This window comes from Kribbella orskensis (genome assembly GCF_004342085.1).
Lineage (GTDB): Bacteria > Actinomycetota > Actinomycetes > Propionibacteriales > Kribbellaceae > Kribbella > Kribbella orskensis.
Genome location: NZ_SLWM01000005.1, coordinates 446,629 through 502,665 on the forward strand (window position 1 = coordinate 446,629; position 56,037 = coordinate 502,665).

Sequence of the window (56,037 nt, forward strand, 5' to 3'; positions counted from 1 at the left end):
GGCAGCAGAGCCGGCACCCTGAAATAGATGGTCATCGAAACAACGAGACCAACCTTGCCTCCTGAATAGACAGCTGTCAAGATAGACGCATGTCTAAACAACCGGCACCCAACGGGCTCGTGGCGGACCTCGTGGACGATGCCGGCGGTTGCTGTACGCCGATCAGTGAGTCCGCGCTCGACCCGGCCCAGGCGATCGAGGGCGCGACCGTCTTCAAGGCGCTCGCCGACCCGATCCGGCTCCGGCTGATGTCGATCATCGCCTCGGCCGGCGACGAGCTCTGCGTCTGCGACATCACCCCGCGGTTCGACGTCAGCGGCCCGACCATCTCCCACCACCTGCGCGTACTGCGCGAGGCCGGCCTGGTCGACTGCGAGCGCCGTGGCACCTGGGTCTACTACTGGCCGATCCCCGACCGCCTCCAGTGGCTCTCCAGCCTTCTGGCCACGCCCGTGAACACCCCGGAAGAGTCCAGAGTGATCAGAAGGTCTCGCTGACACCTTCTTCGGCGGTGACCAGAGCATCGATCGCGGCGAAGAAGCGAGCGATGCCGGGAAGGTTGCCGCCCTTGACGCGGGAGGCGGCGAAGTCTTCGGACGTCGCCCACTCGACGATGTCCAGCCACTCGCCGTCCGGCAGGCGCACCAACTGCGCGCGGATGAACCCGGTCCGGTCAGCCTCGAAGTCCTTCAGCATCGCCGGCCGCGAGGCGAGCAGTTCGCCGGTCTTCTCGGCCGCCACCTTGAACCGGGTCAGTTCGATCGTGCTCATCGCCATCCCCACTAGTCATTGATCCTGATAGTCACTATCAATGACTATATCCTGCATCAGCGATCAGGAGTTGGGAAGGGCGAGGTGCAGCAGTGGGTAAGGCTTGCCGAGGCCGTCCAAGGCTGAGCGCCCGACCTGGTGGAAGCCCTCGTGCAGGTAGAAGCCGACTGCCTGCGGGTTCTGCTCGTTGACGTCGACAGTGGTCGCGCCGAAGACGGAGACAGCGTGCTGGAGCAGCAGCCTCCCGCCGCCCTGACCGCGGACGGCCGGATCGAGGAACAGCATCTCGACCTTGTCCCCCTCCACCCCGACGAAGCCGACCAGCAGCTCGTCGTCGTCCCGCAGTACGGCGAGGTGCTGGATCTCGCCGAAGGAGGCGTGCACCAACGGACGGAACAGCGCGATGTCCGCATCGGTGACGAAATCGTGCGTCGCCCGGACCGACGCCTCCCACACCTGCGTCGCCCGGTCGTGCTCGTCGTCCCGGATCTGCGTAACCCTCACCACAACCTCCTGGTCAGCCCTCCCCCGTGACGGTAGAACGGCAGCCCGGGCCGCGCGACCGGATTAGCTCTCCAGGTTGGTGGCGGCCCAGCCGGCGATGTCGTCGCGGCGGATCGCGGCGGCCATCAAGTCGGGGAAAAGGTCCGGCGTGCAGGCGAAGGTCGGGATGCCCAGCTCGGCGAAGGCGGCCGCGTTGTCGGCATCGTAGGACGGGGTGCCCGAGTCGGCGAGGGCGAGCAACGCGATCAGCTGGACCCCGGAGTCCACCAGCGAACGAGCCCGGCGAAGCAACTCCTCCCGCGAGCCACCTTCGTACAGATCGCTCACCAGCACCATCACCGTCTCCGCCGGGCGGCTGACCAGCCCCTCGCAGTACGCCAGGGCGCGGTTGATGTCAGTACCGCCGCCGAGCTGGGTGCCGAAGAGTACGTCGACCGGGTCGTCCAGCTCCTCGGTCAGATCCACCACCGCGGTGTCGAAGACGACCAGGCTGGTCCGCAGGGCCCGCATCGACCCCAGTACTGCGCCGAACAGGCTCGCGTAGACGACCGACTCCGCCATCGACCCCGACTGGTCGATCGCCAGCACCACGTCGCGTTGCACGCTGTGGTTGCGCCGGGCATAGCCGACCAGCCGGTCCGGCACGATCGTGCCGAGCGAGGGCGAGAAGTGCTTCAGGTTGGCGCGGATCGTCCGGTCCCAGTCGATGTCCGAGTGACGCGGCCGGGCGGTCCGGCCGGCTCGGTCGAGCGCACCGGTCACGGCGGCCCGGGTCCGCTCGGCCAGGCGTTCCTCGAGCTCGACCACCACCCGGCGGACGACGTCGCGGGCGGTCTGCTTGGTCTCCTCGGGCATCACCTCGTTCAGGGCCAGCAAGGTGCTGACAAGGTGGACATCGGGCTCGACCGCGTTGAGGAGCTCGGGCTCCATCAGCATCCGGGTGATGCCGAGCCGCTCGACCGCGTCGCGCTGCATCACCTGAACGACCGTGCTCGGGAAGTAGGTCCGGATGTCGCCCAGCCACCGAGCCACCCGCGGCGCCGACGAACCCAGTCCGGCCGATCGCTTGGTCCCCGGCTCGCCCCGCTCCGCGTCGTACAAAGCGGCCAGGGCGGCGTCGACGGATCTGTCGGCAGCGGACAACGTCGTACCGGTCTCCGGGTCGGCCTCGCTGCCGAGCACCATCCGCCAGCGGCGCATGCGTTCGTCGTCGGACACGATCACACTCCCAGCAATCGCGCCACGACGGGCAAAACGGATGCCGCCAGCAACGAATCCAGTTCGTTGTCATCAGCAACCACCATCGCGGCCGGATCACCCAGCGCGCGGGCCCGGTCCCCGATCGACCGGCGCTCCGGCGAGGCGAAGGTCCCGAAGGTACGCCGGAGCAGCGGCAACGCCTCCAGGAACGCGTCGTCGGGGATCGCGGTCAGCCACGAGTCCACCAACGCCAGTAGGCGTTCGTCGTGCACCAGCAGCAGACCACCACCAGCCAAGAACCCCTCGACATACCCGGCGGCATCGGCGGTCGGCGTACCGGGAGAGAGCGCCCGGCCCAACCGGAGCGCGACCTCGGCAGTATCCAGTCGCGAGGTATCGAGCATCAACCGGGTCAGCCGTCCGGCGATCAACGGCGGAACGGACGACCGACCGCTCAGTCCTTCCAGTGTCGCCAACCACTCGAGCCGGACGGCCTCGTCGAGCAAGGCGGTCGCATCCTGCACCCCGTCGATCAGTTCGAGCACCGATGCCGCAGCCTCGGGATCCAACCCGTGCACGGTTCGCCCGAGCCCGGCGCACACCCGAGAGACCATCCGGCCGGCGACCAATCCCAGTCCTTCGGCAGAGCTTCCACGCACATCGCCATACCGGGCGGATCGCGCCAACGCAGGCAGCGCCGCCATCAGGTGACCGACGTCGGCATCCTTCGCCGCCCTGGTGTCGACGCCCTGCAGCAGAGCCGGCAACGCCTCGGCCAGGTCAGCGAGCAGCGACCGCTCCAGCGCAGATGTCACCTCAGCCAACGTGGACGACTCGTCGGCGACGCGCAGCATCACCGTCGTCGCAGCACCGAGCACGGTTGTCCCATGGGCGCCGGCGGCCACGAGATCGACCTCCAGACCGGGATCCCAGCTGAGCGTCCAGGTCTCGCGGAACGTGCCCTGGTTGCGCCGTTCGTCCGCGGTCGGCACGCCCCAGTCGATGCCGAGAATCCGCAACCGGTGCAGCAACCTCGACTTCTCCAGGTCGTTCGGCTTCCGCAGGTCGAGCTCCACCACGCGTTCGGCGGTGTCCCGCTTCAACCGCAACCGCCTGGCCTGTGCGGCAAGATCCGCCGCCACCGGCGCTTGCGGAGTATCACCCGGTACTGCGCCGAGCAACTCGCCCACCACAGCCTCACGAGTGACCAGGTCGAGCAGTACGTCGTTGCCGCCGCACATGACCGCCCGGGTGGCCTCCGTGACCTCGCTCAACCCGGCGAGTGGTCGCTCCCGTAGAGCAGCCAGGGCTTCCGCCAGCCGGACCGCCTCGATCACGTGAGCACTCGACACAGGGAGGTCCTCGGCCCGCAGTACGCGCGCGACCTTGCCGAGCCAGCGCGCGGTGATCTGGTCGGGCGCCGTGAACAGATGGTGGTACCAGCCGGGCGAGGTGACTCCGGCGCCGTACCCGCTGGAGCTCGCGAGCCGGCCGTGCGTCCACGGCACCCAGGTGCAGGCGACCTTGCGTTTGGGCAGTCCCTTGAGGATGCGTGCGTCATGAGTTGCCGGGGGCAACGGTGCTTGCAGAGCAGGCACATGCCAGGCACCACAGATCACGGCGATCCGCTCGAAACCCTCACGCAGCGCCTTGCGCAGAACCGTGCGCATGTAGGCCTCGCGCTGCGCCTCGCGGCCGATCGCCGTCTCGTCCCGGCGCAGCTCGCCCATCGCCTCCCCGATCACCGTGAAAGGCTCGGCCCCGTCGCGCCGATGCTCGATCACGTCGTCCCACCAGCGTTCGGGATCGTCGTACCCACCGGCCGCGGCCAGCGTCGCCAGCGGATCCGCCGACAGCCCCCGCCGCTCCGAGCGATCCGAGCTGCCGAACTGGTACGCCGCCGGCAGATCGCAGAACCGCACCGGTACTACGGCCGCCAGCGCGTGCCGGATCGCCTGCCATTCGGGGCTGAACACCGCGAACGGCCAGAAGGCGGCCCGGGTCGAATCGTCCACCGCATAAGCGAGCAGCGCCACCGGCGGCACCATCTCGTCGGACGCGGCGAGCTCCACCACCTTGTCGGCCTCGGGCGGTCCCTCGATCAGTACGACGTCAGGCTGCAACTCTGCGAGGGCAGCCGCCAGCGCCCGGGCCGAACCCGGTCCGTGGTGCCGGATCCCGAAGAGGTGAACGGTCATCCGGCGATGTCCCTGCAGGCCCGGTAGAAGTCGGCCCAGCCGTCCCGCTCGCGGACCACCGTCTCCAGGTACTCCGACCAGACCACGCGATCCGCCGAGGGATCCTTGACCACGGCTCCGAGGATGCCGCCCGCCACGTCGTTCGAGCGCAGTACGCCATCGCCGAAGTGCGCGGCGAGGGCGAGACCACCGGTCACCACGCTGATCGCCTCCGCGGTGGACAACGTGCCGGACGGCGACTTCACCGCGGTCCGGCCGTCCTCGGTCCGCCCGGAGCGGAGCTCGCGGAACACCGTGACCACGCGGCGGATCTCGTCCAGCGCGTCGTCCTGCTGAGGCAGTTCGAGCGACGTCCCGAGCTGCGCCACCCGGCGCGACACGATCTCCACCTCGTCCTCGGCAGAATCCGGCAACGGCAGCACGACAGTGTTGAAGCGCCGCCGGAGCGCGCTCGACAGTTCGTTCACGCCCTTGTCGCGATCGTTCGCTGTGGCGATGACGTTGAATCCCTTGCGCGCCTGGACTTCCGTGCCCAGCTCGGAGATCGGCAGCGCCTTCTCGGACAGGATCGTGATGAGGGCGTCCTGGACGTCGGACGGCATCCGGGTCAGCTCCTCGATCCGGGCGATCTTCGCGTCCGCCATCGCCCGGAACACCGGACTCGGCACCAGCGCCGCCTCACTGGGGCCCTGGGCAATCAACTGCGCGTAGTTCCAGCCGTAGCGGATCGCCTCCTCGGCGGTGCCCGCGGTCCCCTGCACCAGCAAGGTGGAATCCCCGCTGATGGCCGCGGCGAGGTGCTCGCTGACCCACGTCTTCGCAGTACCCGGTACGCCGAGCAGCAGCAGCGCGCGATCCGTCGCCAGCGTCGCGACGGCGACCTCCACGAGGCGCCGCGGTCCCACGTACTTCGGTGTGATCTCCACCTCTCCCGCCTTGCCACCCAGGAGATACGTCACCACCGCGGCCGGGGACATCCGCCAGGCAGGTGGCCGCGGCCGGTCGTCCGCGACGATCAGCGCGGCCAGCTCCGCCGCGTACTCGTCCTCGGCATGCGGGCGCAGGACTGCAGGGCTCACGGTCATGACAGCTCCTCGTACATCTCACGACGGAAGATCAGGGTCTCGACAAGGCGCCGCCGCCAGGTGTCTTCCTCACCGGTCGGCTCACGAGTGATCGGATGGTTCAGTACGTCGGCCGGTACCGCGCGCGCGGCGATGCTCGCCAGCCGGGCCCATCTGCGGGCCGGCCCCAGCTTCGCCAGCTGGTCGAGGACGAAGATCGCCAGCGGCGCCGGCCACGGCACAGGCAGTCCGCCGACCAGGTCCGCGAGGTCGATCCTTGCCCGCAGCAACTCGATGGCGGACACCCACTCCTCAGGTGGCAGAATCCGCAGCAGCTCGGCGGTCCGGTTGTCGGTCGTGGCGTTCGTGGTTAGCAAGGCGCGCGCCCAGTCGGCCGATCGCTCGCGCACGGCCGCCTCCGCCCAGGCGACCTGAACGACCTCCGGGGCACACCCTTCGACCGGCATCCCGAGCTGCTCGAGCTTGGAGGCGGACAGCGGCGCGGCGGCAAGGATCTGCCGAAACCACCAGGCCCGCTTACCAAGCCCCTCGTGCGGCTGCGGGTCGATTCCGTCCCGCAGCATCGACGAGTCCACCCTAGTCGGCAGAGTGACCGCGATGACCCCCTGGCTGACCGTCAGATGGGACCACACCCGCTGCGCCATGCGTTCGCCGTACTGCGAACCGGGGATCCGTGCGAGCAGGGTCGCCGCGGCCCGGCGTACCTCCTTCGAGCGGTCGTCGAGGGCGGTCTCGCAGAACTCCTCGTCGGCCGGCGACAACTGCTCGGCCAGCAGCCCGAGGAAGTCCAGCCGGGTAGCGGCGGGTTCGGTCGGCCAGACCTCTTGGAGCGCCTCGAGCGCAGCAGCGGGATCGCGGCGACGCAACGAGCGCAACCAGCTCCGCCGCTGCAGGGCGTTGCCATGCGTCCAGATCGCCAAATCGTTGCCCTCGACAACCGCATCGTGCAGGAACCGCCAGTCCGGGTTGAGATCCGCGAGCCAGCTCGCCCGTCGCCCGGCCGCCGCGATCACCAACGGCCGGTACTCCGCGCGGTTGCGCGCGTAGTCGGCCAGCGCGGGAAGGTGCTCCGGCGGGACACCCCAGCCTCGTTCGTTCGCCGCACGCAACCACTCGCCGAGTGCGGCTGTCTGGAAGCCGGTGAGCATCGCGGCGAGCCTGCGGATCGCAACGGGTCTGGGGAGCGGACGGTCTTCTCCCACCGCAGGCTCCAGCGGCGTGAGACCTTCGAGCGGCGTGCGGCCGGCTCTTTTGTAGAGGGTCGCCAGCGCGGCGGCATCGAGTAGCCCACCTTCGCCCAACTGCTCCTGGATCTTCTCCGGCAACTCCTCGAACCGCGGCGGCCGCCGCTCGGTCCCGAGCAACGCCGAACTGACCAAGCCATCCCAGCCCCTCATGACAGGATCACCGGCCGATCGCCGTCCCAGCACGTCATCGGCTTGAACCCGGCGCGATTCCACTCGCCGGCCACCGTCACGGGATCACCCGCCGAGACCGCGAGCAGCTTCCACAGATCCACTCCCGGCAGTACCTCCAGCGCGTCACCCGCCTGGTCCACGAGCGCCCAGTTCTCGCCGTTCTTGGCCGGACGCACGTCGGCCAGGACCAGCGGCCAGCGTTCGTTCCACGGATCCGCCGCCAGCGACTCGACGTACGACGCCAGTGCCTGCTTCGCGTTCAGGCCACCCGGCCTCGGGGACGGCAGGCGGGGTGCCGTCTGAGTGAGAAGTGCCCGCATCGGCAGTGCGCCCGGGTAGAACGACAGCACGCCGGGGACAAGCTCGCCCGGACGGGCCGGAAGGGGATCCAGTTGCCGCCCGGCCGGCGCGAAGTTGAGGATCAGCGCGAGCCTGCCGGTGGTGACCCCGCGCAACCACAAGCGCCGTACGGTCAGGCGGTCGTCCGGCTCGATCACCCGGCCGAGGACGTGCCAGTCGTCCTCGACCTTCTCCCCTTCGGCGAGGACCCGGGCGGTCTCGACGGTCCAGCCGATCCTCGACTGCACAGTGTCGGCCAATGCGGGTGGCAACTCGCCGAGCCTGCCGTGGGCGGACACCACCAGGTGGATGAGGGACAGCTCTTCCAGGAGCTCGCCCGGCCAGCCGTGGCCGCGCCCGACCACCCCGGCGGCTCGGCGTACGGCTCCTGCCACGCCAGGCGCCTGCGCGTCCACCATGCGCGCGGCCAGGCGGCTCAGCTCGGAGTACCCGCGCTGCTCGAATCCGCTCAACCCTCGGCGTACCTGGTCGTCCAGCCAGCTCTGCAGCTCGGCCATGCCCGCGGAGACCCGATCAGCTCGCCGGGATGCCCGCTGCTGGGCAGCCAGCGGGTCCGCCACCTCGCCTGGCTTCTTCTCAGCCCGCTCCGCAGACCGCTCGGCCCGACCGGCGCGCTCCGCCAGCCAGCCGGACACCCAGTCAGGTTCTTCAGCCGGTGGTACCTCGCCGGTCGCCCACAGCAACAGCAGCCCCAGAGCGTGCTTGCAGGGAAACTTCCGGCTGGGGCACGAGCACTTGAACGCAGGCCCAGCCAATTCGACGACCGTCTGATACGGCTGCTTCCCACTCCCTTGGCACAACCCCCAGACCGCCTGCTCAGAAGCGCCGGCACCGGCCCACTTAGCCCCCCGAGCCTGCCCCTGCCCAGCCTTGGCCGAAGCAGCATCCGGCGCCAGCGCCAGCACCCGCTCCAATTCCCATGCCACCCCGAGAGCATGCCACCTGACGCCGACAGCCCAACAAACCCGCCACCACACCCTGCACCCGAGGGCCGCCGCCCGCGCCGACGACGCCCAGTTGTAGGGACCTCGGACACCCCGCAGAGACCTCGAACAGGCTATTTCGCGTACAGGGCCCCGACTGGCTACCCAAGGCCCCACCTTGTGCACCGGCTGAGTGGCCGGATCCCCGGGATCTGCTCAGTTCGTGCACAAAGTGCCGCAGCCCGGTGACGGAACCACCTCCGTCTTCAGGACGGGAGTTTCCGGGTGTCGATCAGGCGCTGGGCGACGTCGCGGAGCTTGATGTTGTTGTCCTGGGAGTAGCGGCGCAGGACCGCGAACGCCTGGTCGCCGTCGATGCCGAAGCGCTCCATCAGGATGCCCTGGGCCTGGCCGATCAGCTTGCGCGCGTCGATCGCGTGCCACAGCGAGGCTTCCTGGCGCGCGTTCGACAACGCCACCGAGGCGTGCCGGGCGAGGATGTGCGCGACCGCGTCGTCGTCGGCCTCGAACGCGTAGGGCTCGGTGTTGAACAGTTGCAGCACGCCCAGCGTCGAGCCGCTCGTGTGCAGCCGGACGGTCAGCACACTCCGCAGACCGAGCGCCGCGACCTTCGGACCCCAGACCGGCCAGCGATCGTCGCTCTCGGTGTCGGCGATCAGGACGGTGTCGCGGTTCGCGAGCACAGCAAGCGAAGGGCCCTCGCCGCAGTCGAGCTGGAGCTGGTCGGACTGTTCGACCAGCGGATCGGTGACGGCGATGGTTTCGAAGTGCCGCCCGCGCTGCGCCAGGGCTACGCCCGCATGGGTGCAGCTGACCGCTTGCAACGCGAACTGGACGACCGCCTCGACCGTCTCGTTGAGACCCGTCTCCTCGTGCAGCTCGACCGCCAGCCGGGCGAAGACGTCCGCGACGTCCGCTCCGTCATCCCTTACGTCCACCGAGCCACCTCTCGTCCGGATCGCTACTGCGGGCAGGCTGCCCACCCACTTCCGATTATCGTCGGTCGGCCCGCGGCGTACACGCCAACCTCGTTGCGCTCTCAGGCATCGACCCGCACCGGCAGCAGCCGTACCGCGTTCTCCGTGGTCCTGGCTCTCCAGCCCTCAGCCGCGGGTGACGCGTCCAGGGCCGCCACCTGCTCCGCGATCGCCTCGTTCGGGGTGAACCCGTAGTCGCTGCCGTACAGCAGGCGATCCGCCCCTGCGACCGCATCGAGGATCGGCAGTTGCCCCGGCACCGGCGTACCGGCGACGTCGTGCCAGAGATTCCGCAACTGGGAACTGACGGCGGGCAACTCGTCTACCGGAGCGGTGGAGTAGGTGTGCCGGAAGAGATCCAGGCGATCACCAAGCAGCGGCAAGACGTCGCCGGCATGGGTGACGATGAACCGCACGTTCGGGTAGCGGGTGAAGATCCCGGTCAGTGCCAGGTCGGCCACCGCCCGGGCTTCGTCGAAGAGGAACTCGATCATCGGCCGGGGGCGGTCCAGCGCGACCTGTCGCCACTGCGGCGGGGAGGTCGGGTGCAGGAAGACCACCGCGGACCGCGCATCCAGCTCGCGCCAGAGGCGATCCCAGGACGGATCTCCGGGGTACTGCCCGCCCGCGTTGCTCATCAGTACGACGCCGTCGGCGTGCAGGCTGTCGTAGGCGTACTCGAGCTCCACCAGCGCGCCGTCCACGTCCGGGAGCGGCAGGCTCGCGAAGAACCCGAACCGGCCCGGGTGGTCCTCGCCCAGGTCGGCGGCCGCCTCGTTCATCCGGCGGGCCAGCACCTGGGCCCGGAAGTCGTCCCCGAAGTGCACGCCCGGGGACGACACCGAGAGCACCGCTTTGGTGATCCCGGTGTCGTCCATCAGGTCGAGCTGCCGACGGACGTTCCACTCCGGCCACCCCGGCATCCCGTCCGGGCGGAGGTGTCCGGCCCGCTCCGCCGCCGCGACGTACTCCGGCAGCAGGAAGTGGGCGTGGACGTCGACCGTCGGTTGCATGGTCACGCCGTCGGGTGCAACAGGTCGTCCAGCTCGACCCGGCGGAGGAACTCGGTCCGGACCCGGTCGGCCACCGCGTTCACCACGGCCGCGCCGTCGTCGGACGGGTCGATGTGGACCCGGAACGGACGCTTGCCCTTCTCGGTGTCGACCACGGTCACGATCGCCTTCGCCACCTCGGCCACGTCGGCCCACTCCGGCTCCAGCTCGCGCAGCTTCTGCGCGACCTGGTCCATCAGCCCGGCGTACCGGGTCTCGTAGGCCGCGACGATGTCTGCGTCGGCCGGCTTGCCGCTGTGCGCGAAGTGGTTCGTGCCGTGGGTGAAGGAACCCGGGACGACGATCGTGCTCTCGATGCCGAACCGCGCCACCTCCAGCGCGTAGCTGACCGCCAGCGCGTCCATGGCCGCCTTCGCCGCGAAGTACGGAGCCAGGTACGGCGGGGTGCCGCCGCGGGTGCTGGAGCTTCCTACCCACAGGAGCAGGCCGTCGTGCTGCTCGCGGAGATGCGGGAGAGCCGCGCGGTTGAGGCGCTGTGTGCCGAGCACGTTCGTGTCGTAGAGGTCGGCCAGCTGCTCCGGGGTGAAGGCCTCGGCCGGGCCGGTGACCATGTGGCCGGCGTTGTGGATCAGGACGTCGAGCTTGCCCTGCTCCGCGAGCACCGTCTGCACTGCCTGCCGGGTGGACTCGTCGGAGCTGACGTCGAGCTCCACGGTGCGAAGGTCGACCTTGTGCTCGTCGGAGTACTGCTTGGCCTCGGCCGCGGCAGCCGCGTTCCGGCCGGCGACGTCGCGCATCCCGGCGTACACGGTGTGGCCGGCATCGGCCAGAGCGTGCGCGGTGAGGGCGCCGAAGCCACTGGAAGCACCGCTGATCAGGATCGTCTTGCTCATCTCAGGTCTCCACTTTCTCGGGAATCTGGCATGGGGGTGTCCGGCGGTGGACGCCGCCCAGGTTTTTCGGAGGATGTGCGCCGGCCACGGTTCGCCGGTGGGTCAGGCGGCCAGGCCGCCGGGGTGGTTCGAGGCTCAGGCGGCGGAGCCGCCGTTGGCGTAGATGACCTGGCCGTTGATCCAGCGGGCCGGGCCGGCCAGGAAGGCGACGATCTCGGAGATGTCCTCGGGCTGGCCCAGGCGCTCCAGCGGCGGCTCGGCGGCGATCCGGTCGATCAGCTCCTGCGGCTTGCCTTCGAAGAACAGCGCGGTCGCGGTCGGGCCGGGGGCCACCGCGTTGACGGTGATGTCGCGGCCGCGGAGCTCACGGGCCAGGATCAGGGTGATCGCCTCGACGCCACCCTTGGTCGCGGCGTAGGCCGAGTAGTTCGGCCGGGCGAGCTTGGTGAGCGAGCTGGAGATGTTGATGATCGAGCCGCCGTTGCGCAGCCGGCGGGCGGCCTGCTGGTCGACCACGAAGGTGCCGCGCAGGTTGGTCCGGACGACACTGTCGAAGACCGCGAGGTCGAGGTCCACCAGCGGCGCCAGCGGCATGATGCCCGCCGCGTGGACGATGACGTCCACCCCGCCGAAGGCTTCCTCGGTCTGGTCGAACAGGCTCGCCACGGCGGTCTCGTCGGCGACGTCGGCCCGGATCGCGATCGCCCGGCCGCCCGCCTGCTCGACCTCCTTGACCGCTTCCTCGGCCTCGGCCTGGTTGCCGGCGTAGTTGATCACGACCGCGTAGCCGTCGCGGCCCAGGCGGGTCGCCGTCTCGCGGCCGATGCCCCGGGAACCGCCGGTCACGATCGCGACCCGCTCGGTGGTGGTGTCGTTCTGCGTCATCGCCCTTTGCTCCTTCAGATCAGGTGCTGCGTTTCTTGCTGACACCTAGATCCTGCTCCGGGCGATGCATCAAGTCCAACGACTCAAGTCGATGGGTGGATCAGTTTTGGTGATCCATCAGATCGCGGCCCGGCTCGGTCCCCTCGGGGTGCCGGAGATGCGCGGTGACCAGGCCGAGCAGCGCGCGCAGGGCGGCGGTCGGTTTCCGCTTCCGCAGCGTCGCCATGTAGAGCGACCACTGGAAGGTGTGGTCCGAGATCGGCACCGCGCGGATCCCCTCCATTCCCGCCACCGCGTAGCCGGGCAGGATGCCGAGGCCGACGCCGTGCTGGACGAACTGGACGCCGTTGTCGATACCGAGCGCCTCCACCACGACCTGCCGCTCGATCCCGGCCGCCTCGAACTTCTGGTCGATCAGCGTCCTGGTGCCGAAGCCCGGCGGGAAGTCCACGAACGCCTCATCCGCGAGCTCGACGAGGGTGATCGACCGGCGCCGGGCCAGCCGGTGACTGGTCGGAACCGCCAGCACCTGCGGCACCCGGAGCAGCTCCCACGCCGTCAGCTCCCGCGGCACACTCCCCTCGGCGACCCCGAGGAACCCGACGTCGATGTCCCCGTTGCGCAGCCCGACGACGACGCCCGCCGATCCCTCGGGCTCGACCCGCAGTTGCAGCTCGACGTTCTGGTGGCGCCGGCGGAACTCCCCGGCCGCGGCCGGCAGGTCGATCAGCCCGAGCCCGGGCAGCAGTCCGACCCGCACCGACCCACGCATCCCCGCGCCCAACTCGTCGACGACATCACGCGCGCCCTGGACCGCGTCCATCACCGCGAGCGCCTCGGGCAACAGCGCAGTACCGGCTTCGGTCAGGACGACGCGCTGCGCACTCCGCTCGAACAGGGTCACCTTCAGATCCCGCTCCAGCGAGGCGATCGCCGCACTCACCGCGCTCTGCACCACATGCAGCCGCCGCGCCGCCAGCGTGAAACTCCGCTCGTGCGCCACCGCTACGAAGTACTCCAGTTGCCGCAACTCCATCCCCAGAGTCTGGCATCCCCCTCACGACGGGTTACCGGGTAAGGAGGTCGCGGAGGGACTTGGCGACGTCTGCGGGTGATTCTTCGGCCATGAAGTGGCCCGTGGTGACGGTGGAGTGGTGGAGGTCGGGAGACCAGGCCCTCCAGAGGGCGGCGGCGTCGAAGCCGAGGGCGGAACCCCAGTCCTGCTGGAGAACGGTCACCGGCATCTGCAACTGGTTGCCCGAGGCACGGTCTGCCTGGTCGTGCTCGACGTCGATCCCCGCGGAGGCGCGGTAGTCGGCGACGATCGACGGTACGGCGTTGCGGCAGGCCTCCAGGTAGGCGGCGCGGATGTCGGCCGGGATCGCCTGCGGGTCGTTCGTCCAGAGGTCGAGGAAGTAGCCGAAGAACAGGTCCGGGCTCGCGGCGATCAACTGCTCGGGCAGACCGGCCGGCTGGGCCATCAGGTAGAGGTGGAAGGCAACGGACGCGGTGACGCCGTGGAGCGCGTCCCACATGTCCAGCGTCGGCAGCACGTCCAGACTGGCGAGGTGGGTGATCGCGTCCGGGTGGTCGAGCCCGGCCCGGAAGGCGACCAGTGCGCCGCGATCATGCCCGGCCAGGGCGAACCGCTCGTGCCCCAACGCTCGGGCGAGGGTGACGACATCGGCCGCCATGGTGCGCTTGGAGTAGACGCTGCCGTCGGTCTCGGCGGGCTTGTCGCTGCCGCCGTAGCCGCGCAGGTCCGGACAGATCACGGTGTGGTCGGCGGCCAGGTCGGCAGCGACGTGCCGCCACATCAGGTGCGTCTGCGGGAAGCCGTGCAGCAGCACGATCGGGCTGCCCGTGCCGCCGACGGCCGCGCGCAGGGAGACTCCGTCCGCGACGCTGACGCGCTGGTAGTCGAAGCCGGGGATCGTCGGTGCCATGGTGTTCGGTTTCCTTTTCGTCGGGGTCACCTCAGAGCCTGCCGCGCGCCGATGAGCATCCGATGAGCACGGCGATACCGTGACCCGGGAGACCGCGGAGAGAGGTGATCACGGGGTGCAGGTCGAGTTCGGAGTACTCGGGCCGGTGACGGCCTGGGCGGCCGACGGCAGCGCGATCGCCTTGAAGGGGCCGCAGCACCGCGCGGTACTCGCACGGCTGATCGTCGCCCGCGGCCGCGTCGTACCGCTCGAGGTCCTGGTCGACGACCTCTGGGTCAGCCCGCCGGCCGGAGCAGTGAGCGCGGTCCGCACGTTTGTGTCCGCACTTCGCCGCGCGCTGGAACCCGACCGACCAGCCCGTACTCCGGCCGCGCTGCTGGTCACCGAAGGCCCGGGCTATGCGTTGCGGGCCAAACCGTGGGAGGTGGACTCCTGGCGCTTCGAGCAGGTGATGGAGGCGACGGCCAAGATGCCGCCGCGGGACGCACTCAACCGGCTGCAAGAGGCTTTGGCCTGGTGGCGGGGACCCGCGTATGCCGAGTTCGCGGACGCGCCGTGGACCCACGCGGAGCGGTCCCGCCTGGCGGAGGTCCGCCTGCTCGCGGTCGAACGGCAAGCCGAGGCGAGGCTGGCGCTGGGTCTCGCGGCTGAGGCGATACCGGACCTGGACGCGCATGTGGCCGAGCACCCGTGGCGCGAGGACGCCTGGCGCCTGCTGGCACTCGCCCTGTATCGCTCAGACCGCCAGGGCGACGCGCTCGCGGTACTGCGGAGGGCGCGGGCGTTGCTCGTCGAGCAGTTGGGGGTGGACCCCGGCCAGGCACTCCGCCGACTGGAGGCGGACATCCTCAACCAGGCGGATCACCTCGATCCGGGAACTGGTGGAACCGCCGGTCAGGTCTGGGCGCAGGCGACGGCGGCGTACGACCGGGCGGTCGCGTCTGGCGCCCGCGCGCGGCTGGAGTCGACCATCGGGCTGCTGCGCAATCTCGCGGTGACGGGTGGCGGCGGCTTGGAGGCGGCTCGCGAGCACCGCCTGGCAGCCGTCAAAGCAGCGGAGGAACTGGGCGATGTCGAACTCACCCCTCGCGTCATCGGCGCCTACGACGTCCCGGCCATCTGGACCCGCTCGGACGACCAGAACCACGCCAACCAACTCGTCGCAGCGGCTGAGCGCGCTCTGGCCGCGCTCCCGGGCGACGGTCATGAGGCCGCCCGCTCCCGCCTGCTGGCCACCATCGCCATCGAGTCCCGTGGTGTGAGCGCGGAGCGTGGTGGTGAGGCGGCTCGGGGGGCCGTGCGGTTGGCCCGGCGGTTGGAGGACCCGGCACTGCTGGCGTTCGCGCTGAACGGGTTGTTCATGCAGACCTTCCACCGCGCGGGGCTCGCGCCCGAGCGGGATGCGATCGGCGCGGACTTGATCGCGCTGTCCGCCCGGCACGCACTGGTCACCTACGAGGTCCTCGGCCACCTCGTCCGCCTTCAGGCCCGCAGTGCTGCGGGGGACTTCGCCGGCGCCGACGAGCACGCCGCGGCGGCCGACCGGCTCGCGGAGCGGCATGAGCTTCCACTGGTCGGCGTTTTCACCCGGTGGTACCGCGCGCTCCGCCTCGCCGTGTTCGACCAGCTCGGCGCGGAGGCGGCGTACCGGGAGGCCGCGGTACTGCTGGATGGCTCTGGGATGCCGGGGCTGGAGCGGGGTCTCCTGCCGCTCGCGCTGCTGTCCCTGAACGGGTCACCCGCAGGCGACGACTGGGGGCCGTACGAGCCGTGGGTGCGGCCGCTGGCGCTCCTGGCCGAGGGTCGTCGCGCCGAGGCCGAGGTGGCTCTGGAAGAGACTCCGGATCCACCTGGAGATCTGTTGCTCGAGGCAATGTGGTGTCTGACCGCCCGGGCGGCGATTGCGCTAGGCAACCGTCGGGTCATGCAGCGGGCCTCGGCCGCTCTAGAGCCTGCGGCAACGGAACTCGCAGGCGCCGGTAGCGGCTTAGTTGCCTTCGGCCCGGTATCGCGACAGCTCGACGAGCTGGCCCTCGCACTGCGCTGAGACGGCAGCGCTTTCCCCGGCGACGACTACGAACTGCACGTCGTTTACTGAGCAGGCAACAACTTGACGCTCTGAGAGCGACCCCCGGACCGGCCGCGGCCTGATCACCCAGGGCCGGTCCGGCCATGTCCGGGAAGGCTGGTGAAGGATGTCAAGAACCGTCCGGAGGCTCCGACCTACTCCTGACAGATGCCTCTCTGGACAGTAAGGACAACCCCATGAGCGACAACCTTCAGGACCGGGTCCAGCACGCAATCGACGAGTTGGTCGCGTCCGGGGCCGAGATCGGCCTGCAGGTCGCGGTCTACCACCGGGGCGAACTCGTCGTCGACGCCGTCGCGGGTGCGGCTGACCGGGATACGGGCCGGCCGGTCACCTCGGACACGCTCTTCTACGCCGCCTCCACCGGCAAGGCAGCCACCGCGACCGTGGCGAACGTGCTGGTCGACCGCGGCGTCCTCGAGTACGACGCGCCCATCGCGGACGTCTGGCCGGAGTTCGCCGCGCACGGCAAGGACAAGGCCACCCTGCGGCACGTGCTGACCCACTCCATCGGACTGCCCGCGATCCCGCTGACCACCACGATCGAGGACCTGACGAACTGGACCACGATGACCGAGGCGCTGGCGGACTCGGAGCTGTGGTGGGAGCCGGGCACCAAGATGACGTACCACGCCCAGACCTTCGGCTTCCTGGTCGGCGAACTGGTACGCCGGGCCACCGGCAAGCCGATCTCCCAGGTCCTCCGCGAGGAGATCACCGAACCCCTCGGCATCGCGGACGAGGTGTACTTCGGCGTACCGGCGAGCGAGTTGCCCCGGGTCGCCACGCTGCACGAGGCCGACGGGATCGAGGAGATGATGGCGATGGTAGGTCAGCTGTTCGCCAAGGTCGCCCCGGCCGCGGTGATGCCGACCGCCGACTTCGCCAACCGCCCGGACGTGCTGATGGCGGACCTACCCTCCGGCGGCACGCTGTCCGCCCGCGGCATCGCGAAGCTGTACGCCGCGCTGCTCGGCGAGGTGGACGGGGTTCGGTTGGTCGGCCCGGAGCGGTTCGCGCAGATCTCCAGCCCGGCGCTGGTCGCGAACGACGAGTTCATGGGCAACCCGGCCACCTGGGCCCTCGGCTACCCGATCGGCCGGCTCGGCTCCACCGCCGAGGAGACCCCGACGGTCTTCGGCATCCCCGGCATGGGTGGCAGCGCCGCCTGGGCCGACCACGCCACCGGCACCACCTTCGCCCTCACCAAGAACCACTTCAACCCGACCCAGGCCGACGCCGCCATCCAGCTCGGCGCCCTGGTAGCCGAATCCACCGCCAAGTAGAACCTGGCGCGAAGCAGTCCAACCGCGTGCGCGGGGGTCAGGGGGTGCGGACGGACTGCTGGTCTACCCAGACGAGGTGGCCGTGGTGGCTGACGAGGACCTCGCCGCTGCGGCGGGCGAGGGCTTGACCGGCGATCCAGCGGCCGCCGATGTGGACCTGGACGGCTTCCGGCCGCGTCGTCTCCGGTCGCGGGGAAGTGGCAACAGGCATGGCACCAGCATTCTGAACAGGGGCGGCAGCGGATTTGCGGCGTCGTACTGCAGGTTTGGTGTGGTGATGCAGATCGGCCATAGTCGTCCTCGGCAGAGACCGCAGTCGTCGGCGCATCCAACGCCGGCTGGCTGCTCAACCAAAGGCCACCCTACAACCGGTGACCAGTGCTGACCCAGCGGTATCTCGAACTGTCCGATCCTCGGAAATGGATCCCCGCCGGAGCCCCTTTCTTCACCCCCTGAACCACAACCGTTAACCCCAGACCCCTTGCAGACTTGACGGTTTGGGCTTGGCGGTTCGAGGTCTGATCGGCGGGTACCGGGACCCGAACGAGCAGCTTCCTCGCGAATGACCTACCGATCGCATCCTCGACCGGACAACAACTTTCGAACCGCCTGTCTGTCATTCAGTTGTAGACGGGGACCTGCTGGAGGGCCCAGCCGTTGCCGTCGGGGTCTTCGAAGAAGACGAAGCTGCCCCAGGGCATCTCCTGGACCTCGGTGACCTCGACACCGCGCCCGACCAGCTCCGCGCGGGCGGCCGCCACATCGGCCACCACGATCTGCAGACCGCGAACGGAGCCCGGCTCCGCCTGCGGCATCCCGGTTCCGATGGCAATCGAACAGGCTGAGCCCGGCGGGGTCAGCTGGACGAACCGGAGTTCGTCGGTGACCTTGTGGTCGTGGTCGGCGTTGAAGCCGATCTTCTCGGTGTAGAACGCCTTCGCCCGGTCCACGTCCGACACCGGCACCGACACCAGCTCGAGCTTCCAGTCCATAGTTCCCCTCCAGGAGTTCGCCTCCCCGCAACCTAACCCGCCACAGTGCCACCAGAAGCCAACGCCCACCACCCCCAGAAGCCCTGCGAATCCGCCAGCGGTACCGGTGGAACCCTGTGCGGTTGCTTGGCGTGATGGTCCGTGGGTACCGGGGCGGCATGGCAGTGAACAGCCGGCACGCGACGGCTTGGATCATGGGACGGAGCAAATGAGTAGCAACAAGGCAGTGAAACTCGCCTACCGCCCGGTCGGCCTGATCTCCGGCATCGCCGGCGGCCTGGTCGCGGGCGCGATCTTCAAGCAGGTCTGGCGCCGGATCAGCGACAAGGACGACGCCCCCGACGCGCTGCAGTCCGAGTACCCCTGGCGCGAGGTCCTGCTGGCCGCCGCACTGCAAGGAGCCGTGTACGCCGTCGTCAAGGCGGCGGTCGACCGCGGCGGCGCCAAGGCCTTCGAACGCTGGACCGGCGAATGGCCGGGCAACTGACACCCACAGAACCACAGCGACACCCCCAGCCTGATCCCCGGCCACTCCACCCCCTCCGGCCGGGGATCAGTCCGTCCGGGCGCATGAAACGGCACTTCAGGGGCACTTGAAGGATGCAAGTACTGGTTGCCCAAGGCCTCGGCGTTGAGCAGACAGCGCCGGGGTCGCACCGGTATCAGCCGGGCGGTTCAAGGGTGACATCAGGTCTGCGGGTCTCGTCGAGCAGGTCGTCCACCATCGCCTGAGCACTCAGCCCGCGCAGCGCGATCAGCAGCGCGTCGTTTCCGCGCCGCCAGACCACCCCGGCTCGTTCGAAGCCGGATCGCCGCAGCAGGGCGAGGTGCCACTCCTCCGGTTCGAGCAGATCACCGGACCAATGCGCGAACACCTCGCGCCTCACCTCCCACCAACCCTCGTACCGCGGATCGGCGTAGGCGCGCTCGTACCACTCGTCACAGCTCTCCACCCCGGCCGCGAAGGTCTCCCGCAGGTAGTCCGCGTGCAACCCGTCCGCCGCGTCCCGCAGTACGGGGTCGGCCAACGGTAGGTGGTCCGCGTTGGCGAACAACCCGCCAGGCCGGAGTAACCGCGCGACGCCGGCATAGACCCCGGACAGCGCGCACGGCGGCAACCAGTGCATCGCCGTCGCAGTCAGTACTGCGTCGAACTCTCCGCCGAGGTCCTTCCACCAGTCGGCCTCGGCGAGTTGCCGCGTCACCACCTCGACCCGCGCATCCCCCGCGAAGGCGTCGCGAGCCAGTTCCAGCAGCAACGGATCGATGTCGAGGGCAACTACCCCGGCCGAGGGGAACCGGTCGAGCACCCTGCGCGTGATCGACCCCGGGCCACAGGCCAGGTCGACAACCCGCAAACGCGAAGCCGCCAAGGAGGATTCACTCAAGCGCTCGATGTAATCCAGCATCAGCGAGAAGCGGAGCTCGCGATCAGGCGCATGAACACTCTGCTGCTGTTCCCAGCTGGACCGGAGCTCCCCGGGCGATGTCGTCATGGAATCACGTTCCGCGCACTCAGGCCTCGACGTCCAAGACAGAGTCGCACTACGGTCACAACTTCTGGTTATCACCGCAGGTGGGGAAGGTCCTGAAAGGCATGGACGTCGATTTACGGTTGGTGCGGTACTTCCTGGTGATGGCGGAGGAACTGCACTTCACCGCAGCAGCGCGCAGGCTCTACGTGTCACAGCCGGCGCTCAGCAACCAGATCCGTCGGCTGGAGACGCAACTCGGAGCCCAGCTCTTCAACCGGTCGCCCCGCGGTGTGACCCTGACCGCGGCAGGCGCCGCTTTCCTGCCGCACGCCCAGGGTGCGCTCGCCGCGATCAGGTCGGGTGTCGCCGAGGCGACCGCCGCGGCCGGTCGGGACCAGGTGCTCCGCATCGACGTCCTGCACACGGACCTGGTCACGCCACGCGCGGTGCTCGCCCGGCTCCGGGAGCGGCTGCCCGGGTTCCGCCTCGAGGTCAGCAGCCGCGGCAGCCGCGATCAGGAGAAGCGCCTGCTCACCGGCGAGCTCGACCTCGCCCTGTGCGGCTCCACGGCCGCCTGCCCGGACGGTGTCATGCAGCGGCTCATCCGCCGCGAGGCTCTGGGAGTCGCGCTGCCGAGGAACCACCCGCTCGCGACGTCGGACGCGGTCGCAGTGCGGGAGTTGACGAACGAGACGCACTATCTTCCGCGCGACGACTTCGCTCCCGAGTGGAACGAGTTCATCCTGGCTTGCTGCCGTACTGCGGGATTCGCGCCGCGGCGGCACCCCGCGAGCACGGACGGGACGAGCTCCGCGCTGGAGCTCGTGCGAGCCGGCGAGTGCGTCGCGCTCGGGTTGCTTTCCACGCCTTCCCCCGACGGGGTCGTGGTCAAACCTCTCGCGGCCGGCGTCCCGCCGTACGGGTGGTCGCTGCGCTGGCGTGACTCTTCGCGGGTTCCCCCCGCCGCCCTGGCCGCGCTCCGTTCGCTCGACTAGCGGTGCCTGGCCGCGTCGCCATAACCCGATTGCCCCGCGCCATGACACCCACGCCAGCCCCACACTCGGCGGTCAGCGGCGAAGCCTCCCTGGTGCTCCGGGGGTTCGCTGCCTCCTCGGGGGCTTACCCCACTGCTCTGACAGTGGGCGAACCCCCACAGCACGGGCCGAGCACACTCTGCGGCTGCGCGGGCGAGGTTTCGCGTCCTCCGGGGTCCACTGGTGCTCTGGGGGTTCGCTGCCTCCTCTGGGGCCGAGCACACTCTGCGGCTCCGCGGGCGTGGTTTCGCGTCCTCCGGGGGTCCACTGGTGCTCTGGGGGTTCGCTGCCTCCTCGGGGGGTTACCCCACTGCTCTGACAGTGGGCGAACCCCCACAGCACGGGCCGAGCACACTCTGCGGCTGCGCGGGCGAGGTTTCGCGCCCTCCGGGGGTCACTGGTGCTCTGGGGGGTTCGCCGCCTCCTCTGGGGGTTACCCCACTGCTCTGGGGGTTACCCCACTGCTCTGACAGTGGGCGAACCCCCACAGCACTGGCGGAGCACACTCTGCGGCTGCGCGGGCGAGGTTTCGCGCCCTCCGTGGTCCGCTAGCGTGCGTGGGTCGGATGTTGTTTTGAGTGATTGCGGTGGTCAGGTGCGACGCAGGGCACTAGCTCCGCCCTGCGTCACGAGGACCTCGGGTCCTCCGAGTTTGCTTCAGGTGCGTTACGGACAGTCGCGACGCCGGATACCGGACTGCACATGGTTGGCGGTCTTGGTCAACCAGGGCAGTGTTTCCGGCGCGTTTCGTCCCCCCGAGTTCGTCTCGTTCGGAGGTCGGATGTATAACTTCGCAATCCATGGGGTAGGAATGACCTCACAGATATTGACCGCGGTCCAGACATGTGCCGCGCCGTGACTAACAGTCGCGAGGTCAAGAATCATGGTTACCGTACTTGCACGCACCACCGTCGACGAGCAGACTGCAGCAACCGATCCGAAGCAGCGCCGCGACCAAGCCACCCGCTCCCTTCTCGAGCGGCGAGCCGGCAGCACAGACGAAACCCTCCGGCAGTCTCTGCTGGAGCAGGCGATCGAGCTCAACCTCGGCATCGCCCACAGCATCGCAAGCCGGTTCCGCGGCCGCGGGGTCGAAGCCGACGACCTTGACCAGGTCGCCTACCTCGGGTTGCTCAAAGCGGCCCGGAGCTACCGCCCCGACACGGAGACGCCGTTCCTGGCGTACGCCGTACCGACCATCCGCGGTGAGGTGAAACGGTACTTCCGCGACTGCTCCTGGACCGTTCGCATCCCGCGCAGACTGCAGGAACTGCAGGGTTCGATCGCCTCCGTGCGCCCGCAACTGGTGCAGGATCTGCAGCGCGATCCCACCCTCGAGGAGCTCGCCGCGGAGCTCGGCACCACCGTGTCCGAGGTCGAGGCCGCGATCGCCGCGGACGGCTGCTTCTCCGTGCTGTCGCTGGACCGTCCCGTCGACGGTGAGTCGACCGCCAGCCTGGCCGACACGATCGCGGACGAGGAGGACAGCGCGTTCGAGCATTCCGAGGCGGTCGCCGTGCTCGAGCCGGTGCTGAACGAGCTCGCCCCGCGCGAACGAAGGATCCTCGAACTGCGCTTCGTCGAGGGCCACACCCAGGCCGACATCGGCGCCGAGATCGGCGTCAGCCAGATGCAGGTCTCCCGCCTGCTGCGCGGCATTCTCGACCGCCTGCGCGACCAGATCGAGCCCCCCGCCGCTGCCGCAGCCTGATCCCCTCCCGATCAGCCCGGTAGCGCCCTCCCCCGCGGTGGTTCGCCGTAAGCTTGACTTGGCGGACCACCAGCGGAGGAGCAGGCATTAGTGTCCCGTAAGCGATGTAGCTTGAACGATAGCGGTGTCCAGGTGGGTGCATCGCGGTGCTTGAACAGTGGCCTCGATGCGGAGCATCGTGGGCGCTGGGCAAGCGCCGCGAGGTGCGTGCCTGGACACCGATAACGTCAAGTTACAGCGCTTACGGGACACTAGATGCCAACGGCACCGATCTTTGTGGTTCAGCTGCACGACGCGCGGAGGCTGCACTACGACGTCCGGCTCGAGGTGGACGGCGTGCTGAAGTCGTGGGCGGTGCCGCGCGGGCCGTCGCTGGACCCGACCGTCAAGAGACTGGCGGTCCCGACCGGCGACCACTCGATCGAGTACGCCGAGTACGAGGGCGTCATCGCCGGCAGCGTGTACGGCAGTGGCGCGGTGATCGTCTGGGACGCCGGCGTCTACCAGAACCAGACCAGGGACAAGCGGGGCAAGCCGGTGTCGCCGGCCGACGCGATCGAGGGCGGCCATTTCCGGTTCCGGTTGCAGGGTGTCAAGCTGAGCGGCTCCTGGGCCTTCACTCGCACCGGACGTGACGGCGACTGGCTGCTGGTGAAGGTCCGCGACGACGCCGCGAATCCCTCGCTCGACCTCACCAGCGCCGAACCACAGTCGATCCTCAGCGGCCTCACCATCGAGGAGATGGCTGCCACGAAGGACTGATCGGTCAGGCCAGGCCGAGCCGGATCAGGGCTGTCACCGCGATGCCGGCCGCGACCGCGAGCAGCATCGGCACCTTGACCAGGAACAGACCTCCCGCAGCACCGACTCCGACCAACTGGGTCCAGTCGAGTTCACTCCAGCCCTCACCCCCGAGCTCGGTGACGATCAGCCCCGCCAGCAGCACCGGCGCCGTCAAGGCGGTCATCCTGATCGCCGTCGGCGGCAACTTGCGCTTGCCGATCGCCAGCGGTGCACTCGCCTTCATCAACCAGCTGATCACCGTCACGGCCAGCACCGAGAGCCACAACTTCATGCCGTCTCACCATCCTCTGGGAGTACGCCGAGCAGCGCGGCGGCGGTTGCTCCGAGCAGCGCATAACCAGGGCTGGTCACGAAGAGCAGAACCCCGGCGATGGCTCCGCCGAGCAAGCCTGCGACGAGTGCGCGCCTGGACCGCCTGAGCTCGTCCAGCGCCAGCAGCAGGAAGAACGCCGGGAACGCGACGTCGATCCCCAACTTGTGCATGAGATCCGGCGAGGGCGAGGTCAGGGCGCCGATCGCGGTACCGCTCACCCAGAGCAGCCACTGCGGCACGCTCGCACCGATCAGCCGAGCCACGTCGAAGCCACCATCGTTGCGATGGGCAACGACAAACGACGCGTCCACCAGAGCTTGCGCCTGGAGCGCCCGGGACAACCGACTGCCCTGCAGGCTGTTGTTCAGGGCCACGCTCATCACCAGGTACCGGGCGTTGATCAGCGTCGCAGACGTGATCGCGGCCAGCGCGGTGCCACTGGCCAGCGTGGTCAGCAGGGTGAACTGGGCTGACCCGGAGAACGCGAACATCGAGAAGAGCACCGGCAGCGCGAATCCCCAGCCGCGCGCCTGTGCCTCGGCTCCGAAGCTGAGAGCGAGCACGAAGGCAGCGCTGCCGGGCCCGATGCCCAGCCGCATCCCGTCGATGAACTCCGCTCTCCTGTCGCCGGAGGCGGCTCCGCCGAACATGCTGGACGCCGCCCGGCTCATGACTGCACCGCGCGGACCCGCTGGTAGTGGCGCTTGGCTCTGGCCCGGTTGCCGCAATCCCGCGAACTGCACCAGCGCCGCGAGCCGTTCTTGCTGCGATCCATGAACAGCCAGCCACAGTCGTCGTCCTGGCACTCGCGGAGCCGGCTGAGGTCCTCATGCTCCAGCAACCTCGCCGCTGACAGCGCCAGCGTCGCGGGCAGGTCGTCCGTCGTCCAATCGAGAGGCCGAACCCCCGTCGGCTTCGCCTGGGACAACGCATCAACCAGCAAGTCCTGCAAGGCTTCTAGGTCGACCTCTGCGGGCTCCTCGCCTCGCGCCAATGGGAGAACAACCAGGTACGCCGTCTCCCGCACCCTGGTGACGTCTTCCAGCTTCGTGTTCCTGGGCGCGCTCAGCCCGACCGCCGAACACCAGTCATCCAAGGCCGCCGGGGTGGACAGCAGGTCGATCCACCGGGAGTCGTCGAGCCGCCACGAGACCGTGTTCAGCAGGTCCAGCAGCAACTGTCCGCCGATCAGTTCGGGCTGGTAGCCCATCGGGCATCACCTCACCACTAACAAGCTAAAGCTGTTTTGCCCGTTAGGCAACGCCGGGGCGCGCCTGAATCCCGGGACTCACCAACCGTCGAGGTGAAGTACCTCGTCGACAGGCTGGCGTGCGGCCGGCTTGAAGGTGTCGCCGGTGTAGTAGGCGGTCGGGATCAGCACGGACTGCCGGATGTCCTCAGGCAGCCCGAGCAACTCCGAGATCTCCTGCTCATAGGTCAGGTGCAGGGTGGTCCATGCCGTGCCCAGGCCGCGTGCCCGCGCCGCGAGGCAGTAGCTCCACGCGGACGGGAGGATCGAGCCCCAGGTGCCGGCCTGGTTGACCGCGCCCAGCGACCTCACCTGCAGGCACGGGATGACCAGGACCGGCACCTCGCGCATCCGCTCACCCAGGTACTCGACACTCGTCCCGACCCGCTGCTGGACCGGCGCCCGCTCGGGGTCGTCGGCGTACAGGCGGCCGGCCGCACCCGAGGACTTCAGGTACGCCGCGACCGAGCGGCCGTAGTACTCACCGATCGCCGCCCGCTTCTCCTGGTCCGTGATCACCAGCCAGTGCCACGTCTGCCGGTTGCTGCCGGAGGGCGCCTGGAGTGCGATCTCGATGCACTCGCGGATCAGCTCCTGCGGCACCGGCCGCTCGAGATCGAGCCGTTTGCGGACGGTCCTGGTGGTGGTGAGCAGTTCGTCAGGGGTCAGGTCGAGTGTCGTCACCCGGGTAGTCTGTCAGGCCGTTTACGGCGCTCTCTGTGGTCAGCAGACGTACATGCGGTTCGGGTGCACCTTCTCGCAGTACCGGACATGCAGGTGGTTGTCGTGCGCGGGCCACTCGGCGGTCAGGCCCTCGCTGATCAGCGTCGGGTCGTTGAACCAGATGAACTTGACGTGGCCGGGGGCGGCCGCACGGATCGCCTGGACCAGTTGCCGGGTCGCGGCCCGGTCGTACGTCGTGGACTGCCAGGTGATCCGGCCGGCGGTGCACTGCGCGTTGTCGGTGCGGATCGGCCAGATGTCGATGTCCATGCCGCTCTCGTGACTGCCGTGCCCGGGGATGTCGCCGCCGTGCTCGAACCCGGCGTCGCCGTAGCCGACCTTGCCCTGGTTCGTGCTGCCGAAGGAACGAGTGCCCTGCTCCAGTTGAGCCACGGCGGCAGCGGCGGCCCAGTTGGCGGCGGTCCCGTTGCCGTCCGGATCCTGGTCGCAGAGGTTCGCGTTGAAGTCCGGGTAGTCGTAGTGCCAGGTGAGGTTGCGCCAGGTGATCGGGCCGACGATGCCGTCCGCGCCGATGCCCGCGTGCGATTGGAACGACACCACCGCGTCGCGGACCGCAGTACTGAAGACGCCGTCGACGGGAAGGGTGAGGCGGCGCTTCGCGTTGAGCTCGACCTGGAGCGCCTTCACGGCCGCGTTGTTGTCGCCGGAGCGGATCGTCGGGACCAGCGCACCCCAGGTCTGCGGACCGACGATGCCGTCGGAGCCGAGGCCCTTGGCGGTCTGGAAGGCCTTCGCAGCGGTCACCGTGGAGGGGCCGAAGACTCCGTCCGCGGCCGTTGCCTGGCCCGTTGTGCTGCAGCAGGTACTGGATCGCCAGTACGTCGGGGCCGCGATTGCCGCTGCTCTGGATCGGGAAGAACGCGTTCGCGTACGCCTGCGCGGTACCGGGGATGAGGCCGACCAGGAGGATCACGGCCAGCAGGGCCGGTCCGATGCGTTTGAAGGAGGGCACGGCTGTCTCCATTCGGGGCGGTGAGCGGTTGATCTCCGTGAGTGACTGTCCTCTGCGCGCCACTTTCGGGGAGAGACTTCCCATCCGCAAGGTTTCACCCTCTCGTTCGGGCAATTCACCCCACCTCCCGGTGGCGAGCACCGGTCGGCTGCCTGCTGACTGGTTCACGAAGCAACCAATCGGAGGGAATCGCGATGTATGTGACCAGGACTGCCGCCTTCGGCGCCGGTGACCTGCTGGGCCAGGTGGTGGACCGGGAAGAGGTGATCGACGCGCTCTACCGGTTCGGGCTTGGACAGGACCTACGGGACCGGGAGTTGTTCGCGTCTGCGTTCGCGGCGGACGCAGTACTGGACTTCCGGCCGGCGGCGACCAAGTGCGGACTGGACATCCCGCTGATGGAGGGTCGCGGCACGATCGTCGACATCATCCTGAATCCGGAGACACGGATCGACACCACCCACGTCGTCAGCAACGCGCGGGTCGAACTCGCCGGCGACACCGCGCGGCTGACCGCCATCGTCGAGGCGCAACACCTGCCGAAGGACGACCACAGCCGGCACGCGTTGCTGAAGAACCTGTACGCCGTGGACGCGGTGCGGGACGGATCGCGCTGGGTGATGCGGCACGTGCACATCGACAACGTCTGGTACAGCGGCGACCCGTGGGTGATCACCGGCAAGTGATCGGCCGTACGGTGGAGGGGTGGAATCAGCGGACCTGGTGGCGGCCAAACTGCGTGCGCCGGTCTCGCTGGCTCCACTCCTTCCCCGGCCGCGGATCTCCGCCCTGCTGGACAAGGCCGCCGCCGAGTCGACCGTCGTCCTGCTGATCGGCCCGAGCGGTTCCGGGAAGACGGCCGCCCTGTCGCAGTGGTCCACCGGCGCCTGGATCACGTTGGATGCGCAGGACAACGATCCGATCCAGTTCTGGCGGTACGTCGCTCAGGCGATCGGCGCCCCGGGGAACTCTCACCCACCGGGCAGTGATGCCTTCGTCGCGGAACTCGCCTCGGGCATCGCTCCTGGAACAGGGCTGGTACTCGACGAGTTCGAGCATGTGGTTGCCCGGGGCATCCACCGCCAGCTGGACTTGCTGGTCAGTGCGGGCAACGACCTGACTCTGGTGATCGGCAGTCGGGTCCGGCCGCCACTGCGACTCGATCGGCTGCTTCTGGCGGGCCGTTTGACGTCACTGAGCTGGACGGATCTCCGGTTCTCGCCGGAGGAGGCGGAGCTGTTGGGGCGGCGGGTCGTCGACTCCGACGGGTGGCCGGCGTCTGTCGCCTTACAGGGAAGGGAGACCGACTACCTGGTCGAGCACGTCTGGGCCGAACTCGCTGCCGGCCTGGGGGAGTTCTTGCTGGTGGCGGCTGTCCCAGCGCGGTTCGACGTGGCGCTGATGAACGCGGTTCGCGGTACTAGCGACTCCGACGTCCTGATCGACCGGTTGCGGCGGGATGAGGTCTTCCTGATCTCGGACGACGGCCGTGGCCGGTGGTACCGGCTGCAGCGGTCGTTCCGCGAGGCTCTCCTCCACCGTCTCGAGACGACCGCCCCGGACCGACTGGTCGCAGTACGCCGGGCCGCGGCGAGGTGGCACGCGACGTCCGGGGATCAGGAGGAGGCGATCGGACTCGCCTTGGCGGCGGGTGACTTCAGCTCGGCTGTGCGGCTCCTCGACGACGGGCTGGACGTGCTCTACCGAGACGGGCGGCTGGTGTCGCTGGAGCAGTGGTTGGTCGCCTTGCCTGATACCGCGCTCGCGGACAGCGGTCTCGGCCGCCGTGCGCTCAGCCTCTGGTGCGAGCTCGGCCGCTTCTCTGAACGCGATCGCTGGATCGACGCCACACCATCAGCCCGCGCGATCGGATCGGACGAGGTGTGGCGGCTCTGCCTTCCTCGGGAGCGCGGCGACCTGACCTTGGCGCTCCGGCAGGGCCGTCAGCTCCTCGCCACTGCGTTGCCCAGTCCGCAGTCCGCGTCGCAGGCTCGCATCAGCGTCGCCCGCACGCTGTTGCTCGCCGGGTTCTACGCCGAGTCCGCCGCGCTGGCTTCGGAGATTCCCCCGCTCTGGTCTGGAGAGCCGCCTGCGCCGGTGCGAGTGGCTTTGCACGGTCTTCGTGGGCTGGCGGCTTTCCTGCAGCTCGACGCCGAAGTACAGGAGGAGGCTGCGGCTGTGCGAGCGGCACTGCACGAGTGTCAGGTCCGGCCGTCCGCACGGATGATGCCGGAGGCAATGATCTTGCTGGCACTGGATTCGGCGGATCCCGCTGGTGAGCTGGCGCGGCTGGTGGATGAGTCCGGCTATGGCAACGACCTGACGATGGGCGCCTTCGCAACGCTTCTGCTCGCGCGGCAGCTCGGCGGGACTGAGGCCCAGGTGCGCCTGGCCGCTGCGGACGCCCTGCTCACCGGCTGCCCGAGTCTGCTGGGTCTGGTGGACTTCCGCGACCGGATCGCCGCTGAGATCGGTGCTCCGGTGTCCGCTGCGACCAGCGTGGGCGAGACGCTGAGCGAGCGGGAACTGATCGTCCTGCAGTACCTCCGCAGCGAGCTCACCCTGCGCGAGATCGCCGAGGACCTGTTCCTCTCGCTGAACACGGTGAAGACCCACGCGAGGAACATCTACCGCAAGCTGGACGTCTCCGGCCGGCATGAGCTGAGCCGGTAAATGCCCTGTGGCTGAGGGTCCTGGCTACTCGAACGGCTTGGGGTCACCGGCGCCGATCCGGACGATCTCGGGAAGGTCCTCGGAGAAGTCGATCACCGTGGTCGGCTCGGTGCCGCAGTCGCCGGAGTCGATCACCGCGTCGATCTGGTGGTCGAGCAGTTCCTTGATCTCCCAGCCCTGCGTCATCGGCTCCTCCTCGTCCGGCATCAGCAGCGTGCTGGACAGCAGCGGCTCGCCGAGCTCCTCGAGCAGCGCCTGGGTGACGACGTGGTCGGGGATCCGGACACCGACCGTCTTCTTCTTCGGGTGCATCAGCCGGCGCGGCACCTCCTTGGTCGCGGGCAGGATGAACGTGTAGCTGCCCGGCGTGGCCGCCTTGATCGAGCGGAACACCGCGTTGCTGATGTGCACGAACTGCCCGAGCTGCGCGAAGTCCTGGCAGACCAGCGTGAAGTGGTGCCGGTCGTCGAGGTGCCGGATGGTCCGGATCCGGTCGATCCCGTCCTTGTTCCCCAACTGCACCCCGAGCGCGAAGCAGGAGTCCGTCGGATACGCGATCAGCCCGTCGTTGCGAATCAGGTCGACAACCTGCCCGATCGCACGCTTCTGCGGATTCTCCGGATGCACATCGAAATACCTCGCCATCCCCCGAGCCTAGTGCCCGGCGTACTCGACAGCCCGCAGGGCCGGATCCGATCCGCTGATGTGTGCCACGACGGTCTTCCCGCGGTCGATCTCGCCTCGGCCGACCTTGGCGAAGACGGCGTACATCATCTTCGCGACATAGACCCAGTCGAGCCGCTGACCATGACGGCGCCGGAAGTCCTCGATGAACTCGTCGAGAACTGGCGTCTTCTTCGCATAGCTCCCGAAATGGAAGTCGCAGTCCAGGGACCAGTTGTCCGGTGGCGCGCCGAACGCGTCGCGCTGCAACTCCCTCACCTCGGCGCCCAGGCAGCGGCCGCCTTTGAGCACAGGGATTCACCGAACCTTTCGCGCAGTGGTGCGATGACCTCTTCGCTGCGTTGGTCCCGATAGCTGGTCCGATCGAGATAGGTGAGCTGCATGCCTCGACTTGTCGCGTAGGCCAGAGACGGGTTGAGCGGCAGATGCTCCTCGCCGCGGATCACCCCGATCGTCCGGAAGCCCCCGTAGTAACCCGCAGCTGCCGTCGCGCGAATGTGGTTCGAGCAGGAACCGTTGTCGATAGCAACGATCGTGCCGTAGCCGTCGGTCTGCGCCCACGAGGGGTGGACCTAGGTCTACCGCGCGAGCCCGATCGGCTCCGCCGACACCACGAGGTTCTGCTCGTACCCGCCGCGCGCCCGGTCGTACGCACCGGTGCAGGTGATCAGCACCAGCCGGTGATCACCCGTCTGGTCGAAGGCGCCGCTCTCGGTCGCCAGCGCGTTCTTCGGCACCGACACCACCGAGTTCACCCTGTACGACGCGCTGTGGCCATCGCCGCGCAGTACGACGACCTCGCCGGCCTTGACCTTCAGGAGCCGGGCGAAATACCCGATCCCGTCGGTCGCGGAGTCGACGTGACCCGCCAGCACCACCGAGCCGAACGGGTCGCCGGCCTCGGCGCCGCCGTCCCACCAGCCCACCCGCTGGACACGCTCCGGCACGACCAACTGCCCGTCCACAGTGCTGGCCGGCAGGACCGGCGCGTGGGAGCCCCCGGGCAGGACCACCTCGGTCGGGACGAAGCGGATCCGCTGGCTCGCAGCGGGCGTACCCACGCGGCCAGGTTGCACGGACGGCGACACCGACGCCGACTCCACCGGAGCCGGGGTGCCGCCGTCCGCGCCGGGACTCGAGACTGCTCCGCTGTTCTGCGTGGCACACCCCTCCAGGACCACGCAGAACAGGAGTAGTCCGAGCAAATACTTCCTCAGCGAGGAACCGCCTTCCGGACGGTGAATGTCAACAGCAAACCAAGCGCGACCACCAGAGCCGCCAGCGGCCACGGCGACTGCGAGTCCTGGCCGTCCATCAGGCCGGCTGCCTGTCCACCGGTCCCGGTGTTCACCATGCCCGGTTTGTCACTGCCGGTGGCGGGCAGTTTGAGCGTCGCCACCGCGACGTTCATGGTTTTCGAGGCCGGTTCGCCGACCGCGTACACCCGGGTCAGATCGCCGGCCTTGACCGGCAACGGGAGCGGCCCGAGAACGACCGGGCTATTCGCACCCGCGGGAACGATCTCGACCTGATAGGTGGCGGCCGGAACCACCACGCTGAGCGATTCCCCGTTGGCCACGTTCGAGAACAGCACCTTGCCGTTCACCTTGATGTCAGCCGGTCCGACCGCGGCCGTGTGAGCCACCCGCAGGGACGCCTTGTCCTTGGGGACGGCCGTCAGTTTGTTGGCGTAGGTGGTGATCACCGGGGCCGCCGTCGGCGATGCCGGGCGGTGGATGACCACATCGGAGTTGCTGTTGGCACCTACTGTGACCTGCCGCTCGACCAGGATTTTCCCGCCGCCCCGCGCGGTGATCTTGCGACTGCCGGCGGCCAGCTCCAGCGGGCCGACGACCGCCGTCGCCTTGACCCCGCCGGCCACGACCTTGCCGTCGACGAGGATGTCGATCGTCTGTCCGGGCAGGCCCTGGACGAAGTAGACGGAACCGTTGCCTGCGGCATGCGCCGGCACCGTGACGAGGCCCCCGAAGCCGGCGACGATCACGGCCAGCGCCATTGAAATCACCCTGTGATAATGCGGACCTCGAATTCTCGAAATCAATGTCCTTATATTCCCCAGACGTCCGTTAACCGTTCGAGATTGGCCGAATACGCTCTGTCCCCGCATTTTCCCCCACCCCTTCGGAAATGCCCCCGTAATTGCCTGACGAGGCTAATTCCGGCGTATCGTATGCCCAAGTCGATCCGGCCACCAGAGGAAGTGACCGGGTCCTTTGGGGGGCGATGTCGCATGTCCACAGGAAGGCCCCTGGCGGGCACGGCGCTGGCGGCCGTCACGCTGGCGCTGGGTCTGGCCGCTTGTTCTCCGGGTCTCGCCGACAGCCCGACCGCGCCCAGTCCCGGTCCGCTGTCCAGTGGCGGCGATGCCGGACCCGTGGTGGCGCCGCCGACCTCCGAGGGCCCCGGCCTGACCGCGCCCGGCATCCGGCTGTCCGCGGTACCGAAGGGCGACGGGTCTTTCGACGTCACCGAAGAGGTGATGCTGCGCGACGCGACCAGCACCCTGCATCTGCGTCTGCCCCAGTCGGGCGAGCGGCTGGTGGGGATGATGACGAAGACCAAACCGGTCGCGAGCCTCCTGCAGGTCACCGCCGACGACGAACTCGCGACAGTGGACGACCCCAAGGTCACCCAGGCCCGCGACCTGCAACTGGTCGAGCCCGCAACCAAGCTGATACTGACCTACCGGCTCTCCGGCTCGACCGTGCGCAGCATCCCGTCGGAGGCCGGGCGCGCGTCCTCCGCGATCAGCCCGCTCACCGCCGGGACCGACAGCACCCTGCCGACGAACATCGTGGTGTCCGGCGGGGGCCTGCTCAACGTGGTCTGCCCGCAACTGACCGAGACCCGCTGCGCGGTCGGGCAGCCACCCGGCATGGGCGTCCAGCAGGGCCTTCCCGCCGACCGGGCCCTCGCGGTACTGCAACTGAATCTTCCGATGCAGCCCTAGCCCGGTGCGTTCGACCGGTCCTCGGCCGCGGCTGTGGCCCTAGTCTGTCGTCATGGTCGCCGCAGAGCCTGAGGATGGGATCGCCTTCGGTACAGCCCGGGCCAGGTGGGTGCTGGCCGCTACCGCACTCGGCACCGGAATGGCATTCCTGGACGGCACGGTGGTCAACGTCGCGCTGCCGAAGATCGGCGGGGACCTCGACGCCGACATCGCCGGACTCCAGTGGATCGTCAACGGCTACATGCTGATGCTGTCCTCGCTGATCCTGCTCAGCGGCTCGCTCGGCGATCGGCTCGGCCGGCGGCGGACCTTCGTCGCCGGCGTGATCTGGTTCGCGCTGGCATCGCTGATCTGCGCGGTGGCGCCGAACCTCGAAGTGATGATCGCGGGCCGGATCCTGCAAGGCATCGGCGGCGCCCTGCTGACCCCGGGCAGCCTGGCCATCCTGCAGACCAGTTTCCAGCCCTCCGATCGCGCCAAGGCGGTCGGCGCGTGGTCCGGGCTGGCCTCGGTCTCCGCGGCCATCGGCCCGTTCATCGGCGGCTACCTGGTCGACACCGGCTCGTGGCGGCTGATCTTCCTGCTCAACCTGCCGCTGGCGCTCGCCACCGTCCTGATCACGATGCGCCACGTCCCGGAGAGCCGCGACGAGACCGCGACCGGCAAGCTCGACCTCGCCGGCGCCGCGCTGGCCACGATCGGCCTCGCCGGGCTGACGTTCGGCCTGATCAGCGCGGGCGATCGCAGCTTCGGTGATCCGGTGGTGATCTCGGCCCTGGTCATCGGGGCCCTCGCGCTGGCGTCGTTCGTCGAGGTCGAGCGGCGCAGTTCGCACCCGATGCTGCCGCCCGGCATCTTCGGCAACATCCGCTTCACCGGCGCCAATCTCGTCACCGTCGCCGTGTACGGCTCACTGGGCACCGCGACCTTCCTGCTGGTCGTCTACCTGCAGACGGCACTCGGCTACTCGGCACTCGAGGCGGGCGCGTCGTTGTTGCCGATGACCCTGCTGATGCTGGGCCTGTCGACCTACGCGGGTGGACTCTCCGAGCGGATCGGCGCGCGGATCCCGATGACGGTCGGGCCGCTCCTGATGGCCGGAGGCTTCCTGCTCATGATGCGGGTCATGCCTGGCGTCGACTACCTCACCACGGTGCTGCCGTCGGTGATCGTGCTCGGCCTCGGTCTGGTCGCGACGGTCGCACCGCTGACCTCGACCGTGCTCTCGTCGGTCGAGGACCACCACGCCGGGATCGCGTCCGGCGTGAACAACGCGGTGGCCCGGACCTCCCAACTGATGGCGGTCGCGGCGATCCCCCTCGCGGCCGGGATCACCGGCGACTCCTACCGCGACCCGGTAGCCTTCGACGAGGGATTCCAGATGGCGATGTGGATCTCGGCGGCGCTCGCGGCCGCGGGCGCGATGGTGGCCTGGGTGACGTTGGCGGAGCGGCACGCGCCGACTCGCGTGCCCGAGAAGGTTTACCACCGGCACTGTGCGCTGGATTCGCCGCCGCTCGCCAACAGCCCGTCGACCACGTCACGGTGACGCCTTGGAGTCGGCCAGGCCGGTCCTGGCCCCAGCGGTAGGTGGTGTCCCAGTCACCGTCGTCGGCGACTCGTTGCCATTGGCCCCCAATGAGCCGCTGGACCTCGAGGCCGTACCGACCATCCAGCTTCAGCCGTCCGGGACGCCGGCACCCCTCCCGGCCTTGCGCGGCAGGGAGCGGTAGTGCTTGCGGGTTTCCGGCGGGAGGTGTTCTACGGCATAGGAGAGCATGGTGCGGGGCATGGCGGGCGCGTAGGTGTCGAGGAAGGTGAGCAGACCTTCCGGCGAGACTCGTTTGCCGGCTTCGCGGAGCATCCAGCCGGAGGCTTTGTGGATAAGGTCCTCGGGATCGTCGAGGACCAGGGCGGCCAGGGCGAATGTGTCGTCGGTCTCGCCGGCCGTGATCAGCCGGTGGGTGGAGACCAGAGCGATCCGGCGTTCCCACAGGCTGGGTGAGGCGATCAGGTCGTAGAGGATCGTGCGGGGCTTGTCCAGGAGGTAGGCGCCGACGATCTGCGCTGCACTGCAGTCCACGAGGTCCCAGTTGTTCACGAACGCGGTGTTGCGGAGGTACAGGTCGTAGATCGCGGCCAGCTCCGCCGGGTTCGCAGTACGGGGCTTGAGGGCTAGCGAGGCGCGGTCCGCCAGCAGGCACAGGATTGCCAGCCGGTGTTCGTGGACCGGGCTGGCGAGAGCCTGTTCCAGATCTTCGAGCGGCAACCCCGCTCGGACGAGGGGCTTGATGAGCGGGCGAAGAGACGAGAGCTTGACGCCGATCATCTGGTCGCCATGGCCGTAGCCGCCCGGGCCTAGCTGGAAGTAGCGCGCCAGGACTTCGGCGACCGCCGGATCCGCCGCGTCGTCGATCGCCTCCAGCAGTTCGCCGACGGCGTTCAGATCAGCAGCCCTCCGGTGACGCGAATGTTCTGGCCGGTGATCCAACGGCTGTCCGGGCCGGCCAGGAACGCGACCACGTCGGCGATGTCGGCCGGTTCGCCGACGCGTCCGAGGGCAGTGATGCCGACGATCAGGTCGGCTGCCTCCGGCGGGTTCGAGTCGCGGAACATGTCCGTCTCGGTGGCGCCGGGCGACACGCAGTTCACCGTGATCCCGCGCGGACCGAGCTCCCGCGCGGCGACGGCGGCGAACTGCTCGAGCGACGCCTTGCTCGCGGCGTACAAGGAGATCCCGGGGCCGGGCATCGCGGTGTTGAGGGTGGAGATGTTGATCACCCGCCCGCCGTCCCGCAGTACCGGGCCGGCCTTCTGCAGCGCGAAGAACGGACCCTTCACGTTGGTGGCCATCATCCGGTCGTACTCCGCTTCGGTGACGTCCGCGATCGGGGTCACCATGGCGCTGGCCGCGTTGCACACGAGGATGTCCAGGCCGCCCGTCGATTCGCAGGCGGTGTCGAAGACGTCGGCCAGCGCGGAGAGATCGGCCTGGTCGGCTTGCACCGCGACGGCCTGTCCACCGGCTTCCTTGACCGAGGCGACGACCTCGTCCGCGGCCTGCTCGTTGGACGCGTAGGTGAAGGTGACCGTGGCGCCGTCGGCGGCGAGGCGGCGGACGATGGCCGCACCGATGCCGCGCGATCCGCCGGTGACGAGTGCCGCCTTGCCGTCCAGTACGCCCATCACAACTCCTTGAGTAGCTGCCTCATCGTCGCGATCTCCTTGGTCTGGGTGACGCTGACCTCCTGCGCGGTCTCGCCGACCCGGAGGTCCGAGCCGTTCTCGAGCTGCGCACCGCTCATCGTCACCGCGCCCCCATGATGCTTGATCATCAGGTTCAGGAACAGGGAGTCGAAGGCCGTCCCGGTCGCCTTCCGCAGCGCCGTGAGCTGGGCCTGGGTCGCCATCCCGGGCATGTCGCTGTGATCCAGGTGCTGGACGTGCTCGAGGTTCGGCGGAGTCTGACCGCGGGCGGCGAGCAACTGCCGCATCGCCTCGATCTCGGGCTTCTGGCCGACCCGGATCCGCTCGGCCAGTGACCTGACCTTCGGGTTCGCCCCCGAGGTCCGGGCCCACTCGGCCATCTGCAAGGCCTGGGTGTGGTGGACCATCATGTCGCTGAGGAACTTCACGTCGTCCGGGTCGACGGTCGCTGCACTCGCCGGCAGCGCGGACACCGTCTGGTTCGGCCCACCCGGGGTGCCCGGCACGATCACCGGCGCGGTCGGTGCGGTCGGCGCGGTCGAGGGCGTGGGTGCGGCGTCGGAGGAGTCGCACCCGGTCATCGCCATCACCGCCACCATCACCGGCAGCAGCACGACCGCCAGACGCCCGAGCTTCGTCACGAGGCCTCACTCCCTGTGGCAAATCGCTTCCGGACAGTGTCTATCACGCTTACCCTGGAGGTCCGAAGCGATCGCTCGATCGAATCCCAGAAGGGACCCAGGCATGCGCATCGGCCGCCCCCGCACGCTCGCCCGTCTCACTTTCACCGTCAGCCTCGTGGCCGCCCTGCTCGGCGTGGGCGCCACCGGTGCCGCCAACGCGGACAACCCCGCGCCACCGGACACCGGCGCCACCAAGAGCGACAACATCACGCACCTGGCCTCCGTGCCGATGACCGGTCCGCTGGCCAGTGGCGTCAACACCGACATCGCCTTCGCCGGCAAGACGGCGTACGTCGGGAACTACTCGGGGTTCGCGATCTACGACATCGCCAACCCGGCGAACCCGAAGCTGATCAGCCAGGTCTCCTGCCCGGGCAGCCAGAACGACGTGAGCATCTACGCCGGTCTGCTGTTCCTCAGCACCGACTCCTCGCGCAGCGACAACTCCTGTCAGAGCGTCAGCCAGTCGCCGACGGTCAAGGAGTCCTGGGAGGGCATCAAGATCTTCGACGTCAAGGACCCGAGGAGCCCCCGGTACGTCGCTGCCGTGGAGACCAAGTGCGGTTCGCACACGCACACGCTGGTCCCGGACAAGTCGAAGGACTCGGTCTACATCTACAACTCCTCCTACTTCCCGAACGCGACGTACCCCGACTGCCAGCCGCCGAACGACCGGATCGACATCGTCAAGGTGCCGCTGAAGGATCCGGCGAAGGCGGCGGTGGTGGCCTCGCCGGTGCTCTTCCCCGACGGCGGCTTCCCGGGCAGCGACACGGGGTACGAGACGAGTGGTTGCCACGACATCACCGCGTTCCCCGCGAAGAACATCGCGGTCGGCGCCTGCATGGGCGACGGCGTACTGCTGGACATCTCCAAGCCCGCCGCGCCGAAGGTGATCGACCAGGTCCAGGACGCGGCGAACTTCTCCTTCTGGCACGGTGCCACCTTCAACGGCGACGGCACCAAGGTCGTCTTCATGGACGAGCTGGGCGGCGGCGGTGGGGCGGAGTGCAACACCGAGGTCGGACCGGACAAGGGCGCCACCGCGATCTTCGACATCCGGAACAAGAAGCTGAAGTTCCGCAGCTACTACAAGATCCCCCGGCACCAGGCCGAGCAGGAGAACTGCGTCTCGCACAACGGCTCGCTGATCCCGGTCCGCGGCCGCGACATCATGGTGCAGGCCTGGTACCAGGGCGGCTTCTCGGTCTGGGACTTCACTGACTCCGCGCACCCGAGGGAGATCGGGTACTTCGACCGCCCGCCGATCGAGCCGGCGTCGTTCGGCGGCTACTGGTCCGTCTACTACTACAACGGCGCGATCTACGGGACCGAGTCGGTGCGCGCGTTCGATGTCTTCAAGATCACCGACCGTCGCACCGACCCCGCCAGCCGGATCAGGCTGAAGGAGCTGAACGTACAGACCCAGCCGCCTTTCTGGGGCTGAGCATGAGTCCGGCCGGTAACCAGTGCGGTAAACGTTTTACGTCACGCTCCGGGGTCACTGCGGTGACAACCGTTGTGGCCCCGGAGCCTTCGGGCATACGGTTGCCCCCAGGGCTGTTTTCCACCACGCCAGGACCGCCCGGCGTCCGCGAGAGACACCCCGGGGGAGAGACGCGTGACCAGCCAGCCCGATTCCCATGACGGGGAGATGATCCGGACCACGTTCGGTGCCGTCACCGAGCCCGTGGAACGCGGCATCCTGGTGGTCCGGCTGTCCGGGGAGATCGACATCGCGACCACCGAGTTCGCCGCCGAGGCGATCCGCGCGGCCATCGCGCCACCGGCCCGCCTGGTCCTGATCGACGTGTCCGCGGTGACGTTCTGTAGCTCCGCAGGTCTTGGCAACCTGGTCGAGGCGCGGCAACTCGCACGGCAACATGGCATCGATCTCGCATTGATCGGTGTCGGCCGCCCGGTCGACCGGCCGCTGACGATCACCGGGCTCGGCCGGGAGTTCAGGATCTTCGCGTCCGTAGAGGACGCACTCAACCATCGCGACTCCTGACCATGCCCAGCGAGCCGCGATGAACCCAGGGGCTCCGCTCCGGGACCTTGTCGTCATCGGTGCGTCCGCCGCGGCGTGGAAGCCCTACGGAGCCTCGTCTCCCGGTTGCCGAACGACCTGTCGGCCGGCGTCCTGATCGTCCTGCACCTGCCCGCCCACAGTTCGAGCGCTTTGGCCGGCATCCTCGGCACGGTGTGCGACCTGCCGGTGGAGCCTGCACGCGACGCGACCACCATCGAATCCGGGCACCTGTACGTCGCACCGCCGGACCACCAAGTCGTCGACGGCAACCAGATGATGCTCGCGTCCACCCCTGCGGAGAACGGACACCGTCCGGCGATCGACGTCCTCTTCCGTCCGGCCGCGGAGGCCCGGGGTTCCTCGGTGGCCGGCGTGGTGCTGTCCGGAGTACTGGACGACGGGACCGCCGGGCTGACCGCGATCAAGTCCCGGGGCGGCCTGGCGATCGTCCAGGATCCCGACGACGCGGCGTACCGGGGGATGCCGGACAGCGTGCCGGCGAACGTCCAGGTCGACCACGTGCTGCCGGCCGCGACGATCGGCGCCCGGCTCGAGCAGATCCTCGGCGCGCCCGCGGGCTTGATCTGCCCGGACTGTGGGAATGCTCTGCCATTGTTGAGTCCAGATCAGGACAGATTCCGATGTCACAGCGGTCACTCGTGGTCGGCAGACGCCCTGCTGGACACGGCCGACCACGAGATGCAGGCGGCACTTTGGACGGCAGTACGCACGCTCGACGAGAAGACCAAGCTGGCACGGCGAATGGCGACAACCGCGGAACAGCGTGGCAACCGAGATGAGCCGAAGAGATTCGCTGTTGATCGGGGTCCGGACAGTCGGTCAGGCCGTGGTCGTGAGCCCGTCCGGAGTGCTGGCGGTGGCCACCGCGCCGCAGTTGCGGACCGTCCTGATCAAGCACCTGGCGGACCAGCCGGCGGCCGTGATCGTGATGCTGAAGAACATCGTGCTGGCGAAGGCCTACACGCTCAGCGTCTTCACCTCGGTCGCCCGGCAGACCGCGGACTGGACCGGAGTCCCGCTGATCCTGGTCACTGGCGAGAACCACGACCGTGAACTCCAGCTTCACTCCGAGCTGGTGGCCCGCTTCATCCCGGTGTTCGGCGACCTGGCCTCGGCGCTGGCCTCGATGCACGATCCACCTGCCCGGCAGCTGAACCGTCTCCGGCTCCCGCACGACCCCCACAGCGCCGGGTTCGCCCGGCGGTTCGTCGAGGCCACCTGCGAGCTGTGGCACTGCGAGGAGGTGGCCGAGGATGCGGTGGCGATCGTGTCGGAGCTGGTCAGCAACGCCGTGCGCCACACCGATGGCGACGCCGAGCTGAGGCTCGAGCTGCGTCGGCAGCTGCTCACGATCGCGGTCAGCGACGCCAGTTCGATCCAGCCGATCCGGCGACCGCCCGGTTTCGCCCGGGAGAGCGGGATGGGTCTCGGCATCGTGACCACCCTGGCGACCGCCTGGGGATCCAATCCGACGTCGACCGGCGGCAAGATCGTCTGGGCGACCATCCGGCTCCGGCCGCCGAACGCGAGAGCGGCGATCAACAACAGCTGGCGCAACGGGCAGTAGCGTGACCGCGTTACCACTCCACCCGCAGCGGGTGGGTACCGGAGGCTGGTGCGGGACGCGCTCAGAGACTCGGAATCGGCGTCCGAGGCGCGTCTCGAGGCGGTGAACCGGCGGGGCCGCGCGATCGTCGTAGGCTCGCCTGCAGCGCCCTGAGAGGCCCTGACGGTCGGCAGCGCGGCGCGCTCCTGACGATGGGGGCTGTCGAACAGGGCACCTCCCAGGGCTGGTCGTAGCCGTGCGTGGGCCGATCCTGCCTCTACGATGACGCGTGTGAGCGGGGAAAAGGGGAGACCAGGGAGCCGGCCAACCGTGCAGGACGTGGCCCGGGAAGCCGGCGTTTCCGCTTCCACGGTGTCGCGGGCGCTGCACACCCGCGGTTATGCCTCCCGCGAGGTGCGTGAGCGGGTCCAGGCGGTCGCGCAGCGGCTGGGCTACGTCCCGAACCACATGGCCCGGAACCTGCGCAGCCGCACCTCCACCGCCATCGGCGTCCTGATCTCCGACCTGCGCAACCCCTTCTACGCCGATCTCGCCGCCGGGATCGAGGAGGTACTGCGGTCCGAGGGCCACCAGATGATCCTGGTGAACGACAACGGTGACCCCGAGGAGGAGATGCACGCGGCCGAGACTCTGCTGGCCATGCAGGTCGCCGGGGTGATCGTGACCCCGGTAGCAGCGGGCTGCCCGAAGATGCTCTCGGAGAACGGGATCCACGTGGTCTGTGCCGACCGGCAACTCGGCCGGGCGGGCAGCGACGCGGTACTGAGCGACAACAAACTCGGCGCCCGCGAACTCACCGACCACCTGCTCAGCTTCGGCCACGAGCGGATCGGCCTGCTGATCGACGAGACGAAATGGTCCACCGGAGCGGGCCGGCTCGCCGGATTCCGGGCAGCGTACGAGGCGGCCGGAATCGAGCTCGACGAGAACCTGATCGTCTACACCAGCTTCGACGCCGAGGCGGCTCGGCAGACCACCAACGAGCTCCTCGACCAGCAGCAAGTCACGGCGATCCTGTCCGCGAACAACGTGCTCGCCCAGGGCGCACTGGCGGAATTGAAGGCTCGCAAGCTGAAAATCCCGCGGCGGATCAGCCTCGCGGCGTACGACGATGTGCCGTGGATGTCTCTGGTCCAGCCCGGAATCACCACTGTCGACCAGCACACAGTGGATCTGGGTCGTAGCTGTGCGCAACTGCTCCTGGCCAGGATTCGGGACGAACTTCCCGCCAGACGGCGCGTGATCAGGGTCGCGCCACGCCTTGTTATCCGCGGATCCACCGGACCCGCTCCCAGAAAGTGAATTTCCGGCGTACCACCGGCCTATGACACAACTTCAAGTAGACCGAGTGATCGCCAGGCAGCTCGACCGTCACGCTGAGGTCGCCTACGCGATGCACAGCCAACTGGACGCGATCCAAGCGGTCGCCGACGAGCTCATCCGCCGCCTCGAATCCGGCGGGGTCCTCTACACCTACGGCAACGGCGGATCCGCCGCCGACGCCCAGCACCTGGTCGGCGAACTCATCGGACGGTATCTCCGTCAGCGCCGCCCCCTGGCCGCGGTGGCACTCGTCGGGGATTCGGCGGTGGTGAGCTGCATCGCGAACGACTACGGGTACGACGACGTGTTCTCGCGCCAGGTGGAAGCGCTGGCCCGGCCGGCGGACATGGTGATCGGCTTCACCACCTCCGGGACCTCCCCGACGGTGGTGAAGGGACTCGCCGCCGCGCGATCGGCCGGAGCCTGCTCCGTGGCGTTCACCTCGACGCGCGGGATCGCCCTGGCGGCGGCGGCCGACCTGGCGATCGTCGTACCGGCCGAGGAGACGGCCCGGATCCAGGAGATGCACCTGGTCGCGCTGCACCTCGTCAGCGAGCTGGTCGACCAGTGGGCAGCCGCCTGCTGAGCCCACCCTCCCCCACGGCCCGGGCGCACTCCACTGCGCCCGGGCCGTCCGACGTACGGCCTGGTCTGGCATCCTTGGGCGCTCGCGCCTTGTCCGGCGCGGACCGGTTGATGCGATAGCGTCCCAGTGCGCCGCGCCGGTCCCCCCGAAGAAGGAAAGTTCATGGGTGAGAGTGCCAAGATCGTCGTTGTCGTGCCGACCTACAACGAGCGGGAGAACCTGCCCGTGCTGGCCGGTCTGCTGTCCGGTCTGAAGGTGCCGGGCCTGCAGATGCTGGTGGTCGACGACAACTCCCCGGACGGCACCGGCGACGTGGCCGACCAGCTGGCCAAGGAGTCGCCCGACCAGGTCGGCGTACTGCACCGGACCGAGAAGGACGGCCTCGGCCGCGCCTACATCGCCGGGATCGGCCGCGCGCTCTCCGAGGACGCCGACATCGTGATCCAGATGGACGCGGACCTGTCCCACCCCGCCTCGGTGATCCCGACCATGGTCGACACCCTCCGTACGACGGACGCGGCCGTGGTGATCGGCTCGCGGTACGTCGAGGGTGGTTCCGCCGCGGCCGAGTGGGCCTGGCACCGGCGGCTGCTGTCGGCCTTCGCGAACGTCTACGTGAACACGATCCTGCGGTTGCACGTGAAGGACGCCACCGCCGGGTTCAAGGCGTGGAAGGCGGAGACGCTGCGCAAGATCGACGTCGCCACGATCCAGAGCAACGGGTACTCGTTCCAGGTCGAGATGAACTACCGGACCGTCCGCCAGGGGATGCGGATCGCCGAGGTGCCGATCCGGTTCGAGGAGCGCACGGTGGGCGCGTCCAAGATGAGCCTCAAGGTGCAGCTCGAGTCCGCCCTGATGCCCTGGAAACTCCGCTTCAAGCGCTCCTGACTCAGATCGACTTGGCCACTGTCCCGGTCATCTGCCGGACCTCGGCGCGCACGGTGTCGAGGTCCTGAACATAGGCCGCGAAGCAGATGCTGACGCTCACGTCGTTGACCGTCGGCGCGCCACGCAGCCGCAGGCACTCGCCGGCGAACGAATAGACCAGGTCGTCCTCGGTGCGCCGCCCGGTGAAGCTGATTCGGGCCGCCTCCACGACGTTGAGGTTAGGCGGCGGTACCGGCACGGCCCGGCCGTACCGGACATCGCGCAGGTCCTGCGTCTCGGCGAACGCGTCCACGTCCGGGCGCAGTAGCGGTAGGGAGGTGACCGGGTTCGTCACCACGTAGAACCTTGCCTCGGCGCCTCGCTCGAAGGAAGTGACCCGGATACCGAGGTGGTCGTAGGTCTGCTTGGTCCAGCCTCTGGCGATCTGCACGAAGACGCCTTGTTCGACCGGCGTACCGACGTCGAGGTCCGGCTCGCGGCGAGGGTTCCGGGAGGGGATCACTTCGGCGGGGGTGGGTGTTGCCCGAACCGCCACCGGTTGGGCGGAGGTGTCGGTCTGCCGGACCAGGACGCCGGCCCCGGCGAAGAGCCCTACGACCAGCACGAGCAGGCCGAGGGCGAGCAGCGCGATCCTGGTGTTGCTGATGGAATCTCCGGGCCGCCGGTACTCCGGTTCCCGGTACTCCGTTTGCCGGTACTCCGTTTGCCGGTCGGGTGGTTCGTGCATCAGATGGACCGCGCGACCGAGGCGAGCATGCGGCTGGCGTCGCGGTACGCGGCCGCGGTGTCGTCCTTGCGGGCCTCGACGCACACCGCCACGGTGACGTTGTGGATCGACTCGACGCCGGTCATCGTCGTACACCGCCCGGCCAGCGAGATCGTCGCCCCGTCCTGCTTGAACCGGCCCGTGAATGACAGCCTTGCCTGGCTCCCGATGTTCGAGTTGGCCGGCTTGAGGGTCGTGACCTTGCCGTTCTGCACGCCAGTCAGGTTGTCGGCCTTCTTCACGATGCCGACCATCGCGGGCGCCGCCGCGGCCGCCGGGTAACCGACCGGGCTCACGATGACATACGCGACACCCCGGCCCTTTGCCCCCAGCGTCACGGAGTACTTCGTCGTGTGGAGCTTCTGCCATCCCTTCGCGAGCTCGACGTAGACGTCGTCGTACACCTCGATACCGCGGTCGACATCCTTGACCGTCCGGCGCTTCTCCACGGCCGTGGGTGTCGGCACCGGCTCGGTGGGCTCTGTCGGTTCGGTCGGCTCGGTTGGCTGCTCAGACGGGGCGGTCGACGTCGGGCCGGTCGACGAGAGACCGTCGGTGTAGGAACCGGTGGGCTCCGGACCCGCCGCATCGTTCCCGCTCCCGGCGCCGCGGCTCGCTACGAGCACTCCCGCACCACCGATCAACGCGACCACCAGAGCAATCGCCCCCGGCAGCAGCCACCGCCTCCCTCTCCGCCCCGGAGGCACCCCGACGAACCCCTGCGCACCCCCATACCCGCCCGGCGGACCCTCGTACTGCTGGGGTCCGTACTGCGGCGGTCCCGTCGGCACGCCGTACTGCGGACCTTCCGGAGGCGGCCCGTACTGCGGCGGCCCGGTCGGCACGCCGTACTGCGGGGCTTCGGGCGGAGGATCATACGGCGCAGCCCCGGGTGGTGGTCCGTACTGCGGTGGTCCGGGCGGTGGTCCGTACTGCGTAACCCCGGGCGGCCCGTACTCCGAAGGTCCGGGTGGCGGCCCGTACTGCGGGGGTCCGGGTGGAGGACCGTACGGCTGGGACGGAGGCAGGGGTGCTTGGTCGCTCACGGTGGAGACCTCATCAGATTGGCGCGGGTCGAACGCGTCGGTACCCGGTTCCGACCGGCAGAGGTTATAACACGCGAGGTCCCACTGCTCCCTGGCTCCGGAAGATTGCAGCAACTGACATCGCTCAGCCGTAGCCGAGGTCGTGCAGGCGGGCGTCGTCGATGCCGAAGTGGTGCGCGATCTCGTGCACCACTGTGATGTTGACCTCGTCGACGACGTCCTCGACCGTGTCGCAGATCTCGAGCGTCGGGTTGCGGTAGACGGTGATCCGGTCCGGCAGCACGCCGCCGTAGTAGTTCCCGCGCTCGGTCAGCGGGATGCCCTCGTAGATGCCGAGCAGGTGCGGGTCGCTGTCCGGGGCATCGTCCTCCACGAACACGGCCACGTTGTCGATCAGCGCCGCCAGCTCAGGCGGAACCTGGTCCAGCGCCTCGGACACCAGCACCTCGAAATCAGCCCGGCTCATCTCGATCACCCGGCCAGCGTAGGCGGGTCGGAGTACAAGCCTGTCGTTCCGCGCCGCCGCGACAGGTTCCTGACTTGCCGGTTTCCGACACGGTGAGATCTCGTAGCGAACGCTACCCGCGCGAATACTGACGGCCATCGGTCGCGTCCCGGCGGCCGCCTCTTCCGTCCCCCGGTTCCAGGAGAGATCAGTATGAGAAACCGCACGTTCTGGGCATCCGCGGTCACCACCGCCGCCCTCGCCCTCGGGTTGGCCACCGCCCCGCTCCCAGCCGCCGCCGTACCGACCGCAGTGGCGACCGTCGCCGCGGCACCTACCGCCTCCGGCCCGCAGAACCTCTCCCCCGAGGTCCAGCAGATCGTGGATGCCCTGCCCGCTCTGCGCGAGCGCGCCGCCGCCGTCAGGGCAGACCTCGGACTTGAGAGCAACGCGGTGCAGGACGCGCTGATCGAGGCGATCGACCCGACCCAGTACGACTGCCCGGCCGCCAACCCGCCGGTGGTCGATGCGATCCTGCCGGACACCACTGGCTGGACGTTCGAGCAGCGGCTCGCAGTACTGCACGTGCTGCTGTTCAACATGGCGCTCGTGGACGCCGCCTACCTCCCGCAGACCGGGCCGTTCACGTACGGGGCGCGCGGCGAATTCACGAACCAGGCCGACCGCACCTTCCGCGATCTGAAGGGCTTCTGGGACATTCCGTCCGGCGACATCCAGATGGTGCCGGCCCACGGCCGCTCGATGCTGGACGCCGAGGTCAAGTACCGGGTCTTCACTGTCGTCTACGGCCTCAACCCGGCGCAGTCCAGAGTCTCGGCGGACCTCGTCGCCAAGGAGCTCAACAGCGCCGCCCTCGGATACGGCGACCTGCCCGTGTTCACCTTCAACGCGTACGCGGCTTCGGGCGGCGAAGACCTCGGCAGCTACGGCACGGCACCGAAGCGGATCGCCCTGGGCGACGGCGTCTTCGACGGCTTCGCGAAGGTGGGACTCGGCGACGTGGCGCCGCAGGCAATCCTGGCGCACGAGTTCGGCCACCACATCCAGTTCGCCGACGGCCTGATGCGGACGGACCTGCCAGGCCCCGAGGCTTCGCGCTGGGCGGAGCTGATGGCGGACGCGTTCAGCTCGTACTTCCTCACCCACGCCCGCGGCGCCTCGATGCAGTGGCAGCGCGTCCAGCTGTTCGGGCAGATGTTCTACCAGCTCGGCGACTGCGGCTTCTCCGCGGATGGCCACCACGGCACCCCGAACCAGCGGATGGGTACGGCGCTGTGGGCCTACGGCCTGGCGGACAGCGCTCGCCCGCAGGGCCACATCCTCCCGGCGATGTCGTTCTACCAGCTGTTCGCCGCCCAGTACCCGCAGCTGATCGCCCCGGACGCGGCCAACTGATCACCCCCTGACCACGTGGTGCGCCGGCACCTCCCCTCCGGCGCACCACGTCCTCCCCCGCGTCTTTCGCGTTGCTCCACCCCGGCCTTCGCCCTGCTCGCCACCCCGTCTTTCGCGTTGCCAGGAACTCGTTTTGGAGCCTGGGCCGGTCTCATCTATGCTTACGGCTGTCCCTGGAGCTTCGGCTCCCGCGGGTCCGAGTCCCCATCGTCTAGTGGCCTAGGACGCTGCCCTTTCAAGGCGGTAACGCGGGTTCGAATCCCGTTGGGGATACGGTCGAAAGACCGATGTCAGTACCGCTCGAACGATGGTGTAGCATCATCGAGCAATCTGGCCCAGTAGCGCAGTTGGTTAGCGTGCCGCCCTGTCACGGCGGAGGTCGCGGGTTCGAGTCCCGTCTGGGTCGCCAGGAGAGAATGGCGGCGGGTGTCAACACACACCGCCGCCAATTTTCTCTCCCGGTCAGGTAGCTCAGCTGGTAGAGCGTCCGCCTGAAAAGCGGAAGGTCGGCGGTTCGAGACCGCCCCTGACCACCCCTCTGACCTGCGGTTTCTCAGTCTGAGAACCGCCGATCCTCCCGCTAGTCCAGCAACAGGTCCAGCAACGCCCCCATCCGGCGAGCAGGACCGCCAGCTTGTCGAGGGCCTCCGCTGGTCCTCCAGCGACGCGTGAGCGTAGATCGTTATCGTCACGTGCACGTCAGCGTGCCCGACGATCGCCTGGACGATGTGCGGCGGCACTCCGAGCAGCAGGAGCAGCGTCACGCAACTGTGACGGAGGTCATGGAAGCGCATCTCCCCCAGCTCGCCTCATCCGATGACAGAGAGAATCTGATCGCAGAAGTTGTCGTTGGTGAGGTCGTCCTTGCCGGGATCCTTGACCTCCCGCGCGGAGATGAACTCGTCGTCCGAGGGGTCCGTCGGTGTGCCGCCGTCGTCGACCAGGATCTCGGTCCAGAGGCCACCGCTGTCCTGGAAGACCAGCTTGCCGTCGGAGTCGTACCACTTGTCGCCACCGGTCGGGGCGACCAGGATCGTCAGGGTGCCGTCGCCGTTGTCCGTCACTCTCCTGTCCTTGGCGGCCGAGTTGAACACGTTGGTGATCTGGTTGCCGTTCGCCAGGTTGGTGAGCGTGGCGGTGCCATGGACGACCTCCTGGGAGTAGACGAGACCCTCCGGGCCCTTCGCGTGCAGCACGAAGTTCCCCTCGACCTGGAAGTCGAACTGGACGGTGATGCCCGCACCGCAGAAGTCCTCTTCCACGTCTGTGCGGGAGTCTGTGAAGTGCTCGTGCTCCAGCGTTTCGGCCGCGGCCGGGCCGGCCAGGCCCGCCGATGTCGCCAGTGCGAGCAGAATGGCTCCGCTGGCGATCGCTGCTCTGCGTTTCAGTTCCATGGAAGTGCCTCCGCTTTTCCCCGAATGTCTTGATGTCGTGGCGTGGACCGCATTGCTCGCGTCCGTGCCTGTACGGCGGCGGTTGCGGAGCCAGTGGCCGAGGGTGATGAGGCCGAAGCCGCCGGCGTAGATGGTGCTGGTGAAGGCCAGGTAGCCGAAGGAGCCCTTGGTCGGGTCGGCGGAGAAGGCCTCAGTGGAGCCTTTGACCCACTCCATCATCAGGGTGGCTGTCTGGAATGTGAAGACCTGCGCGAACAGGATCGCGTAGATCAGGTGGGCGGCCAGCCGATTGCGGACCAGGAGTCCGAGTGGCAAGGCGACGAGAATGGTCAGAATGGCGATCATGGAGATCCCTCCGGAGTTTGGTGGATGATCCAAGGTCACCTGCCGACGTCGTCCGGCGCATCGAGGTCTGCCCTGATCCGACGGTCCGTACTGGCACTGATCACCGGATGGGCGAATCCAGTGGACAATGCGTGCATGGGCCTCAGGTTTTGGCCGATCTGGCTCGCGACCGCCGTGTGCGCCGCTGCCGGACTGGTCCTTGCCCTGAGCGCGTTCCACCCGGCCGGCGATGGGTGGCCGGTGGCCGTCTATCTGCTGGCGCTGGTACCTCTCGCGCTGGCCTGGCTACTCGCCGTACGTGCGCCTGCTTCACCTGTTGGCGCGGCAGTGGCTTGGCTGGCCGCGTCCCTGCTCGTCATCCCCGCGCTCGATGCCTGGGGCCAGATGCCCTGGTCTGCAGCGGACTTCGCCAATGCGCTGAGCGCGGTCGGCTGGCCGTGGCAGCTCACCGGCTTTCTGGCGCTGCTGCTGGTCTTCCCGGACGGGTTGCTCGCCGGTCGCCGCTGGATGGTCATCGCCGTCGGCGTCCCGGTGTCGGCCCTCGTTGTCGGCGTGGCGATGACCGTCACGATGGACTACGGCGAGCCCCACGTCTTCACGGCTCCCGTGCTTGTGCCGGAGCCGATCGCGATGCCGCTGATGATCGGTGCGCTGACGTTCCTCCTGGCCGTGGTAGTTGCCTGCAGCATCAGTATCGTGCTGCGCTACCGGCGCGGGAACGAGCGGACGAAGCAACAGTTGCGCTGGCTGATACTGGCGACCGGTGCCGTGGTGGCCTTGATGGTGGCCAGCTGGATCGTCAACGCCTTCGGATTAATCGGCGAGGCGGCCTATTCGGCTTTCCTGCTGGGGATTCTGGTCCTCGTTCCGGCTGCCGTCGCCATCGCGGTACTACGGTACGACCTGTTCGAGATCGACCGGATCCTGAGCGACTCGGTGGCCTGGGTGCTGACGACGCTGATCGCCGCCGGGCTGCTGGCGAGTGGTGTCGTTCTCACTGGGTACGTGGCCGGGCGGGACTCCGTGATCGGGCTGACAGGCTCAGTGTTCCTGGTCGCTGTCCTGGTGCTGCCGTTGTATCGAAGGATTCATGGTGCGGTCGGAAAGCTGCTCGACCGCGACCGGACTGTGCTGGTGGCGCAGATCGAGCGATTCGTCAAACAGGTGCGTGATGGATCGGCCGAGCCCGAGGAGGTCGAGCAAGTGCTGAGGTCCGCGGTCCGGGATCCCCAGCTGACCTTGCTGCTGGCCGATCCGGCCGGGACCGGGCTGGTGGATCTGACGGGCACCGGGCAGGTGGCGGGAGATGACCGGGTCGGGGTGCCGCTACGGACCACCAGTGCGGACATCGGCGTCATCCTGGTTCGTCCCGGCTCATTGCGCCGCCTGCGCCGGGCGAAGCTGGCCGCGTCGGCCGCGCGGTTGCCGATCGAGGTCAGCCGGCTCCGGATCGGGCTGCGGCGGGCGCTGACCGAGGTGGACGAGAGCCGTCGACGCCTGGTCTCGGCCACGATCGACGAACGCCGCCGGCTGGAACGCGACCTGCACGACGGTGCCCAGCAGCAACTTGTTGCCATCGGCATGCAGTTGCGGGCTGCGCAGTACCGGCTGCGACCGGACGACCCGGTCTCCGGCGATCTCGAACTGGCCGTCGAACGGCTGGAGGCCACGGTCGGCGAGCTCCGCCGACTTGCCCACGGCGTACGGCCCGCCAGCCTGGACGACGGCCTTCCTGCCGCGCTGGCCCGGCTCGGCGCCAAGTGCCCGTTGCCGGTCGACTTCGTCGTCGAGGAGACGACAAGCTCCGAAGTCGTCACGGTGACCGCGTACTTCGTGGTCGCGGAGGCGATGGCGAACGTCCTCAAGCATGCACGCGCATCCCGGATCGGCATCACCGTCCAACGTCACGGCAACCGCCTGCACGTCGCGGTGATCGACGACGGGATCGGCGGCGTACCGGTCGACGCCGGTCTGACCGCCTTGCGGGATCGCGTCGGTTCCGTCGGCGGCCGTCTGACTGTGACCTGTGGACCAACGGGCGGTACGACGGTCGAGGCGGTGCTGCCGTGCGCGTCCTGATCGCGGAGGACTCGGCGCTGTTCCGGGAAGGCCTCGCCGGGTTGCTGACCGCCGCGGGGCACGAGGTGGTGGCGTCCCTGGCCGGCGCGGACGGCCTGGTCGACGCGGTCATTGAGCACGAGCCCTCGGTCGCGGTGATCGATGTGCGGATGCCGCCGACGATGACCGACGACGGAGCAGAGGCGGCCCGCGAGATCCGGCGGCGTCGACCGGAGCAGCCGATCGTGTTGCTGTCGCAGCATCTCGAGACCCGGCACTCCGTGCAGTTGGTGTCGACCGGGGCGTTCGGATATCTGCTCAAGGATCGGGTGCTCCGGGTCGAGGACTTCCTCGACGCTCTCGAACGGGTCGCCTCCGGTGGTTCTGCGCTCGACCCGGCCGTCGTCTCGGCACTGCTCGCTCCCCGGCGATCGGAGCTGGAACCCTTGTCACCAAGGGAACTGGAGGTACTCGGTCTGGTCGCCGAGGGGCACTCGAACGCCGCGATCGCCGGCAAGCTCTTCGTCACCGACCGCACGGTCGAGAGTCACCTGCGCTCGATCTTCCAGAAGCTGGCGCTCGACGAATCGGCGGCCACGCATCGCCGGGTGCATGCGGTGCTCACCTATTTACGGGCCTCAGGCAACGCCTAGGACCCTGTCCCGCAACCGCTCCAGGCGTACTGCGGCGGCACCGCGGTAGGCGGAGCGCCGTACTGCGGCCAACGGGCCGGCGTGTTCGAACGAGTGAGCGACCACCCGTCCTCGAGCAGCTACTCACCGCGCTCACGGAAGCACCGGAACCTGCCAGCTCATCTCGATCCGGCCCGGGTGATCGCGGTGTACTCCAGCCAACCACTCAGGCCGGGGCGAGCCGGCAGCGTGTACCGCACGCCGACAGCGAGGGTGGCAGGACCGTCGAAGCTGAGGAAAGCCTCGTTCCACAACGGCAGAGCGAGGGGTCGAGCAGTACGTCGGCAGGTGATCCGTTGATGGCGAGACTCGCTTGTTCCATGGGTTCAGCCCTCCTGGGCAGCACGCCGCCGAGCCAGAGCCTGTCCCGCGGAAAAGGCATTTGCGACCGCGCGCAGTGTGGTGATGGTCTCGTCCACCGGTTGTCCGGCGACCAGTTGATCGATGGCGTCGTGCAGTGCGTCCTCGGCCACGACGATGCGTTTGCTGAGCGCTTTGCCCTCAGCGGTCAGGCTCAGCGCCAGGCAGCGCCGGTCGTCCGGATCGGTGTCGCGTTGGACCAGCCCTTGGCTGACCAGGCGATCCACCAGTCGGCTGGGGCTGTTACCGGTCTCGCAGACGGGCATCCCGCCGAGTGCGCTCGGGGTGAGCGGCCCGTGGCCGCGAGCACCAGCCCCAACTCGGCATCGGTCCGCGCCGAACCGGTGTGCTCAACCCACGCACCTTGGACACGATCTGCACCGCGACCGCCCCGGACGCGGTCCAAACCCTCCGCACAAACCGCGACGCCACGCAAGCAGGCTATCCAAGCAGCGTTCTAGTAACCAAAACAGCCCGACCTCAGCGACAAAGACGCAGGTAACCGGCCTGCCGACCGTCAAGTCACCACGGCGTGGCACGAGTCAGGTCAGACGTGTCGGCTTCCAGCACGTCCATGCCATACGCCTAGTCACGTTACCGGGAGGCAGAGCCGGTCTTCCTCTGCCTCGGCGCCGGTTCCGTGACGAGCCTGGCCGTCTCCACGCAGCCGCTGACCACGCGCGCGGGCAGATTCCGACGGCCGCCAACAGAAGGACTCGGTCACGTCTGGCGGATGGCGAGACCGTCGATCTGAACGAGCTTGCCGGTGGACCTGGTGGCGATCCGTAGTGTGCCGCTGATCGCCGAGGTCTGTGCCGGAATACCGATCAGCACTTGCCGCTGCGTCGTGGCGGCGTACAGGTTGATCGTCGTGAGGTACCGGGTGCCGAGATACACCGCCACGACTCCGCAGGCGGAGCACTTGGTGGCCAGCAGATAAGCCCGCTTCATCTTGACAGCCCGGGTCAGCGACGCGTCGTACCTGGTGCTCGAGGTTGACGTGCTGTAGTAGAGGCCCGCCGCCGTACCGCGGATCCAGCCGGCACCGGCGCTCAGCGAACGGTCGTCCAGTGGCCTGGAAAAACACCTCTCGGCGGTCCAGGCCGACGTGTTGCCGACGAGATCGCGGGCGCGGACGGAGACGCAGTATTCATACCCGCCTGCCAAAGCGAGGACGTAGCTGCGTCCTGTCGTTCCGGCCTTCGGATACACGTAGTTGCTGAAGGCACCGGACGACGATGCCGTCCGATAACGAAGGTCGTACGAGGCGACTCCTGAGGAGTCGGTTGCCGTGTAGGTCACGGTGGCGCTCGGCGCGACGGTAGCCGCGAAGGTCGGGGCGACGATGGAGGCCGCGGGAGCGGTCGCGTCCACCGTGAAGGCGCGCGCCGCAACGACCTTCCGGCCGAAGAACGTCGGTCCACCCGGCTCCTGGGCGATCACGCGCAGGGTGTGCGGTCCGCTGGTCAGCCCGGTCGGGCGGTACGGCGATGCGCAGCTCACCGGGGCGCGTTCGTCGATCTGGCAGGTGATGGTCGACCCGCTCTGCAACCCGCTGGTGTCGAACGCGATCGACGGCGACGGACCCGTGACGCCGGGCGTTGGCTTGATGAGGGTGGCGAGACCTTGCCATTGGAGGTCGTGAATGGTCTGGTCGGAGGCCGACTGCAGCAACAACCTCGGCATGTCCGGGACGCCGGCTGACACCGGAACGGCATGGATGCGGTCGAGACCGGACTGACGGCTGAGTACGCCGAGCTGGTTCGCGTCAGGCCGCCAGGAGACTCGCAGGATCGACGACGGGGGAAGCTCCGCACTGAGCCGGGCGGTGCCGCCGGTCAGGGGCATGATGCCGACGCGGTTCGACTGACCGGCAGGAACGAACGCGAGCCATCGGCCGTCGGGGGATGCCGCCGCGTGCGTGGCTCCGTTCGCACCGGACAGGATGGCGATCCGGGTGCCATTCGCCCGGGCCGCTACGCGGGCAAGTGGCGCTCCGCTGATCCGGGAGTCACGGACGATCAGAGACTGTGCGTCGGGATGCCAGACCGGAAAGTCGAGGGAGCACCCGACCCGAGCCGGAACGCCACCCGTGGCGGGAACGATGTCCACACAAGAAGCCGTGCCGTCCTTGGTCGTGTAGGCGATCCGCGTGCCGTCCGGTGACCAGGCCGGCGTGTGGATGGCCGCGGCAGTTACGACGCGGGTGACCGGGTGGCTGCCCGGCCCGCCGGCTCGGCGGGTCCAGAGCACAATGTTCTCGCCCTCAGCGGTCGTATACGCCAGGCTCCGGCCGTCCGGTGAGACAGCCAGTTCGGCCCGGCTGGAGGAGGGTGCGTCCGAGCCGATCGGAACGACCTGGATTCCACCCCAGATACCGACCGCTCCGAGCGTCGAGTCCGCACCCGTCGGCGCGCTGAAGACTGCGATCTGTTCCCTTGACGGCGCCGGCTCGATCGGGAAGGTCCGCGGTCCCTCTCCGAGTTCGTTGACAGCGGACACCGAGTAGAAGGCGCCCGGTGTCAGGTCGGGATCGATCCACTGGTGGCGGTCAGCGGGCAGCTTGTACTCGGTGATGGTGTTGTCGACGTGGCGACGTACGACGAAGCCCTGCACCGGCCTGGCGCCGTCCTGGCTGGGACCGGTCCACGAGAGGTCGACGCCAGTGAGCGTCGCCACCGCTTCGACCGAATCCGGAGCCGACGGAGGGGACTCTCCGGCTGCGACGGCCCTGATGTGACGGTATTCCTGGCGAGTGGAATCGAAGATGCGGAACCACGCATCGAGCTGGTACGTGGTGGTCGCCTTGAACGTGATCGTCATCGTGCAGCTCGACGCGGGCGGCAGTGGTGCGCTGCAGTCGTCCCGAACCCCCCATCGGTCCGAGTAGCCCGAGGTCAGCTCGGTCCGGGCGATGGTCAGATCAGTCGTCCCCGCGTTCGTGATGGTGATCGGGCGCCCGGCAGTGGTCCCGACCAGCACCCGGCCGAAGTCGACGCTGTAGGAACTCACCGAGATCGCGGAATAGGGCTCGGTGCTATTGACGCGGATCTCACCGACGACCTCTTCCCTGCCCGCACCGCATGGCCAGAACGAGAACCATCCGGACATGAGGGCGATCTGCAGATCCGCGGTGTAGGCCAACTGGGTGATCGTGAGCTTTGCGGAGTCAGGCACGCCGCAATCAACTTCGCCCTGGCGCAGCCGGAAGACCGGAACATAGCTGCCGGGGCCCGGCAGCAGCGCTGGCAGGGTGACCTGAATGTCGCCCGCGGACAGGGTTCGGGTCACCCCCTCCGGTTGACCTGCGACGACTGACGTCGCTACCTCGTTGGTTAGTGGGGAAATCCCGTTGTACCCCGGGTTCACATCGATGGTGAGCGCGTTGACCGAGCCGGTCACGGGATCCTGCAGCGGCCGGGTCGCCGTGATGATGCCGCTGGTCTGGCTCGCGCCGACCTCGTTCCTCGCCACGACGTAGTACTCGTGGCTCTCACCGGGCTGCAGGTTGGCGTCGATCCAGTGGTGGACCGACGGATCTACAGGGCCCGAGATGTCCTCCCAATGCCCGTTCTTCCGCTGGCGCATGACCACGTAGCTCTCAGGCGGGCTGTCGAGGTTGTCACTCGGCGGTTCCCACTTCACACCAGCCGCGCCGACGACCGGGAACGATGTCGCCGACCGCGGCGCCCCGGGGACGCTGGTGGCGGCCTGCGCTCCGTTGAATCCCGGCAAGAACGTAGCGAGGGTCGCCACGACGACCAGCACCGCACCGAGTACTACCTTGCGCTTCAAAGTCCCCCCAGGACATCAAAAGCGGCCCCATCGCGGGCGGATCCTCGACGGCGGCCGACTGCAGAGAAAGTTATCGCATCAACGCGCAGATCTCATCCGCTCAGCGACCGTGCGGCTGGGCTCGCCAATCTTCGCCGACACCGTGGGAGGCTTCCGGGACACCCAACAAACGTCCGCAAGGATCCGCGGCTGGCGCGGCAGCCAATCGACAGCGAGCTACGCCGAGCAACTCGGTCGCG

Annotated in this window: 55 protein-coding genes, 3 tRNA genes and 3 pseudogenes (1 of these 61 only partly in view); 24 read left to right on the top strand and 37 right to left on the bottom strand. The window is 68.6% G+C overall.

Translation table 11 applies throughout. From position 1 onward, the window contains the following. A protein-coding gene (locus tag EV644_RS17530; RefSeq protein ID WP_241998294.1) for an NAD(P)-binding domain-containing protein crosses the window boundary here: on the bottom strand, positions 1-35 show its 5' end (the start). 1,474 nt of this gene lie to the left of the window's left edge; 35 of the gene's 1,509 nt are visible here — the first part of the coding sequence; the start codon lies at positions 33-35; its stop codon lies beyond the left edge, outside the window. 54 nt (positions 36-89) lie between these two features. Here EV644_RS17530 and EV644_RS17535 point away from each other — a divergent pair, with 54 nt between their 5' ends. Continuing rightward, entirely contained in the window at positions 90-497 is a 408-nt protein-coding gene (locus tag EV644_RS17535; RefSeq protein ID WP_132189324.1) for an ArsR/SmtB family transcription factor, read from the top strand. Here EV644_RS17535 and EV644_RS17540 read toward each other — a convergent pair. The 14 genes and pseudogenes from EV644_RS17540 to EV644_RS17600 all read right to left on the bottom strand — a co-directional run bounded on the left by EV644_RS17540 (position 481) and on the right by EV644_RS17600 (position 14,194). Then, positions 481-771 carry a hypothetical protein gene (locus tag EV644_RS17540; protein ID WP_132189325.1) on the bottom strand — a complete coding sequence of 97 codons (291 nt, stop codon included), beginning with the start codon at positions 769-771 and terminating at the stop codon, positions 481-483. The genes EV644_RS17535 and EV644_RS17540 overlap by 17 nt on opposite strands. Positions 772-834: 63 nt before the next feature. Further along, complete coding sequence (locus EV644_RS17545; RefSeq protein WP_132189326.1) at positions 835-1,275, bottom strand: acetyltransferase; 441 nt, start codon at positions 1,273-1,275, stop codon at positions 835-837. A gap of 63 nt (positions 1,276-1,338) precedes the next feature. Next, the gene (locus tag EV644_RS17550; protein ID WP_439649171.1) at positions 1,339-2,493 is read right to left on the bottom strand and encodes a VWA domain-containing protein; all 1,155 of its coding nucleotides are present in this window, start codon (positions 2,491-2,493) and stop codon (positions 1,339-1,341) included. A 2-nt stretch (positions 2,494-2,495) separates the two neighbouring features. Then, positions 2,496-4,673, bottom strand: coding sequence for a DUF5682 family protein (locus tag EV644_RS17555; RefSeq protein ID WP_132189328.1), 2,178 nt, complete (start codon positions 4,671-4,673; stop codon positions 2,496-2,498). Continuing rightward, positions 4,670-5,758, bottom strand: a complete 1,089-nt coding sequence (locus EV644_RS17560; protein WP_132189329.1) for an ATP-binding protein — start codon at positions 5,756-5,758, stop codon at positions 4,670-4,672. Before EV644_RS17560 ends, EV644_RS17555 begins: the two co-directional genes overlap by 4 nt. Then, the gene (locus EV644_RS17565; RefSeq protein ID WP_132189330.1) at positions 5,755-7,155 is read right to left on the bottom strand and encodes a DUF5691 domain-containing protein; all 1,401 of its coding nucleotides are present in this window, start codon (positions 7,153-7,155) and stop codon (positions 5,755-5,757) included. The genes EV644_RS17560 and EV644_RS17565 overlap by 4 nt, the downstream gene beginning before the upstream one ends. Further along, positions 7,152-8,171, bottom strand: coding sequence for an SWIM zinc finger family protein (locus tag EV644_RS17570; RefSeq protein ID WP_242001022.1), 1,020 nt, complete (start codon positions 8,169-8,171; stop codon positions 7,152-7,154). Before EV644_RS17570 ends, EV644_RS17565 begins: the two co-directional genes overlap by 4 nt. 45 nt (positions 8,172-8,216) lie before the next feature. Continuing rightward, a pseudogene (locus EV644_RS47775) lies at positions 8,217-8,645 on the bottom strand (SWIM zinc finger family protein); the annotation flags it as partial. An 80-nt stretch (positions 8,646-8,725) separates the two neighbouring features. Continuing rightward, positions 8,726-9,418 carry a GAF and ANTAR domain-containing protein gene (locus EV644_RS17575; RefSeq protein ID WP_132189332.1) on the bottom strand — a complete coding sequence of 231 codons (693 nt, stop codon included), beginning with the start codon at positions 9,416-9,418 and terminating at the stop codon, positions 8,726-8,728. Positions 9,419-9,519: 101 nt separating this feature from the next. After that, on the bottom strand, positions 9,520-10,470 hold the full coding sequence (locus tag EV644_RS17580) for an amidohydrolase family protein (RefSeq protein ID WP_132189333.1): 951 nt from the start codon (positions 10,468-10,470) through the stop codon (positions 9,520-9,522). Positions 10,471-10,472: 2 nt separating this feature from the next. Then, entirely contained in the window at positions 10,473-11,363 is an 891-nt protein-coding gene (locus EV644_RS17585; RefSeq protein ID WP_132189334.1) for an SDR family oxidoreductase, read from the bottom strand. Positions 11,364-11,498: 135 nt separating this feature from the next. Next, the gene (locus EV644_RS17590; RefSeq protein WP_132189335.1) at positions 11,499-12,248 is read right to left on the bottom strand and encodes an SDR family oxidoreductase; all 750 of its coding nucleotides are present in this window, start codon (positions 12,246-12,248) and stop codon (positions 11,499-11,501) included. A gap of 100 nt (positions 12,249-12,348) precedes the next feature. Next, complete coding sequence (locus EV644_RS17595) at positions 12,349-13,284, bottom strand: LysR family transcriptional regulator (RefSeq protein WP_132189336.1); 936 nt, start codon at positions 13,282-13,284, stop codon at positions 12,349-12,351. 31 nt (positions 13,285-13,315) lie between these two features. Continuing rightward, positions 13,316-14,194, bottom strand: coding sequence for an alpha/beta fold hydrolase (locus EV644_RS17600; RefSeq protein ID WP_132189337.1), 879 nt, complete (start codon positions 14,192-14,194; stop codon positions 13,316-13,318). A gap of 115 nt (positions 14,195-14,309) precedes the next feature. Here EV644_RS17600 and EV644_RS17605 point away from each other — a divergent pair, with 115 nt between their 5' ends. Next, positions 14,310-16,241: an AfsR/SARP family transcriptional regulator gene (locus EV644_RS17605; protein WP_132189338.1), complete on the top strand. Its 1,932-nt coding sequence runs from the start codon at positions 14,310-14,312 to the stop codon at positions 16,239-16,241. Between the two features lie 218 nt (positions 16,242-16,459). Beyond that, on the top strand, positions 16,460-17,569 hold the full coding sequence (locus EV644_RS17610; protein ID WP_132189339.1) for a serine hydrolase domain-containing protein: 1,110 nt from the start codon (positions 16,460-16,462) through the stop codon (positions 17,567-17,569). A gap of 37 nt (positions 17,570-17,606) precedes the next feature. Here the strand turns inward: EV644_RS17610 and EV644_RS17615 are convergent, their stop codons facing one another. Then, on the bottom strand, positions 17,607-17,780 hold the full coding sequence (locus EV644_RS17615) for a hypothetical protein (RefSeq protein ID WP_241998296.1): 174 nt from the start codon (positions 17,778-17,780) through the stop codon (positions 17,607-17,609). 409 nt (positions 17,781-18,189) lie between these two features. Next, on the bottom strand, positions 18,190-18,561 hold the full coding sequence (locus EV644_RS17620) for a glyoxalase superfamily protein (RefSeq protein WP_132189341.1): 372 nt from the start codon (positions 18,559-18,561) through the stop codon (positions 18,190-18,192). 208 nt (positions 18,562-18,769) lie between these two features. Here EV644_RS17620 and EV644_RS17625 point away from each other — a divergent pair, with 208 nt between their 5' ends. Then, positions 18,770-19,048 (top strand): DUF4235 domain-containing protein, encoded by a 279-nt coding sequence (locus tag EV644_RS17625; protein WP_132189342.1) that lies wholly within the window; start codon positions 18,770-18,772, stop codon positions 19,046-19,048. A gap of 175 nt (positions 19,049-19,223) precedes the next feature. On the opposite strand, the gene EV644_RS17630 is transcribed toward EV644_RS17625, so the two are convergent. After that, positions 19,224-20,057, bottom strand: a complete 834-nt coding sequence (locus EV644_RS17630) for a class I SAM-dependent methyltransferase (protein ID WP_132189343.1) — start codon at positions 20,055-20,057, stop codon at positions 19,224-19,226. Positions 20,058-20,158: 101 nt separating this feature from the next. Here EV644_RS17630 and EV644_RS17635 point away from each other — a divergent pair, with 101 nt between their 5' ends. From EV644_RS17635 to EV644_RS17645, 3 genes are all read left to right on the top strand, one after another. After that, on the top strand, positions 20,159-21,031 hold the full coding sequence (locus tag EV644_RS17635) for a LysR family transcriptional regulator (RefSeq protein ID WP_132189344.1): 873 nt from the start codon (positions 20,159-20,161) through the stop codon (positions 21,029-21,031). Between the two features lie 922 nt (positions 21,032-21,953). Next, positions 21,954-22,781, top strand: a complete 828-nt coding sequence (locus EV644_RS17640) for a SigB/SigF/SigG family RNA polymerase sigma factor (RefSeq protein WP_132189345.1) — start codon at positions 21,954-21,956, stop codon at positions 22,779-22,781. Between the two features lie 255 nt (positions 22,782-23,036). Continuing rightward, a complete protein-coding gene (locus tag EV644_RS17645; RefSeq protein ID WP_132189346.1) occupies positions 23,037-23,543 on the top strand; it encodes a DNA polymerase ligase N-terminal domain-containing protein in 507 nt (168 codons plus the stop codon). Between the two features lie 4 nt (positions 23,544-23,547). On the opposite strand, the gene EV644_RS17650 is transcribed toward EV644_RS17645, so the two are convergent. The 5 genes from EV644_RS17650 to EV644_RS17670 form a co-directional block, all read right to left on the bottom strand. Beyond that, positions 23,548-23,856: an AzlD domain-containing protein gene (locus EV644_RS17650; RefSeq protein WP_132189347.1), complete on the bottom strand. Its 309-nt coding sequence runs from the start codon at positions 23,854-23,856 to the stop codon at positions 23,548-23,550. Beyond that, complete coding sequence (locus EV644_RS17655) at positions 23,853-24,569, bottom strand: AzlC family ABC transporter permease (protein ID WP_132189348.1); 717 nt, start codon at positions 24,567-24,569, stop codon at positions 23,853-23,855. Before EV644_RS17655 ends, EV644_RS17650 begins: the two co-directional genes overlap by 4 nt. Beyond that, entirely contained in the window at positions 24,566-25,108 is a 543-nt protein-coding gene (locus tag EV644_RS17660; RefSeq protein ID WP_132189349.1) for a CGNR zinc finger domain-containing protein, read from the bottom strand. The genes EV644_RS17655 and EV644_RS17660 overlap by 4 nt, the downstream gene beginning before the upstream one ends. Positions 25,109-25,186: 78 nt before the next feature. Beyond that, the gene (locus EV644_RS17665) at positions 25,187-25,831 is read right to left on the bottom strand and encodes a nitroreductase family protein (protein ID WP_132189350.1); all 645 of its coding nucleotides are present in this window, start codon (positions 25,829-25,831) and stop codon (positions 25,187-25,189) included. A gap of 39 nt (positions 25,832-25,870) precedes the next feature. Then, the gene (locus EV644_RS17670) at positions 25,871-26,635 is read right to left on the bottom strand and encodes a penicillin-insensitive murein endopeptidase (RefSeq protein ID WP_199239868.1); all 765 of its coding nucleotides are present in this window, start codon (positions 26,633-26,635) and stop codon (positions 25,871-25,873) included. Positions 26,636-27,037: 402 nt separating this feature from the next. Between EV644_RS17670 and EV644_RS17675 the strand changes: the two genes are divergently transcribed. Both EV644_RS17675 and EV644_RS45390 read left to right on the top strand, forming a co-directional pair. Then, the gene (locus EV644_RS17675) at positions 27,038-27,529 is read left to right on the top strand and encodes a nuclear transport factor 2 family protein (RefSeq protein ID WP_132189351.1); all 492 of its coding nucleotides are present in this window, start codon (positions 27,038-27,040) and stop codon (positions 27,527-27,529) included. Between the two features lie 19 nt (positions 27,530-27,548). Next, complete coding sequence (locus EV644_RS45390) at positions 27,549-29,516, top strand: winged helix-turn-helix domain-containing protein (protein ID WP_199239869.1); 1,968 nt, start codon at positions 27,549-27,551, stop codon at positions 29,514-29,516. Between the two features lie 24 nt (positions 29,517-29,540). Here EV644_RS45390 and EV644_RS17685 read toward each other — a convergent pair whose 3' ends face one another. From EV644_RS17685 to EV644_RS17700, 4 genes are all read right to left on the bottom strand, one after another. After that, positions 29,541-30,161 (bottom strand): L-threonylcarbamoyladenylate synthase, encoded by a 621-nt coding sequence (locus tag EV644_RS17685; protein ID WP_132189352.1) that lies wholly within the window; start codon positions 30,159-30,161, stop codon positions 29,541-29,543. A gap of 9 nt (positions 30,162-30,170) precedes the next feature. Continuing rightward, the gene (locus EV644_RS17690) at positions 30,171-30,458 is read right to left on the bottom strand and encodes a hypothetical protein (protein ID WP_199239870.1); all 288 of its coding nucleotides are present in this window, start codon (positions 30,456-30,458) and stop codon (positions 30,171-30,173) included. A gap of 320 nt (positions 30,459-30,778) precedes the next feature. After that, complete coding sequence (locus EV644_RS17695; RefSeq protein ID WP_241998299.1) at positions 30,779-31,261, bottom strand: class F sortase; 483 nt, start codon at positions 31,259-31,261, stop codon at positions 30,779-30,781. Between the two features lie 152 nt (positions 31,262-31,413). Next, positions 31,414-32,328 (bottom strand): DUF4397 domain-containing protein, encoded by a 915-nt coding sequence (locus EV644_RS17700; protein WP_132189354.1) that lies wholly within the window; start codon positions 32,326-32,328, stop codon positions 31,414-31,416. A gap of 123 nt (positions 32,329-32,451) precedes the next feature. Here EV644_RS17700 and EV644_RS17705 point away from each other — a divergent pair, with 123 nt between their 5' ends. Then, positions 32,452-33,171 carry a hypothetical protein gene (locus tag EV644_RS17705; RefSeq protein WP_132189355.1) on the top strand — a complete coding sequence of 240 codons (720 nt, stop codon included), beginning with the start codon at positions 32,452-32,454 and terminating at the stop codon, positions 33,169-33,171. A 52-nt stretch (positions 33,172-33,223) separates the two neighbouring features. Then, the gene (locus EV644_RS17710) at positions 33,224-34,720 is read left to right on the top strand and encodes a DHA2 family efflux MFS transporter permease subunit (protein ID WP_132189356.1); all 1,497 of its coding nucleotides are present in this window, start codon (positions 33,224-33,226) and stop codon (positions 34,718-34,720) included. A gap of 129 nt (positions 34,721-34,849) precedes the next feature. On the opposite strand, the gene EV644_RS17715 is transcribed toward EV644_RS17710, so the two are convergent. From EV644_RS17715 to EV644_RS17725, 3 genes are read right to left on the bottom strand one after another with little or no spacing between them, the layout of a single operon-like run. Further along, positions 34,850-35,662 (bottom strand): DNA alkylation repair protein, encoded by an 813-nt coding sequence (locus tag EV644_RS17715; protein ID WP_241998301.1) that lies wholly within the window; start codon positions 35,660-35,662, stop codon positions 34,850-34,852. Then, positions 35,614-36,357: a glucose 1-dehydrogenase gene (locus tag EV644_RS17720; RefSeq protein WP_132189357.1), complete on the bottom strand. Its 744-nt coding sequence runs from the start codon at positions 36,355-36,357 to the stop codon at positions 35,614-35,616. Before EV644_RS17720 ends, EV644_RS17715 begins: the two co-directional genes overlap by 49 nt. Further along, on the bottom strand, positions 36,357-37,019 hold the full coding sequence (locus tag EV644_RS17725) for a DUF305 domain-containing protein (RefSeq protein WP_132189358.1): 663 nt from the start codon (positions 37,017-37,019) through the stop codon (positions 36,357-36,359). The genes EV644_RS17720 and EV644_RS17725 overlap by 1 nt, the downstream gene beginning before the upstream one ends. 103 nt (positions 37,020-37,122) lie before the next feature. Here EV644_RS17725 and EV644_RS17730 point away from each other — a divergent pair, with 103 nt between their 5' ends. The 7 genes and pseudogenes from EV644_RS17730 (at position 37,123) to EV644_RS17760 (ending at position 43,481) form a co-directional block, all read left to right on the top strand. Further along, on the top strand, positions 37,123-38,508 hold the full coding sequence (locus EV644_RS17730; protein ID WP_132189359.1) for an LVIVD repeat-containing protein: 1,386 nt from the start codon (positions 37,123-37,125) through the stop codon (positions 38,506-38,508). A 174-nt stretch (positions 38,509-38,682) separates the two neighbouring features. Continuing rightward, entirely contained in the window at positions 38,683-39,072 is a 390-nt protein-coding gene (locus tag EV644_RS17735) for an STAS domain-containing protein (RefSeq protein WP_132189360.1), read from the top strand. 75 nt (positions 39,073-39,147) lie between these two features. Then, positions 39,148-39,633, top strand: a pseudogene (locus tag EV644_RS47780) (chemotaxis protein CheB); the annotation flags it as partial. A 256-nt stretch (positions 39,634-39,889) separates the two neighbouring features. Next, positions 39,890-40,681: an ATP-binding protein gene (locus EV644_RS46335; RefSeq protein WP_132189362.1), complete on the top strand. Its 792-nt coding sequence runs from the start codon at positions 39,890-39,892 to the stop codon at positions 40,679-40,681. 309 nt (positions 40,682-40,990) lie between these two features. Further along, on the top strand, positions 40,991-41,983 hold the full coding sequence (locus EV644_RS17750; protein ID WP_241998302.1) for a LacI family DNA-binding transcriptional regulator: 993 nt from the start codon (positions 40,991-40,993) through the stop codon (positions 41,981-41,983). 22 nt (positions 41,984-42,005) lie between these two features. Further along, entirely contained in the window at positions 42,006-42,590 is a 585-nt protein-coding gene (locus EV644_RS17755; protein ID WP_132189364.1) for a D-sedoheptulose-7-phosphate isomerase, read from the top strand. 162 nt (positions 42,591-42,752) lie between these two features. Continuing rightward, positions 42,753-43,481 carry a polyprenol monophosphomannose synthase gene (locus tag EV644_RS17760; protein ID WP_132189365.1) on the top strand — a complete coding sequence of 243 codons (729 nt, stop codon included), beginning with the start codon at positions 42,753-42,755 and terminating at the stop codon, positions 43,479-43,481. Position 43,482: 1 nt separating this feature from the next. On the opposite strand, the gene EV644_RS17765 is transcribed toward EV644_RS17760, so the two are convergent. The 3 genes from EV644_RS17765 to EV644_RS17780 all read right to left on the bottom strand — a co-directional run bounded on the left by EV644_RS17765 (position 43,483) and on the right by EV644_RS17780 (position 45,768). Beyond that, positions 43,483-44,208: a hypothetical protein gene (locus EV644_RS17765; RefSeq protein ID WP_132189366.1), complete on the bottom strand. Its 726-nt coding sequence runs from the start codon at positions 44,206-44,208 to the stop codon at positions 43,483-43,485. Then, complete coding sequence (locus tag EV644_RS44575) at positions 44,208-45,293, bottom strand: hypothetical protein (protein WP_158292853.1); 1,086 nt, start codon at positions 45,291-45,293, stop codon at positions 44,208-44,210. Before EV644_RS44575 ends, EV644_RS17765 begins: the two co-directional genes overlap by 1 nt. A gap of 124 nt (positions 45,294-45,417) precedes the next feature. Then, positions 45,418-45,768 carry a metallopeptidase family protein gene (locus EV644_RS17780; protein ID WP_132189368.1) on the bottom strand — a complete coding sequence of 117 codons (351 nt, stop codon included), beginning with the start codon at positions 45,766-45,768 and terminating at the stop codon, positions 45,418-45,420. A gap of 183 nt (positions 45,769-45,951) precedes the next feature. Here EV644_RS17780 and EV644_RS17785 point away from each other — a divergent pair, with 183 nt between their 5' ends. The 4 genes from EV644_RS17785 (at position 45,952) to EV644_RS17800 (ending at position 47,687) form a co-directional block, all read left to right on the top strand. After that, entirely contained in the window at positions 45,952-47,154 is a 1,203-nt protein-coding gene (locus tag EV644_RS17785) for a hypothetical protein (RefSeq protein WP_132189369.1), read from the top strand. Between the two features lie 200 nt (positions 47,155-47,354). Next, a tRNA-Glu gene (locus tag EV644_RS17790) sits at positions 47,355-47,427 on the top strand. A 59-nt stretch (positions 47,428-47,486) separates the two neighbouring features. Continuing rightward, positions 47,487-47,563, top strand: a tRNA-Asp gene (locus EV644_RS17795). 51 nt (positions 47,564-47,614) lie between these two features. Then, a tRNA-Phe gene (locus EV644_RS17800) sits at positions 47,615-47,687 on the top strand. Positions 47,688-47,828: 141 nt separating this feature from the next. On the opposite strand, the pseudogene EV644_RS47785 reads toward EV644_RS17800, so the two are convergent. Both EV644_RS47785 and EV644_RS17810 read right to left on the bottom strand, forming a co-directional pair. Then, positions 47,829-47,948, bottom strand: a pseudogene (locus tag EV644_RS47785) (tyrosine-type recombinase/integrase); the annotation flags it as partial. A gap of 15 nt (positions 47,949-47,963) precedes the next feature. Continuing rightward, positions 47,964-48,893, bottom strand: a complete 930-nt coding sequence (locus EV644_RS17810) for a hypothetical protein (protein WP_132189370.1) — start codon at positions 48,891-48,893, stop codon at positions 47,964-47,966. Between the two features lie 135 nt (positions 48,894-49,028). On the opposite strand from EV644_RS17810, the gene EV644_RS17815 reads away from it, so the two are divergent. Together EV644_RS17815 and EV644_RS17820 are read left to right on the top strand one after the other, a co-directional pair. Then, positions 49,029-50,972, top strand: a complete 1,944-nt coding sequence (locus EV644_RS17815; protein WP_158292854.1) for a sensor histidine kinase — start codon at positions 49,029-49,031, stop codon at positions 50,970-50,972. Then, on the top strand, positions 50,960-51,604 hold the full coding sequence (locus EV644_RS17820) for a response regulator transcription factor (protein ID WP_132189372.1): 645 nt from the start codon (positions 50,960-50,962) through the stop codon (positions 51,602-51,604). Before EV644_RS17815 ends, EV644_RS17820 begins: the two co-directional genes overlap by 13 nt. Positions 51,605-51,969: 365 nt before the next feature. Here EV644_RS17820 and EV644_RS17830 read toward each other — a convergent pair whose 3' ends face one another. Together EV644_RS17830 and EV644_RS17835 are read right to left on the bottom strand one after the other, a co-directional pair. Then, on the bottom strand, positions 51,970-52,269 hold the full coding sequence (locus EV644_RS17830) for a winged helix DNA-binding protein (RefSeq protein ID WP_132189373.1): 300 nt from the start codon (positions 52,267-52,269) through the stop codon (positions 51,970-51,972). Positions 52,270-52,723: 454 nt separating this feature from the next. Then, positions 52,724-55,798, bottom strand: a complete 3,075-nt coding sequence (locus EV644_RS17835) for a fibronectin type III domain-containing protein (protein ID WP_132189374.1) — start codon at positions 55,796-55,798, stop codon at positions 52,724-52,726. Between the last annotated feature and the right edge of the window lie 239 nt (positions 55,799-56,037).

Excerpts from the sequence above, each read along its gene's own strand:
- EV644_RS17535 (WP_132189324.1), top strand. The coding sequence starts at position 90 with ATGTCTAAACAACCGGCACCCAACGGGCTCGTGGCGGACCTCGTGGAC.
- EV644_RS17540 (WP_132189325.1), bottom strand. The coding sequence starts at position 771 with ATGAGCACGATCGAACTGACCCGGTTCAAGGTGGCGGCCGAGAAGACC.
- EV644_RS17555 (WP_132189328.1), bottom strand. The coding sequence starts at position 4,673 with ATGACCGTTCACCTCTTCGGGATCCGGCACCACGGACCGGGTTCGGCC.
- EV644_RS17560 (WP_132189329.1), bottom strand. The coding sequence starts at position 5,758 with ATGACCGTGAGCCCTGCAGTCCTGCGCCCGCATGCCGAGGACGAGTAC.
- EV644_RS17565 (WP_132189330.1), bottom strand. The coding sequence starts at position 7,155 with ATGAGGGGCTGGGATGGCTTGGTCAGTTCGGCGTTGCTCGGGACCGAG.
- EV644_RS17580 (WP_132189333.1), bottom strand. The coding sequence starts at position 10,470 with ATGCAACCGACGGTCGACGTCCACGCCCACTTCCTGCTGCCGGAGTAC.
- EV644_RS17585 (WP_132189334.1), bottom strand. The coding sequence starts at position 11,363 with ATGAGCAAGACGATCCTGATCAGCGGTGCTTCCAGTGGCTTCGGCGCC.
- EV644_RS17590 (WP_132189335.1), bottom strand. The coding sequence starts at position 12,248 with ATGACGCAGAACGACACCACCACCGAGCGGGTCGCGATCGTGACCGGC.
- EV644_RS17595 (WP_132189336.1), bottom strand. The coding sequence starts at position 13,284 with ATGGAGTTGCGGCAACTGGAGTACTTCGTAGCGGTGGCGCACGAGCGG.
- EV644_RS17600 (WP_132189337.1), bottom strand. The coding sequence starts at position 14,194 with ATGGCACCGACGATCCCCGGCTTCGACTACCAGCGCGTCAGCGTCGCG.
- EV644_RS17610 (WP_132189339.1), top strand. The coding sequence starts at position 16,460 with ATGAGCGACAACCTTCAGGACCGGGTCCAGCACGCAATCGACGAGTTG.
- EV644_RS17615 (WP_241998296.1), bottom strand. The coding sequence starts at position 17,780 with ATGCCTGTTGCCACTTCCCCGCGACCGGAGACGACGCGGCCGGAAGCC.
- EV644_RS17620 (WP_132189341.1), bottom strand. The coding sequence starts at position 18,561 with ATGGACTGGAAGCTCGAGCTGGTGTCGGTGCCGGTGTCGGACGTGGAC.
- EV644_RS17625 (WP_132189342.1), top strand. The coding sequence starts at position 18,770 with ATGAGTAGCAACAAGGCAGTGAAACTCGCCTACCGCCCGGTCGGCCTG.
- EV644_RS17630 (WP_132189343.1), bottom strand. The coding sequence starts at position 20,057 with ATGACGACATCGCCCGGGGAGCTCCGGTCCAGCTGGGAACAGCAGCAG.
- EV644_RS17635 (WP_132189344.1), top strand. The coding sequence starts at position 20,159 with ATGGACGTCGATTTACGGTTGGTGCGGTACTTCCTGGTGATGGCGGAG.
- EV644_RS17640 (WP_132189345.1), top strand. The coding sequence starts at position 21,954 with ATGGTTACCGTACTTGCACGCACCACCGTCGACGAGCAGACTGCAGCA.
- EV644_RS17645 (WP_132189346.1), top strand. The coding sequence starts at position 23,037 with ATGCCAACGGCACCGATCTTTGTGGTTCAGCTGCACGACGCGCGGAGG.
- EV644_RS17650 (WP_132189347.1), bottom strand. The coding sequence starts at position 23,856 with ATGAAGTTGTGGCTCTCGGTGCTGGCCGTGACGGTGATCAGCTGGTTG.
- EV644_RS17655 (WP_132189348.1), bottom strand. The coding sequence starts at position 24,569 with ATGAGCCGGGCGGCGTCCAGCATGTTCGGCGGAGCCGCCTCCGGCGAC.
- EV644_RS17660 (WP_132189349.1), bottom strand. The coding sequence starts at position 25,108 with ATGGGCTACCAGCCCGAACTGATCGGCGGACAGTTGCTGCTGGACCTG.
- EV644_RS17675 (WP_132189351.1), top strand. The coding sequence starts at position 27,038 with ATGTATGTGACCAGGACTGCCGCCTTCGGCGCCGGTGACCTGCTGGGC.
- EV644_RS17685 (WP_132189352.1), bottom strand. The coding sequence starts at position 30,161 with ATGGCGAGGTATTTCGATGTGCATCCGGAGAATCCGCAGAAGCGTGCG.
- EV644_RS17700 (WP_132189354.1), bottom strand. The coding sequence starts at position 32,328 with ATGCGGGGACAGAGCGTATTCGGCCAATCTCGAACGGTTAACGGACGT.
- EV644_RS17705 (WP_132189355.1), top strand. The coding sequence starts at position 32,452 with ATGTCCACAGGAAGGCCCCTGGCGGGCACGGCGCTGGCGGCCGTCACG.
- EV644_RS17710 (WP_132189356.1), top strand. The coding sequence starts at position 33,224 with ATGGTCGCCGCAGAGCCTGAGGATGGGATCGCCTTCGGTACAGCCCGG.
- EV644_RS17720 (WP_132189357.1), bottom strand. The coding sequence starts at position 36,357 with ATGGGCGTACTGGACGGCAAGGCGGCACTCGTCACCGGCGGATCGCGC.
- EV644_RS17730 (WP_132189359.1), top strand. The coding sequence starts at position 37,123 with ATGCGCATCGGCCGCCCCCGCACGCTCGCCCGTCTCACTTTCACCGTC.
- EV644_RS46335 (WP_132189362.1), top strand. The coding sequence starts at position 39,890 with ATGAGCCGAAGAGATTCGCTGTTGATCGGGGTCCGGACAGTCGGTCAG.
- EV644_RS17755 (WP_132189364.1), top strand. The coding sequence starts at position 42,006 with ATGACACAACTTCAAGTAGACCGAGTGATCGCCAGGCAGCTCGACCGT.
- EV644_RS17760 (WP_132189365.1), top strand. The coding sequence starts at position 42,753 with ATGGGTGAGAGTGCCAAGATCGTCGTTGTCGTGCCGACCTACAACGAG.
- EV644_RS17765 (WP_132189366.1), bottom strand. The coding sequence starts at position 44,208 with ATGCACGAACCACCCGACCGGCAAACGGAGTACCGGCAAACGGAGTAC.
- EV644_RS17785 (WP_132189369.1), top strand. The coding sequence starts at position 45,952 with ATGAGAAACCGCACGTTCTGGGCATCCGCGGTCACCACCGCCGCCCTC.
- EV644_RS17810 (WP_132189370.1), bottom strand. The coding sequence starts at position 48,893 with ATGATCGCCATTCTGACCATTCTCGTCGCCTTGCCACTCGGACTCCTG.
- EV644_RS17815 (WP_158292854.1), top strand. The coding sequence starts at position 49,029 with ATGGGCCTCAGGTTTTGGCCGATCTGGCTCGCGACCGCCGTGTGCGCC.
- EV644_RS17830 (WP_132189373.1), bottom strand. The coding sequence starts at position 52,269 with ATGCCCGTCTGCGAGACCGGTAACAGCCCCAGCCGACTGGTGGATCGC.